Source organism: Flavobacterium nitrogenifigens (assembly GCF_003254565.1).
Lineage (GTDB): Bacteria > Bacteroidota > Bacteroidia > Flavobacteriales > Flavobacteriaceae > Flavobacterium > Flavobacterium nitrogenifigens.
The window spans coordinates 1-50,770 of record NZ_QJRI01000157.1 but is presented as its reverse complement, the minus strand read 5'-3'; the positions used below and the strand labels follow the sequence as shown (position 1 = coordinate 50,770).

Below are 50,770 nucleotides of genomic sequence, written 5' to 3'. Positions count from 1 at the left end.
TTTCAGCTTTCTTTAATTACTTCCGTTGCCGCCATTTCCTTTGCTTGGATATGGTTCAGGAAGCGGTTCTACATCTCCTCCTTTAATTATTTGCTGTTCTTTTCTAGAAATTGTTTCTATTTGAAAATCTTCGAATGTTAATGTGCTATTTTTCATGACTTTGATTTTTTTTGGGATTTAATTTTAAATGTTTCAGCTTTCTTTAATTACTTCCGTTACCGCCATTTCCTTTGCTTGGATATGGTTCAGGAAGCGGCTCTACGTCTCCTCCTTTAATTATTTGCTGTTCTTTTCTAGAAATTGTTTCTATTTGAAAATCTTCGAATGTTAATGTGCTATTTTTCATGACTTTGATTTTTTTGGGATTTAATTTTAAATGTTTCAGTTCTCTTTATGTACTTCCGTTGCCGCCATTTCCTTTGCTTGGATATGGTTCAGGAAGCGGCTCTACGTCTCCTCCTTTAATTGTTTGCTGTTCTTTTCTAGAAATTGTTTCTATTTGAAAATCTTTGAATCTTGAGTTTTTCATGATATATTTTGCGAGTTAAAAATTAGTAATATAAATCTTTCAGAAATATTTTTATGCGATTTTGGTTAAATGCAAAGCAGCATTAAAATGGTTTATGTAAGGTTTTTTTAGGCTTAAAAGCAGTAAGAAATGGGCTCTATTTGTAAGTTAGTTTCGCTAAAAAAAGGTACTGCTTAGGTTCGTTTTTTGGGGAGTATTTTTTTCAATTTAAGGTTTCAACTTTGACTATTTTGAGTAGTTTATGAAAACCTGTCTTATGATTTTTGCATTTAAAAATCATGTGTTTTTACGGGTCTATTTTTCATGTTTTTTCATGTTTAGATTATTGCATATCCAAAACTAGATAAAAAGCAAAACCGTTAATCGAAAATGGGCTTTCTATGCTTTTTGTTGAAAAATAAAACACATAAAGTATTGTAAATAAAGAGTTTGTGTGGGGTACTATACTTGGTATAATTTATAAATTGTATGTGGTATAATTAATAAAATGTATGTGTTGATGTGATTTTTATCAATAAAAACCCCAATCTTTGCAGTGTAATTATGATTTAAAAACGGTCAAAAGCGATGTTAAAACTGGTTCAAAAATTTCTGCAAATCAACCGCTACTCAGATATCAAAAATGAGTTTAAGGATCTGTTTTTGTCTCACCCAAATTATCCGAGTTTGTTTGCCATTACAGACTCGTTTGATTTGCTTTCTGTAGAAAACGCTGCTGTAAGAGTTTCGAAAGAGCAGATTGAAGATTTGCCATCTAACTTTTTGGCATATTTTAAAGACGAATTAATTCTAGTCGAAAAAATTAAAAGCGGTGTTAGAATCACAACTTCAAAAAAAGGAAGCCAAAAATTATCTTATGATAAATTCCTTTTAGACTGGAACGGAGTAATTGTAGCTATTGAACCAAACAATGTTGTAGCAAGAGATAATTTAAAAATAGAATACAATTGGTTAAAGTATTTTCTGCCTCTTGTACTTGTAGCGGGATTGTCTTTATTCTATAACCGTTTTGATTGGTTTAGCGCTTCGTTTTTGGTAACATCGGTTTTAGGCTTAATAGTAAGCATATTTATTGTGCAAGAGAGATGGGGAGTTAAGAATACAGTAATTTCAAAATTTTGTAATTTAAGCTCTAATTCTTCTTGTCACTCTGTAATAAGCTTTAATGATGATATTGCAAACAGATGGTTGAGTTTTTCAGATTTGCCATTGCTTTTCTTTAGTTCAAGTATTATTGCAATATTAGTTCAACCATTAAATTCAGCAGTTTTTGTTGGATTCTTAAGTCTGTTGGCCATCCCAATAATAGTTTGCTCGATCTGGATCCAGAAGTTTGAGATCCAAAAATGGTGCATAATGTGTTTGGCAGTATCATTTTTAATATTGGCTCAAAGCATCGTTTGGTTCTCATCAGATCTTTTTACGTTGAGTTTCAGTTTTAATGAAATTTTTCCTTATGTATTCTCTTTATTGCTTTTGATACCAATATGGGCAGCAGTTAAGGTGATGATTAGAAAAATGCTTGATAATGAAAACTCTTTAAAAGAGCTTAAGAAATTTAAAAGAAATTACTCCTTATTAAACTTCTTATCTAAAAAGGTAAAATACAACAAGGGATTTGAAGATTTAAGAGGTTTGACATTTGGAAATAGAAACGCAGGAGTTAGACTTTCTGTGATTCTTAGTCCAAGCTGTGGACATTGTTATAAAACTTTTCAAGAGGCTTTTGATTTAGTATTGAAGTTTCCAGATAAAATATTTTTGAATGTTCTTTTTAATATTAATCCAGAAAACAACGAAAACCCTTATAAAGCAGTTGTTGAAAGACTTTTAACTATTAACAGAACAACACCTGGTAAAACAGTCGAAGCGATTTCAGATTGGTATATTAAGAGAATGACCCACAAAAAGTGGTTGAAAAAATGGAATGTTGATTCTGTTAGCATGATGATAAATCAGGAAATTCAGAAACAATATGATTGGTGCTCTTTGAACAATTTTAATTATACACCTATTAAAATTGTAAATGAAAGGCTATTTCCAAACGAATATGAATTGAATGAATTGAAGTATTTTCTAAATGATTATGCAGAGGAAGTTCAGATTTTAGAGAAAATAGCTTAAAGAAATACAGAAGTTTCAACTGTAGAAATAGAAACAAGTAACCCCAATTTAAAAACCTGCAGTGATGTTAAAGAATATTTTGAAATTGAAAGGTGCAGTAGAATTGACTGCGAATGAACTGAAAACACTTAACAGAGATCATGCTCCGATTTGTGAAGATGGATTTAAAGCTAAAAGATGTACAGAATTTGGAACCGTTCCAGCATACTGGAATGTCTACCAAATAGTTATGCTGGAAGCTGCTAAAGAAGATTTTTTTAAGCATCAAGTTGCACTTTAGACTTGAGCCTTACCGAAAAACTTAAATAGCCAGTTATGTTAGAAAAGATTTTAAAAAGCAAAGAAACAAGAAAGCTGACAAAAAAAGAGCAGAAAAATATTTTGGGAAGCGAGTATCTACAAGAGTTTAATTGCCATGATACCGTTATAGAGAAGTATTCTGCTTGCTAATTTTTTTAATTATAACAAGCAATAGAAAAAAACACTATTGCTATATAAAATGGTATTAGCTATGTTGAAAAAGATTTTAAACCTAGAAGGTGCTCAGTGCATAAATAAAAATGAACAAAAAACCATGAGAGGAGGAATTCCAGAATGTTGGGTTTATGCTTTAGAAGCAGGATGCTTTTTAATACCACCAGGCGAAACTTGTCCGCTAAATACATCGTCAGGTATTTGTGATACAAGTCGTCTTTGTTGTTGATTTTTAACTTTTTTTAAAAGTAATACGATATAGCCTTATTTAGAATTTAGTCATGTTTTTTTTGAATGTATAGGCGCTCGATCGTGGAACATTGAGCATATTCTCAGTATTGATGATTGGTACTGAGATTCTTAGGAGTTGGCCGCTAGGTTATTTTTATTTGGTTAGGGTAACCGCGGCCATGTCCTAAAGAAATTGTGTTGCTAAAATTTGTTTTTAAATACTGAAACAGAGAAGATTTAGATCTTCTCTGTTTTTTTTATGGATTAACAAGAATTTTTTTTCTTAAATTGCTCGTGAATAAATTAAAATAAATTGAAAAAGTTCGCTCATTACATACAGGCAGATAACAAAGATTGCGGACCGACATGTTTAAAAATTATTGCTAAATATTACGGTAAAACAATCAACATTCAGGAGTTGAGAGACATTAGCGAAACAACTCGTGAAGGAAGCAATTTGCTTTTTTTAAGTGATGCTGCCGAAAAAATCGGTTTTAGGACTTTGGGTGTAAAGCTAAGCTTGGAAAGGTTAGAAGAGGCTCCATTGCCATGTATTCTGCACTGGAATAAAAACCATTACGTTGTACTTTATAAAATAAGAAAGGGGATTTATTATATTTCAGATCCTGCTTTTGGACTGATAGGATACAATAAAGAAGATTTTTTAAAATTCTGGATTGGTAACAATGCTGACGACGAAACAAAGGAAGGAATTGCATTATTGATTGAAGCAACGCCAAAATTTTTTCAGTCTAATTTTGATAAAGAGGAAAATTCAGGATTGGGATTCAGATTCCTTTCACAATATCTCTTTCAATACAAATCATTTCTTACGCAGTTAGCTATAGGGCTTCTGGCAGGCAGCTTGTTACAGCTTATATTTCCATTTTTAACCCAGAGTATTGTTGATGTCGGAATCCAGAACCAGAATATTCATTTCATTTACCTGATTCTATTTGCCCAGCTGTTTCTTTTTGCTGGCAGAACAGGGCTGGAACTGATAAGAAGCTGGATACTGCTCCATCTTTCTACCCGCATTAATATTTCATTAATTTCTGATTTCTTCATAAAGCTAATGAATCTTCCAATCTCTTTTTTTGATGTAAGAATGACGGGCGATATCATGCAGCGTATAAATGATCATCGTAGAATCGAAAAAATACTTACCACATCTTCTTTAAATGTACTATTTTCTCTTATCAATATGTTGGTATTGGGAGCGGTTCTGGCTTATTTTAATCTCAAAATATTTTTGGTGTTTTTTGCTGGAAGTCTTCTTTATTTTGGCTGGATAAGCATGTTTTTAAAACGAAGAGAAGTATTGGATTACAAACGTTTTGCTGAAGTTTCTGTTGAGCAGAGCAAAGTAATGGAGCTGATAAACGGAATGCAGGAAATTAAGCTCCATAATGCCGAGAAAGAGAAACGCTGGGGCTGGGAATACGTTCAGGCAAGATTATTTAGGGTTTCTATAAAAGGCTTGGTTTTAGAGCAGTCGCAAACTATTGGGTCATCAGTAATAAATGAATTGAAAAATATTTTCATTACTTTTTTATCTGCAAAACTTGTTATTGATGGTTCTATAACGTTAGGGATGATGCTGGCCATTAATTCGATTGTAGGCAGTTTAAATGGACCGATTACACAGCTGATCCAATTTGTGAGAGAGCTTCAGGATGCTAAAATTTCATTGGCAAGATTATCTGAAATTCACGAAAAAGAAGATGAAACCCAACAGGAGGAACATCAGTCAAATGATGTTCCGTATGATTCAGATATCGAAATAAAAAATGTTTCTTATAGGTATTTAGGTTCAGACATTCCTGTTTTAGACAGCTTAAATTTGAAAATTCCGACTAATAAAGTAACCGCAATAGTGGGAGTTAGCGGGAGCGGAAAAACAACTCTAATGAAACTACTACTGAAGTTTTATGATCCTGATAAAGGTGAAATCAGCATTGGAAATGCTCAATTGAAAAATATTTCGCAAAAAGCATGGAGATCTAATATTGGAGCGGTTATGCAAGAGGGGTATATTTTTAGTGATACAATTGCAAATAATATTGCAGTTGGAGCCGATAAAGTAGACAAAGAGCGGTTGCTTTATGCATCTGATGTAGCAAATATTAAACAATATGTGAGCGAACTTCCATTGGGATATAACACCAAAATTGGCGCAGAAGGATTAGGAATGAGTACTGGGCAGAAACAGCGATTGCTGATTGCCAGAGCGGTGTATAAGAATCCCGAAATTTTGTTTTTTGATGAAGCAACATCAGCCCTTGATGCTAACAATGAAAAAGAAATTATGCAGAAGCTTGATATTTTCTTTAAAAACAAAACGGTAATTGTAATAGCGCATCGATTGAGCACAGTAATGAATGCTGATCAGATTGTGGTTTTGGATAAAGGCAGAATTATCGAAATAGGAAATCATACCACGTTGGTTGAGCAAAGAGGGAATTATTTTGAATTGGTTAAAAATCAATTGCAGTTAGGAAATTAGGCATGGCAGAAAATAACGATACTTTTGAATTAAGAAGCGAAGAGGTTCAGGATATCCTGACCAAAGTGCCACATTGGATGATACGATGGGGAACCGTTCTGATATTTGCCATAATAATTATGCTGTTTTTTGTTTCCTGGTTTGTCAAATACCCAGATATGGTAAAAACAGAAATTGTTATTACAACTAATATTCCGCCGGAGAAGATTGTGTCAAAATCTTCCGGGCGAATTGAAGCGATTTTAGTAAAAGATAAAACAGAGGTTGATAAAAACAGTACGTTGGCCATTATTGAAAACACAGCGAATTATAAAGATGTTTTTCTGCTAAAAAAGATTGTGGATGATTATGATATTAATAGTCCTGAAAAAGCTTTTCCGTTTGCATTACTAAAAAACACACAGCTAGGTGAAATTGAAAGTGCTTTTGCCGTATTTCAGAAAGATTATCAGGCACAGCAGCTTAATGAAAGCTTGCATCCTTTCGAAATTGAAAGTAAGGCACAGAGTTCGGAGAAAATTCAGATAAAGGAGAGACTGGATATCCTGCTGCAGCAAAAACAGCTTAACGAAAGCGAATTAGAACTCCAGAAAAATGAGGTGGCACGTTTTGAAACCTTATTCAATAAAGGAATTATTTCTGCTCAGGAAATGGAAGCCAAAAAACTGAGTTTCCTTCAGGCGCAGAAGAATTATAGAAGCTTACTGTCGTCAATTTCCCAATTAAGGTCTTCTTTGATTGATAACACAAAATCAAGCCAGAATTCGCAGATAAACAGCACGAGAGAGGAAGTAAACCTTGGGCGCAGTGTTTCGCAATCTTTTTACCAGCTGAAAAAAGTGATAAGAGATTGGGAGCTGGCTTATGCGCTAAAATCTTCCATTAACGGTAAAGTGACTTTTCTGCAGGTTTGGAATGAAAACCAAACCATAAACGTCGGAGACAATGTGTTTTCTATAATCCCAGATGCTAAAAATAGTTTTATAGGAAAAGTAAAAGCGCCGGCTTTAAATTCAGGAAAAATCAAAGTCGGGCAACGTGTCAATATTCGTCTAGCCAATTATCCTGATAGAGAGTTTGGGGTTTTAAAAGGCGAAATAAAAAACATTTCACTGGTGCCTGATAAAGATGGAAATTTGCTTATAGACGTAGCGCTTCCGAAGGGACTAAGAACATCATACGATAAACAGATTACCTTTCAGCAGGAAATGAAAGGAAGTGCAGAAATTGTAACCGAAGATTTGCGTTTAATCGAAAGGATTCTATATCAGTTTAAAAGTATTTTTGAACAGGTTTAATATTAGCTCTAACTAACTAAAATCTCAAATCTTTAAATGAAAAAAACTGTACTTATTGTATTTTTACTATTATTTCAATTTTCTTTTTCAAAACCAATTACCGAAACCCAAAAGTTAGCCGCAACCTGCAAAGTTTGGGGGTTTCTAAAATATTACCATCCAAATGTTACCGATGGAAGTAAAAATTGGGATGAACAGCTATTTCAGATTTTACCAAAAATAGAAGAAACAAAAACGGATGCAGAATTCTCAAAGGTTATCGAAAAGTGGATTAACTCTTTGGGAAAAGTTAAAGCATATGAAGCTGAAATATCAAACGAAGAGGTTGATTATTTTGATAAAAATCTTGACCTTTCTTGGACACAGGATACATTATTGTTTTCTAAAAGCCTTTGTCAAAAACTTAAATTTATTGAGCAAAATAGAATTCAAGGCAAACAATATTATGTTGAAAAAGGTATTGAATTTAAAAATGAAGTAGAATATGCTGAATTTAAAGATAAAGACAAAAACTTTCGTCTTTTGCTTTTGTTTCGTTTTTGGAACTATGTTGAATATTTCTTTCCATACAAATACCAGATGGATCAAAAATGGGATTTAACTTTACTTGAATTTTTACCAAGAACGATTAATCCTATTTCGCAAGATGATTATTATTTGTCACTAAAAGAAGTTAGCGCTAAGTTAAATGATACTCATGCCTTGTTTGGAGCAAATAAAATATTCGATTTTTTTGGACGTCACGGTATTTCTTTTGATGTTAAAATTATCGATGATAAAGCAATTGTTACTGGATTTAAGAATGAATCCTTATCTAAAATAAACGATATTAGAATAGGGGATGTTATTACTAAAATAGATGGGAAAGCAATTGGAGATCTTATAAAAGAGAATATAAAATATATTGAAGGATCCAATTATGCTGCAATTTTAAACAATGAATACCCAATTTTTTATGGTCGTACTGATACTAGCAAAATTGAATTTGTAAGAAATGATAAAACTGCAATAAAAACAATAAAGAGGTATCTCTATAAAGACTTGAATATTAATTATGAGAATAATAGCGAGAAATACAAATTGTTAGAAAATAATATCGGTTATGTAAATATGGCGGTATTGACAACAGAAGATGTTTCTGCAATGATGGAAAAGTTTAAAGACTGTAAATCTATAATTTTTGACATTCGAAATTATCCTCAAGGGACTAATTTTGCGATAGCAGAGTATTTAAACCCAGAACCGAGGGATTTTGTAAAGTCGATTGATGCTGATTTGAGTTATCCGGGGCGTTATATCTGGAGAAAAGAAGAAACTCCATGTGGAAAAACTAATCCTGATTACTATAAAGGAAATGTTATTCTTTTGGTGAATGAAAAATCAATAAGTCATTCAGAATTTACTGCTATGACACTAAAAGTAGCGCCTAAATCTATTGTAATTGGCAGTCAGACTGCAGGTTCAGATGGTGCAAATTACAGGTTTGAAATTATAAAAGGTATTTGGACTTCATTTACAACTTATGGTGTTTTTTATCCAGATAAAAAAGAGGTGCAAAGAATAGGTATTGTACCTGATATTGAAGTGAAACCTACTATTTTAGGAATTCAGCAAGGAAAAGATGAGGTTTTGGAAAGAGCTGTTCTTTTTGCTAAAAATGGGAAATAGAAAATCTAAATATAATCTTTGTCAGAGTTTTTAAACTTTGGCAAAGATGTTTTTTTACATTTTCAGGTAGAATTCTTTAGTAAGTTCAATATACTCTGGAGTATAAACATGACGATCAATTTCGATTACTAATTCATCGATTTCAATTTCAGAAACTTCATTTCGGCTAAAAGCCAATAAACTTCGCTTAATTTCAGATTTTGGAGTTCCTTTTACTCTTGTAATTTTTAAAGGATAAAGTTCTGATTCTTTTGCTAGAGCAATAAATTTTTCTTCTTCTTTGAAAGGAATAATCAAAGCAAATATTCCGTTTTCTGACAGCAGTAAATCAGCGGCTTCGACAAGTTCTTCAAAAGGCATTGCATCTTGAAAACGAGCTAAATCACGTTGTTCGCTTTCTGTTTTATAATCTTCAGCATAAAAAGGCGGATTCGAAACGATTAAATCGTATTCGTCTTCTGGTTCATCAATAAATTCATCCAGACCAGCATGAAAACAAAATAGGCGATCACCCCAAGGAGAAGCTTCAAAATTTTCTACAGCTTGTTCGTAAGCGTCTTCATCAATTTCTAAAGCATCAATTTGTTCTGCATGAGTTCGCTGTGCCAGCATCAAAGCAATAATTCCTGTTCCAGCACCAATATCCAATACACTAAACGGATTGTGATCAATTGGAGCCCAAGAACCCAATAAAACGCCATCGGTACCAACTTTCATAGCGGTTTTATCTTGTTTTATAGAAAATTGCTTAAACTTAAACATAAATATAAAATTCCAATTTTTTAAATTCCAAATTCCAATCTTGGGAAGAAATTCCAATGCGAAAAATCCAAATTCCAATTTGAATATAGAAACGTTAATATGTTAATGCTGCAAAAGTAAGATTAAATATTAACTTATTGTTTCGAAGTTTTGGTGATTATTGCAGAAAGAATTTTTCGCAACTCTTCAATTTCAAATAATAAAGATTCTGAAAGTGAGTTTTGATCTGGATTTAAATCATTTAATAATTGTAGCCAAAATTTAGATTCTTTAGCTTCTTTTCGAGCTATTTTAAGTCTGAAAATTAAATCTTTATCGCCCAACTTTTCATTTGCTTCAATGTAATTTGCACCAATTGAACCAGAGGATCTTATAAGTTGTTTTCCATCTTCGATGTTTGAAATATTTTTAGGTAAAGACCTTATATAGATTCTGCATTCTTTTGCAAAGAGGAGAGTTCTTTCTTCTAAATTATATGGTTTACTCATAAATAAAAATAACAATGTTTAAATGCCAAATTCCAATTGTTGGGATTTAAAAATAGTAAAAAACAATATAATTATAAGTTTTTTCTTTCAAATAAAATATTGAAAATAATATTTCAGTTTGGAATTTGTGATTTAAAAATTTGTGATTTAACCTAATTTAAGGTTTGAAATTTGGAATTTAAAAATTTGGAATTTAAAAATTTGGAATTTAAAAATTTGGAATTTAAAAATTTGGAATTTCTTAATTACAAGTACATCTCAATAAGACCTTCAGGAAGATCCATGATGACTTTTTTGTTCTCGCGATCGATTTTTACAAGAAATTGATCGATCATTGGAACTAAGATTTCAACTTCACCATTTAAAACTTCAAAAAGAGGCTGTGCAGTAGAATCATTTATAGAAGTTATTTTTCCGAAAACACCTAAACGTTTGTCTTCAATTTCGAAACCAATAACTTCGTGGAAGTAGAATTTGTTGCCAGTAAGTTTTGGCAACATGGTTAAAGGAAGATAAATAGGGCTGCCGACTAAGGCATCTGCATCTTCTTCTGTATTTACATCTTCAAAACGAACTCTCAAAAAGTCGTTTTTGTGTAATGAGCTAGTTTCAATAAAAAAAGGAACCAAGTGTTTGTTGCTTTCAACAAACACTGATTCCAGATTTTCGTATAACTCAGGTTCATCCGTGTCTAGATAGACTAAGACTTCACCCTTGAAACTAAATTTTTTAGCGATTTTACCTAAATAAAAACAATCTTCTTTACGCATTATCGCCAAGTAAAAATTATGCTTCAGTTGTTTCGTTATTCTCTTCAGCAGCAGGAGCTTCTTCAGTAGCTTCAGCAACTTCTTCAGTAGCCTCAGCAGCTTGTGCAGCAGCAACAGCTTCAGCTTGTGCAGCAGCAGCATCAGCGATACGCTTAGCGTTAACTTCTTTCTCTGCTTTTAATGCTGTAGCTTTAGCATCAGCTTTAGCTTTAGATAAACCATCTTTTTTAGCATCAACTTTTCCAGCTTTAGCTTCTAACCAAGCAGTTAATTTAGCATCAGCTTGCTCTTGTGTTAAAGCACCTTTACGAACTCCTCCATCAAGGTGGTGTTTCAATAAAGCACCTTTGTAAGAAAGGATAGCTCTAGCAGTATCAGTTGGTTGAGCACCATTGTGTAACCATTTAACTGCGCTGTCAAGGTTTAACTCAACAGTTGCTGGGTTAGTGTTTGGATTGTAAGTACCGATTTTCTCTAAGTATCTACCATCTCTTTTTGAGCGTGCATCTGCAGCTACTACCCAGTAAAAAGGTTTTCCTTTTTTACCGTGTCTTTGTAATCTAATTTTTACTGACATAATCTAGTGATTAAATTTTGAGGTACTCGACCTCTGTTAATTAAGGGCGCAAAGATATAATTTTTTTATGAAAAACGCGTTTTAAAAAGCATTAAATATATCTGAGTCGTTTTTTTAGCATTTTTTTGACTTTTTAATTTTAGTATTTAGCTCTTAATGCGATACTTTTGCATCAAATTCATTTTAAATATGAAAAAATACTTTTACTTTTTATCATTTTTACTGCTGCTTGTATCTTGTACAGAGGATGTAAGATTTAATAATCCAGCTTTTCAGACTTTAAAAGATAATGCTTTTTGGAGAGCACAAGTTTATGGAGCTGGAACAGAATCGAGTGGCTTTTTTACTATTGAAGGTTCTTTAGGTTACGAAAAGATAAAATTTCAGATTCTTGAACCGGAGGAGAAAACATATGTCTTAGGAATAAATAATAATACAAAAGCCGTTTATAAAAACACATATAAAGGACAGGAAGCAGAATTTAGCACTGGTACAGATATAGGAAATGGAGAAATTGTTGTTACAGAGTATAATACAGTTGATAATACCATTTCTGGAACTTTTAAATTTACAGCAGTTAATACTAGTTCTGATGCCGAAAAGCAAACAATGCATTTTTCGGAGGGGGTTTTTTATAAAATTCCAGTGACATCAGGAGGAGACTTTGTTCCTGTTAACAATTAAGTTAACTGTTTAGATTACTTCAAATCAGAATAAAAACTTAAATAAATGGATAATATAGTGGATTAGATATAAATAAGACTACATTTGTTTTTTATTTAAATAAATCTCTATGAATATTTTCGTTGGAAGCCTTCCATTCAGTATTGAGGAAGCAGATTTAAGAGAGTCTTTTGAGGCTTATGGAACAGTTGACTCTGTTAAAATTATTACTGATAAATTTACTGGAAGAAGTAAAGGCTTTGGTTTTGTTGAAATGCCAAATGATAGCGAAGCTCAGAAAGCTATCGATGAATTGAATGGTGCTGTTGTTTCAGGTCGTACAATCGTTGTAAATAAATCTGAGCCAAAACCAGAGGGCGAAAGAAGAAGTTTTAATAACAACCGCGGAGGAAACGATCGTGGAGGTTACGGAAACAACCGTGGCGGAGATCGCGGAAACAGAAGAGAATATTAATGTTTTTTTTCTAAAATATAAAAGGGATCAACGAAAGTTGATCCCTTTTTTTTGTTGTTTTTTGTAGAGACGCACTGCAGTGCGTCTAATATAACGAGAAGACGCACTGCAGTGCGTCTCTACGGTTTCTTTAATTATACATTCGCAGCTAACCAGTCACCAACTTCTTTAGTGCCGTATGCTTTCCCGCCATTAGCTAAATCTTCAGTAACTACTCCAGCTTCTAAAGCTTTGTTTACAGCATCTCTCATCGCTTTTCCTTCTTCCATCAATCCGAAGTTTTCGAACATCATAGCAGCAGATAAAATAGTAGCCATTGGGTTTGCAATGTTTAGTCCTGTAGCTTGTGGATAAGAACCGTGAATAGGTTCAAATAAAGATACTTCAGCTCCCATAGAAGCAGAAGGCATTAATCCCATTGAGCCAGAAATTACAGAAGCTTCATCTGTTAAGATATCTCCAAATAAGTTCTCCGTAATTAATACGTCATAAGAATTTGGCCATTGAACCAAACGCATTGCTACAGCGTCAACAAATTCGTAGCTAACTTCAACTTCTGGATAGTCTTTTTCCATTGTTTGAACCGTTTCTCTCCACAAACGTGAAGTTTCCAAAACGTTTGCTTTATCAACGCAGCATAATTTTTTAGAACGAGTCATAGCTAGTTCGAAACCTTTTTTAGCTAAACGCTGTACTTCTGCACGCGTGTAAACGCAGTTGTCATAAGCAGTATCTCCGTTGTCTTTTCTTCCTTTTTCACCAAAGTAAATTCCGCCAGTTAATTCTCTTAAGAAAACCAAATCAGTTCCTTCGATTCTTTCTCTTTTTAATGGAGATTTATCTAATAAAGAAGGGAATGTAAAAGTTGGCCTTACGTTTGCAAACAAACCTAAAGCTTTACGCATTTTTAACAAACCTTGCTCCGGACGTACTGGTGCAGAAGGATCGTTATCGTATTTAGGGTGTCCGATTGCTCCAAAAAGAACGGCATCAGCATTTTTGCAAACTTCATGTGTTGAATCTGGATATGGTTCTCCTACTGCATCAATTGCAGCTGCTCCAGTTAATGCTGGTTTCCAAGTTATTTCATGTCCATATTTTTGTGCAACAGCATCTGATACTTTTACTGCTTCATTTATTACTTCTGGTCCGATTCCGTCGCCGGCTAAAAGGGCTATGTTTAATTTCATTCTATATTTTTTAAAAGGTTCTAAGGTTCTGAGTTGCTAAGGCTCTAAGTTTTTCTTCTTAGTGGCTTAGTTTTTTTAAAAGGCTCTAAGGTTCTGAGTTGCTAAGGTTCTAAGGTTAAAGAAAAATCTTAGAACCTCAGAACCTTAGTCTCTTAGCACCTTAAGTAATTATATTTAGCATTTTCTGCGTTGCAATAATCGCTGCAACAGTTTGATCTGAGTCTAATCCACGGGTTTTGAATTCTTTTCCGTTGTTGACCCATGTAATAATGGTTTCGCACAACGCGTCAGAACTACTTCCTGGTGGGATTCTCACGGCATAATCAATCAATTTTGGAAGTGTAAGTTTTTTGCTTTTGTAAATTTTAGATAAGGCATTCATAAAAGCATCAAATTGACCGTCTCCCTGTGCATTTTCTTCGATTATTTCTCCGTTTAAATTTAAAGATAAAGTCGTAGATGGGCGCATTCCTTTAGAATGAACCAGCATATAAGAATTTATAGTAATTTTTTCTTCGTAAGTATGACTGTCCAAAACATCTGAAATGATATACGGAAGGTCTTCTTTAGTTACGGTTTCTTTTTTGTCGCCCAATTCGATAATTCTTTGGGTAACCAATTTCAAATCTTCGTTATTTAGTTTTAAACCTAATTCCTGAAGATTTTTTTCGATATTGGCTTTTCCAGAAGTTTTTCCTAGAGCATATTTACGTTTCCTTCCAAAACGTTCTGGAAGAAGATCATTAAAATAAAGATTGTTTTTGTTGTCTCCGTCGGCGTGAATTCCGGCAGTTTGAGTAAAAACGTTATCACCTACAATTGGTTTGTTTGCAGGAATTCTATAACCTGTAAAAGTTTCAACCAGCTTACTTACAGAATACAACGAAGTTTCTTTAATGCCAATATTTACTTCTGGCAGATAATCATTGATAACAGCAACAGTACTTTCAAGTGGCGCATTTCCAGCACGTTCTCCCATTCCGTTTACCGTTACGTGAAGTCCGTTGATTCCGGCTTTTATCGCTTCCATAACGTTGGCAACGCTTAAATCGTAATCGTTATGAGCGTGGAAATCAAAATGAATGTTTGGGTATTTTGCTCTAATTTTCGAAATGAATTCAAAAGTTAAAGACGGAATTAAAACGCCTAAAGTATCAGGAAGTAAAACTCTTTTAATTGGCTGTGTTGCTAAGAAATCCAGAAATTGGAACACATATTCAGGAGAATTTCGCATTCCGTTGCTCCAGTCTTCCAGATAAACATTGGTTTCAATATTATTTTCTTTGGCTAAAGCAATGATTTGAGCGATTTCAGAAAAATGCTGTTCTGGAGTTTTTTTTAACTGGTGCGTTAAGTGATTCATTGAGCCTTTGGTCAATAAATTCTGCACTTTGGCACCCGCTTTTTTCATCCAATCGATTGAAACACCTCCGTCAACAAACGTAAGAACTTCAATTCTGTTAATGTATCCTTTTTCTTCAGCCCATGAAGTAATGCCTTTTACAGCCTGAAATTCTCCTTCGCTCACGCGTGCAGAAGCAATTTCGATTCTATCAATATTTAATTCCTCCAACAACAATTGTGCAATGGTCAGTTTTTCTGCAGCAGAAAATGAAACTCCGGAGGTTTGTTCACCATCACGAAGCGTCGTATCCATTATTTCAATTTTTCTTTTTTCCATATTGATATTCTATATTTCTGATGTAATTTGACGCAGATTTTACGGATTTGCTATCGCAAAGACGCAGATTAACGCGGATTTTAATTTTAGTAAAAAATAAAAATCTGTTTTTTTTCCGCGTCTTTGCGATAGCAAATCTGTTTTATCCGCGTTCTATATTCTAGAAAGACCCGACTGGTTTTTGAAGCCTGCCGGGTCTAATAGACTGAATGATATTTCTATTAGTACGGAAGTTTATCAGCGAAAGCTTTAATATCTTCCTTCATATCTTGTAAATAATCAATGTCGTCAAAACCATTAATCATATTATTCTTTTTGTATCCGTTGATAGCAAAAGATTCTTGCTCGCCAGTTGACAATAAAGTAATAGTTTGGTCAGGAAGATTGATTTCTAATTCTGTTTTTGGATCAGCTTCAATAGCTTTGAAAATATTAGCTAAAAATTCTGGACTGATTTGTACTGGCAAAACACCAATATTTAAACAGTTTCCTTTGAAGATATCTGCAAAGAAACTAGAAACTACAGCGCGGAATCCGTAATCATAAACTGCCCAAGCAGCGTGCTCTCTAGAAGATCCTGAACCGAAGTTTTTTCCTCCAACCAAGATTTTTCCACTGTAAGTTGGGTTGTTTAAAACGAAATCTGATTTTGGAGTATCATCTCCGTTGTATCTCCAGTCTCTAAAAAGATTGTCTCCAAAACCTTCACGTTTTGTAGCTTTCAAGAAACGAGCTGGGATGATTTGATCTGTATCTACGTTCTCAATTGGCAACGGTACACCGCTGCTTGTAAGTATATTAAATTTATCGTATGCCATTTTTTTCTTTTTCTTTAGGCTGTAGGCTGTAAGCTTTAGGCTTTTCCTACAGGGTTGTATTATGTATTGTGTTTTTTGCTTAAAGCTTATTGCTTAAAGCTTACAGCGAGAATTAGAATAATTCTCTCGGATCTGTCAATTTTCCTGTCACTGCAGCTGCAGCAGCCATAATTGGACTTGCTAAAAGCGTTCTAGAACCAGGACCTTGACGGCCTTCAAAGTTTCTGTTTGAAGTACTAACTGCATATTTTCCAGCAGGAACTTTATCATCGTTCATTGCTAAACAAGCAGAACAACCTGGCTGACGTAATACGAAACCAGCTTCAGTCAAAATATCTAAAATTCCTTCTTCCTTAATTTGAGCTTCAACAACGTGAGAACCCGGAACTAACCAAGCCGTAACATTATCTGCTTTTTTTCTTCCTTTTACAATTTCAGCAAAAGCTCTAAAATCTTCAATACGACCGTTTGTACAGCTTCCTAAGAAAACGTAGTCGATTTGTTTTCCAATCATTACGTCATCTTCGTTGAAGCCCATATAAGCTAAAGACTTTTTGTAAGTTTCCTCACCACCTTCAACTTCTTTAGCATTCGGAATATGTTTTGTGATACCAATTCCCATTCCAGGGTTTGTACCATAAGTAATCATTGGTTCGATGTCTTCCGCTTTAATGTTTAATTCAGCATCAAATACAGCATCAGCATCAGTTTTAAGAGTTTTCCAGTATTCAACAGCTTTTGTCCAAGCTTCGCCTTTTGGAGCGTAAAGTCTTCCTTCAAGGAAATCGAAAGTTGTTTGGTCAGGAGCGATCATTCCTCCACGAGCACCCATTTCGATACTTAGGTTACAAACTGTCATACGGCCTTCCATAGTCATGTTTTCAAAAACATCACCAGCATATTCAACAAAATATCCTGTTCCTCCAGAAGTAGTTAACTGAGCAATAATATAAAGCGCAACGTCTTTTGGTCCAACTCCTTTACTTAGTTGTCCGTTTACGTTAATACGCATTTTCTTTGGTTTAGGCTGCATAATACATTGAGTAGAAAGCACCATTTCAACCTCAGATGTTCCGATACCAAAAGCGATAGCTCCAAAGGCACCGTGAGTAGACGTATGCGAATCTCCACATACAATAGTAGCACCTGGCAAAGTAATTCCGTTTTCAGGACCTACTACGTGTACAATTCCATTTTTTTGGTGCCCTAATCCCCAGTGCGAAATTCCGTATTCGTTTGCATTGTCTTCAAGAGCTTTAAGCTGGTTTGCAGAAAGCGGATCTTGAACTGGTAAATGTTGGTTTATGGTTGGTGTATTGTGGTCGGCAGTTGCAAAAGTACGTTCCGGATATAATACGTTAACGCCTCTTGATTTTAATCCTAAAAAAGCAACAGGACTCGTAACTTCATGAATGAAATGGCGGTCAATAAAAAACACATCTGGTCCATCTTCAATTTTACGCACAACATGTGAATCCCATACTTTGTCAAATAATGTCTTACTCATTTTTTATTTTTTTTAATTGTAATTTCTATAACCACAGCAATTTCCTGTTCATTATAATAGCAAAACAAAAGTAAAAAAAGATAAAAAAGCGTCAATTTCAATATTTCATTATATACGATACCCAAACTAATTTACAAATTGCCAAATGGCTTTTGTAGACTAAAATTTGAAAGAAAAATGATTACGAAACAGATTTAGCTTTTCTTTTTTGGCTTTAATTTTACCCGATTGTTTTTTGTTTTAATAGTTTGCAAATTTATCTCAAAATCAATATAAAATATAAGAATTTGTTTGAAAAAATCTAACAAAATGAATAAAAATAGTAATAATTGTTAGTTTTGATTTCTTCGCAAAAAGTGTGCTTTTTGGGTTTTTTAAAGCTTTTTAAGGTGTTTTTCGGGTATTATTTAGATTCAATAAAATATCAAAATACTACGACATCCAAGAAGTGTATTTTTATGAAATTTTATGATTTTTTGAGACAGAAATTGATTTTTTGAGAGTAGTATTTTTAAAAATTAGTTCAATGAATTTTTAAATTCTAATGGAGTAAGATTGGTTTTCTTTTTGAATAATTTACTAAATGATTGCGGATATTCAAAACCTAATTGATAAGCAATTTCAGCTACTGAAAGATTAGTAGTAATCAGGAAATCTTTTGATTTTTCTATTAATTTCGAATGAATATGCTGTTGCGCATTTAATCCAGTTAAATTACGAAGCATATCACTGAGATAATGACTTGAAACGTTAATCTGCGAAGCTAGAAATTCTACTGTTGGCAATCCTCTTTTTAAGGTTTCTGAATTACTGATATAGTTATCCAGAGTTTCTTCGACTTTTAATAATAAATCGTTACTGATGGTTTTTCTGGTAATGAATTGGCGCTTGTAAAAACGATTGCTGTAGTTCAGCAAAACATCGATATAAGAAACAATTACATCCTGACTCATTTCGTCAATTGCGGTTTTGAGTTCATTGTCGATACTTTGTAATAATCCGATAATAATTGTTTTTTCACTATCAGAAAGATGCAACGCTTCATTGGTGTCATAAGAAAAGAAGCCATATTTTTTGATGCTTTTTCCTAAAGGATAATTTCGAATAAAATCTGGATGAAATAAAAGTGTATAACCGCCATATTCAACGCCTTCTTCGTTTTCAGTAAAAATTAACTGAGTTGGGGAAGCAAACATGAGTCCGCCTTCATTGAAATCATAATAGCCTTGACCGTAGCCCATTTTTCCTTTGGTAGAAAATTTATAAGAGATCTTATAAAAATCAAGCAAAAAGGCGTGATTCGCTAAATCTTCGTTGATAACCAACTGCGTATTGTCTACCAAACTCACCATCGGATGAAGTGGTTTTGGTAGTCGAAGCAGGTTATGAAACTGTGAAATAGAAGAGATTTTTGCTGGATTATTGTTTTTCTTTTCCATGATATAAAAGTATGAAAATTTAAAAGACTAATACCGTTCGGCTTCTTGAAACCTGAACGGTATTAGTTTGAAATGAATTATTCCCCAAAAAATTGTTTACCAAATTCAGAACGAAAAACTTCGTCCCCAACTTCTAGTCTTTGTTTGTAAAGTGCTTTTGCATCTTCACCGGCAACGTATCTTAATTGGTTTTTTCCATCCGTAGCAGCTTCGTAAACAACATTGGCAATTTGCTCAGGAGTTGAGGCCATTTCAAACATGGTGTCAACGTTTCCAAACATTTTATTGGTCATTGTTTCATACTCTGGCAAAGTGCTTGTATCAAGCGAACCGTGAAGGAACTCTGTTTTAATTGCTCCAGGAGAAACGGTTTTAATGTTTATTCCAAACGGATTTAATTCGTAAGCCATACTTTCGCTCCAGCCTTCCAGTCCCCATTTTGTTGCGTGATAGATTGATCCTAAAGGGAAAGAGATCAATCCGCCAATGGAAGTTGTTGAAATAAATGAGCCGGTTTTTCTTTCTCTGAAATATGGAATAAATGCATTTGTAACGCGAATTACTCCTAATAAATTAGTGTCCAATTGTTTGGTGATTTGAGAATCGGAAAGACTTTCTAAAGGGCCAATTAATCCATAACCAGCATTGTTAAAAACGATATCAATGTCACTAATTTCAAGCGCTTTTTGAACTGTAGCTTGGATTTGATCATAATTGGTAACGTCTAAAGGCAAAAGGGTTATGTTTTTTAATTGAGAAAGCTCAGTTTCTTTTTCGGGATTTCTCATTGTTGCAATTACATTCCATCCTTGATCGTGGAATAATTTTGCTGTTGCTTTTCCTAAACCTGATGATGCGCCTGTGATAAAAATTGTTTTCATAATTATTATTCTTTTTAATTGTTATAATTTGATGAAGCAAAGTTCAGAATACACTGCAGTTTAAAAGTGTTCATTTTGGTGCAATGAGTATCCAAAATGAATAATTAGAGTTTTTGGATTAAAAAGTTTTGAGTTTAATTGTTTTAAACACATAGAAACATGGTTTTTCTTCGTCTACAAAGGCGTTTCACTTATTTTAAAAACACATAGCTATGTGTAAAAATCTAGATTTTTTTAATTATCTTTTTAGAAAACTTGAATCTATGTTTCTATGTGTTTAATTTTTTTACGAATCGAATTCATGGAGTTTTAATTAACGTTTTTGTTAACAACTTTAGCTTCTTTATTTCTCTAAAAAAAGCGTAAATTTGAATTCCTCCGATTTTTCATTTCTCATTTTATTATGTTTCATGTTGTCAATGGTTTACAATGTGAAAGATATGAAATTTGGAGCTTTAAAACTTGACTTTTTAAAATTCTATGTATTTAATATTCGATACCGAAACAACCGGATTACCAAAACGCTGGGATGCCCCGATAACCGATTCTGATAACTGGCCTCGCTGTATACAAATTGCGTGGCAGCTTCATGACGAAATGGGACAGCTTGTCGAACATCAGGATTATTTGGTAAAACCAGAAGGATTTAACATTCCGTATGATGCTGAACGTATTCACGGAATCTCGACTGAATTGGCTGAAGCCGATGGAATCACTTTGGCCGAAGTTTTAGAGAAATTTAATATCGCTTTAGGCAAAACCAAATATATTGTTGGTCAGAATTTAGGTTTCGACGTTAATATTATGGGAGCCGAATTCCATAGAATGGGAGTAGATTCTACTATGGCTTCGATTCCAGTTTTGGATACTTGTACCGAAGTTACTGCTTCATTATTACAGCTTCCTGGAGGTCGTGGAGGAAAATTCAAACTTCCGACTTTGACCGAATTACACAGCTATCTTTTCGACCAGCCTTTCGCGGAAGCGCACAACGCAACTGCCGACGTTGAGGCAACTACACGTTGTTTCTTGGAATTGGTTAGAAGAGAAGTTTTTACTAAAGAAGAACTTGACGTTCCGAAAGAATACTTCAAAGATTTTCAGGAAAGAAATCCAGAGCCATTTAAGCTTATTGGTTTAAAACACATCAATTTAAAAGCGGCTTCTGATAAAATCAGAGAACAGCTTAAAGCTTTAGCTGGAGAAGACACCCAAAATGTTGTTTCAGAAGAAGACAAAGCCGATTTTAAAGCGGCAAAATTTGCACATTTACACAATCATACACAGTTTTCGGTACTTCAATCGACTATTGGTGTTGGAAATATTGTGGCAGCTGCTGCTAAAAACGGAATGCCAGCCGTTGCTATGACTGATACTGGAAACATGATGGGAGCTTTCCATTTTGTGAGCGCCGTTATGAATCACAATAAAGCGGCTTCTGGAAAAAATAAAGCTTTGGTCGAAGCTGGTGAAGAGCCAACAGAAACCGAAGTAAAACCAATTGTAGGTTGTGAATTTAATATCTGTGAAAATCATTTAGATAAAAGCAAAAAAGACAACGGCTACCAAGTTGTTTTGATGGCTAAAAATAAAGCAGGTTATCACAATTTGGCTAAAATGGCTTCGATTGCGTATACTGATGGATTTTATTATGTTCCAAGGATTGACCGAAAGATTGTCGAGCAATACAAAGGTGATATCATGGTTTTGTCTGGGAATTTATACGGAGAGATTCCGAGTAAAATCTTGAACATTGGTGAAAACCAAGCAGAGGAAGCATTGATTTGGTGGAAGGAACAGTTTGGTGAAGATTTCTATCTGGAAGTAATGCGCCACAATCAGGAAGACGAAAATCGTGTCAACAAAACCCTGATTGAGTTTGCTAAAAAACACGATGTAAAGTTAATTGCGACTAACAATACCTATTATTTAAACAAAGAAGATGCCAATGCGCACGATATTTTACTTTGTGTAAAAGATGGTGAAAAGCAGGCAACACCAATTGGTCGTGGACGTGGCTATCGCTACGGACTTCCAAATCAGGAATACTACTTCAAGTCACAAGACGAGATGAAAAAACTCTTTGCTGATTTGCCAGAAGCCATTATCAACATTCAGGAAATCATTGATAAGGTTGAAGGATATTCACTTTATCGTGATGTATTGCTTCCGAAATTTGAAATTCCAGATGAATTTGTTGATCCTGAAGATGAAAAAGACAATGGTGTTCGCGGAGAAAATGCTTATCTGCGACATCTTACAATGGAAGGCGCCAAAAGAAGATATGGCGAAATTACCGAATCGATTCAAGAACGTTTGGATTTTGAGTTAATGACGATTTCAAACTCAGGATATCCGGGTTATTTCTTGATTGTACAGGATTTCATTGCCGAAGCTAGAAATATGGACGTTTCGGTAGGACCTGGTCGTGGTTCTGCAGCGGGTTCAGCCGTTGCTTATTGCCTCGGAATTACCAATATTGACCCGATTAAATACGACTTGCTTTTTGAGCGTTTCCTAAATCCTGACCGTGTATCGATGCCCGATATTGATATCGACTTTGATGATGAGGGTCGTGGACGTGTAATGGAATACGTAATCAATAAATACGGTCAAAAACAGGTGGCACAGATTATCACGTATGGTAAAATGGCGACCAAATCGGCTATTCGTGATACGGCTCGTGTACTGGATTTACCGTTGTTCGAAGCGGATAGAATTGCGAAATTGATTCCTGGAATGATGCCGTCAAAATGGAATCTGGCGCGTTTTATTTCTGAAAGTGAAGAAGAAGTTAAAAAAGCCCTTCGTTCTGATGAATTTGACAATGTAAAAGAATTAATCGCGATTGCCAATGAAGATGATTTGGCAGGAGAAACTATTCAGCAGGCAAAAATTCTTGAAGGATCGATGCGTAACACGGGAATTCACGCTTGTGGGGTAATTATTACGCCATCTGATATTACGAATTATGTTCCTGTAACAACTGCAAAAGATTCTGATTTATATGTAACACAGTTTGATAACTCGGTTGCAGAAAGTGCCGGATTGCTGAAAATGGACTTCTTGGGTCTGAAGACCCTTACGCTAATAAAAGATACCGTAAAACTGGTAAAATACAGAACAGGAATTGAACTGAATCCAGATACTTTCCCGATTGATGATGAAGAAACGTATGCGCTTTTCCAAAGAGGTGAAACCGTTGGAATCTTCCAATACGAGTCGCCTGGAATGCAGAAATACATGAAAGATCTGAAACCAACGGTATTTGGAGATTTAATTGCCATGAACGCATTGTATCGTCCGGGACCTTTGGAGTATATTCCGTCTTTCGTTCGAAGAAAAAATGGCGACGAGGAAATCAAATACGATTTAGATGCCTGTGCGGAATATCTTTCTGAAACCTACGGAATTACTGTTTACCAAGAGCAGGTAATGCTTTTGTCTCAGTCTTTGGCTGGATTTACAAAGGGTGAGGCCGACGTCTTGCGTAAAGCGATGGGTAAGAAACAAAAGGATGTACTAGATAAAATGAAGCCGAAATTTGTGGAGCAAGCTGCCGCAAAAGGTCACGACGCCAAAATTCTAGAGAAAATCTGGAAAGACTGGGAAGCCTTCGCGAGTTACGCCTTCAACAAATCGCACTCGACATGTTATGCCTGGATTGCGTATCAAACAGCGTATTTGAAAGCCCATTATCCTGCAGAATATATGGCAGCAGTACTTTCGAATAATATGAACGACATCAAACAAGTTTCGTTCTTCATGGAAGAATGTAAACGTATGGGATTACAAGTTTTGGGTCCAGATGTAAACGAGTCGTATTATAAATTTACCGTAAACGATGACTACGCAGTTCGTTTCGGAATGGGAGCTATTAAAGGAGTAGGTTCTGGAGCGGTTGAAACTATTGTAGAAAACAGAAAAGACGGAAGATACAAATCGATTTTTGATTTGGCGAAGCGAATTGATTTGCGCGCCGCTAACAAAAAGGCGATTGAAAATTTAGCACTTGCTGGAGGTTTTGATTCATTTGAAGGAACAACCAGAGCACAATATTTCCACGATGATGGAGACGGAATTACATTCTACGAAAAAGCAATGCGTTACGGATCGAAGTTTCAAGAAAATGAAAACTCATCTCAGGTAAGTTTATTTGGTGAAACCAGTGAAGTTCAAATCGCTGAGCCAGTTGTACCACCATGTGAAGACTGGAGTACCATGGAAAAACTAGCCAAAGAAAAAGAAGTTGTTGGAATCTATATTTCTGGACATCCGCTTGATGATTTTAGATTTGAGATGAAATATTTCTGTAATTCTCGCTTGGAAGCGCTGAAAAGCATGAATGAATATGTCGGGAAAAATCTAATGTTTGCCGGAATTATTAATAACGTACAACATCGTGTAGCAAAGAATGGAAAAGGTTGGGCAGCTTTCAACTTAGAAGGTTATGATGAAAGTTATGAATTTAAAATTTTTGGGGAAGAGTATTTGAAATTCCGCCATTTCTTAATTCAGAACAATTTTGCCTTTTTGAAAATAATGATCAAAGACGGATGGGTAAATCACGATACTGGTAAGAAATCCGACCCTAGAATGCAGTTTGTTGAGATTCGACAATTGCAGGATATCTTGGAGGCTTTCGCTAAAAAGCTAATTGTATTGCTGAATATTAAAGATCTTCACCCTGAGTTTATTCATAAACTGAGTCATTTGTTCAATGAAAATAAAGGAGATAATTCTGTGACTTTTGAAATCATGGAATTAGAAAAAATAAAAAAACTGGTTGAGGTAGAAACTCCAGCCGATTTTGAAGCCGAAGATGCTGTTTTTGAAGCTGAGAATGAAAATGAAGACAGCGCGATGGAAGACACTAAGATTCAAGAAGTGAATGAGGTTGAAGAAATAAAAGTGGTAACCAAATTAACGATGCCTAGCCGTCGTCTGAAGGTTAGAATTTCAACTGAATTATTGCAGGAATTGGAGAAAATGCAGATTAATTTTAAACTTAACTAAAAATTTAACAGTTAAAATTTGAACAGATGTTAAATTTTTATGTTAAAAATATGCATGCATAATACTTTTTTAGTAATATTGCCCAAAATTACAACGTTTTCGTTCCAAGTCTAACTTTGCAAACTATAAGAATGTGTTAAAATATTCTATGTTTGTACTAATCAATAAATCAAAATTATGAAAAAGAACCTATTTTTATTAGGATTATTAGTTTGCTCTATGGCCACAATGGCGCAAACAGAAAAAGCAGAAAAACCAGAAAGCTGGTATTTCAAATTAGGAGGATCATATTTCAACCAAACGGCTTCAACTGAGTTTCCAACTGTTGGAGGGCATGATGCAATGGATAGAACTTATGTAGGAGGAAAATTAGTATCTGAAAAAAGTATTACAGGTTCTTTCGGACAAGGTTTTAGAACTGGACTAACTGCAGGATACCGTTTTTCAACTCGTATAGGAGTTGAATTAGGAGTTAATTATTACACTAGTCATGATAAAACAATGGCTCAAACAACATCTGATCAGCCATACATTGCAGCTTCAGGGACTTATAATTTTAAATCAGTTGGTCAAATTACAGCTTTTGATTTAGCACCTGCAATTGTGATGTTTTTAGGTGAATCTAACGGATTTGAGCCTTATACTAAAGTTGGGGTTTTAGTTCCAATTCATGGAGATTTAGAAATTAAAACAGATGCTGTTGCTCCAATAGGAGTTAATCCAGGTACTGGTGCTCCAGTTTTTGGAAATGTTCACAGTGTTGATAAAGTAAAACCAAACCCAACTATCGGATTTACTGCTGCAGTGGGTACAACTTACAAACTTACTTCACATCTTTCTGCTTTTGCTGAATTAGAGTACCGTAACTTTACTGTACATGGTAAAACAAAAGAAACAACAGAATTTACTGTAAACGGAAATGATGCCTTAGCTTCTAGAACTACAGCTCAAATTCACACTAATTATAGAGATGGTTTAGATGTAAATTCAAATAATGCTTTAACAAATCCAAATGGAGTTAATAAAGACAAACCAATGGACGAGTTAAGTTCTTACGTTGGTATTTCTGGATTAGGATTAACATTAGGTATCAAATACAGCCTATAATCTTTCCAATTTTTTTTATAGTTTATAGTTTGCAAAAAGAGGATATTCGAAAGAATATCCTCTTTTTTATACACATTTTTTGTCATCCTGACGAAGGAAGGATCGCACTAGTGACTCGTCAAAGATTGACGATTTAGATTGTGGAGTTTCAAGTGTGATCCTTCCTTCGTCAGGATGACAAAAGTGTATTTTGCTTAATAATTATAATTTCGAAGTTCTAAATTCCTTCAAAACTTGATCAATAACCCAAGTGGTTCTAGCCGCAGAAGTTCCTTTAGATGGAGAAGCGCCTTCTTTTCCTAATAATTCAGTTATAACAGTTTCAATAAACGGCTGCTGAATATGTAATGGATTTTCTATAGTAATAGTTTCTTTTTCTCCATTTGCGTATTGAATATGAAGCGGATCATTTCCAAAAGTAGAGAACGAAATTTTTCCTTTATCACCTACAATTTCGGTATTGTCATAACGTTCAAAACTTGCAAAATTCCAAATACCTGATCCATGAATTCCATTTTCAAATAAAAATGACATGGAAACAGCATCCTCGGCAGGATAAGCCATTAGCTGAGAAGTAGCATGCCCACGAACTGATTTTATCGGACCTAAAACAAAATCTAGGAAATCTAAAGTATGGCAAGCTAAATCGACAAAAATTCCGCCACCAGAAATATGTGGCAAAACGGTCCACGGAAGATTGATTTCGTCATCGTAACGTGCTTCAAAAGGATGGTACAAAACACAATTGACATGTCTGATAGTTCCTAATTTGCCTTGATCAATAATTTCTTTTATTTTTAAAAAACGAGGCAAAGCCCTCCTGTAATAAGCTACAAATAAGGGAACATTATGTTCTTTGCAAGCATTGATCATTTCGTTGCATTCTTCAAAAGTCAAAGCCATTGGCTTTTCTACATAAACAGGTTTTCCTGCTTTGGCACATAAAATAGTGTATTCTTTATGAGAAGATGGAGGAGTGGCGATGTAAACAGCATCAACTTCTGGATCATTTATTAAATCCTCAGCGTTAGAATACCATTTTGGAACATTGTGGCGTTTTGCATAATCTTCAGCAAGAGCTGCATCTCTTCGCATTACTGCCACTAAAGCCGAGTTTGGAGCTTTCTGAAAAGCAGGCCCGCTTTTTACTTCGGTGACATTCCCACAGCCAATAATTCCCCATTTTATAATTTCCATTGTTTAAGTTTTTAGTTTCTCAAATTTAAAAGAAAATTAGCCACGAATTCACGAATTTGTTTTAATCTGAATGTTTAAAAAATCTGTATCGAATTATGCGAATTAATTTCACGCAGATTTAAAATAATTTTAGCAGATGCTCGCAGATTTTTTTAATTCTATCTGCTAAATCTGCAGAATCTGCGTGAAAAAAAATAAAAGCCACAGATTAAAAAGATTTTCACAGATTACTAAAGTAAACGTATAGATATTAAAATCATTTTAATCTGTGGCAAAAAAATATATAAATGTGATTTTCTTCAATTTAAATTAGTGGAAATTAGAGTAATTAGTGGCAAAATAAAAAGCCACAAATTCACAAAAAAATTCGTGAATTCGTGGCTTAAAAAATTTCAGCTTAAAGTATTACTTCTTTGGTAATGCTTTAAAACCCATATTATAAAGCGTGAAAGCTTGGATATCTACATTCTCTTGAATTGTAGCGGCAACAGATTTTCCTGCGCCATGTCCTGCTTTAACATCAATTCTAATTAAAACCGGGTTTTCTCCTGTTTGTTTTTCCTGTAACTCAGAAGCAAATTTAAAACTGTGCGCAGGAACTACACGATCGTCATGATCTCCAGTAGTTACCATTGTTGCAGGATAATGAGTTCCTTGTTTTACGTTGTGAACTGGAGAATATCCTTTTAAGTATTCGAACATTTCTTTGCTGTCTTGAGCAGTTCCGTAATCAAAAGCCCATCCAGCACCTGCTGTAAAAGCATTGTAACGAAGCATATCCATAACTCCAACTGCAGGTAAAGCCACTTTCATTAAATTGGGACGCTGAGTCATGGTTGCACCAACCAATAAACCTCCGTTAGATCCTCCGCGAATAGCCAAATAATCAGATGAAGTATATTTTTGTGCAATTAAATATTCTGCAGCAGCAATAAAATCATCAAATACATTTTGTTTTTGCTGTTTTGTTCCTGCGTCATGCCATTTTTTTCCGTATTCACCGCCACCTCTTAAGTTAGCAACTGCATAAACACCGCCGTTTTCCATCCAAACTGCATTAGCAATGCTAAAACTTGGAGTTAAGCTAATATTGAATCCGCCGTAACCATAAAGGATTGTTGGGTTTTTACCGTCTAATTTTGTTCCTTTTTTATAGGTAATAATCATCGGAACTTTTGTGCCGTCTTTTGAAGTATAGAAAACTTGTTTTGATTCGTAGTCTTCACTTTTGAAATCTACTTTTGGTTTTTGATAAACTTCAGATTTGCCAGATTTTGGTTCCAAAGAATAGATGCTTCCAGGAGTTGTATAATTGGTAAAGCTGTAGTATAAAATTTTATCTTCTTTTTTACCACTAAATCCGCCAGCAGTTCCAACTGCAGGAAGTTTAATTTCACGAACTAATTTTCCACTGTAATCGTATTGCTGTACAAACGAAACAGCATCTTTAGTATAATTAGCAAAGAAATATCCTGCACCAGTTGAAGGTGATAAAATATCTTTAGTTTCCTTAATAAAATCTTTCCAATTCTCCGGTTTCGGATTTGCAGCATCAACCGTAACAACGCGTTTATTAGGAGCATTAAGATCGGTTTCTATAAACAGTTTGCTGCCTTCGTTTTCAATAATGCCACTATCGCTGTTAAAGTTATCCAAAATAGTAACAATTGGGCTGTTTGGCTTAGTTAGATCTTTAATGTACAGTTCATTTCCGTAAGTAGAATTAGCCGCTGTAATTACCAAATAACGATTGTCTTCCGTTACATAACCGCCTACATATCTTCTTTTTTGGTCGGCACCAAAAATTACTTTGTCCTCTTTTTGAGAAGTTCCCAATTTGTGGAAATATAATTTGTGCTGATCTGTTTTTGCAGACAATTCACTTCCTTTTGGTTTGTCATAACTAGAGTAGTAGAAACCTTCATTTCCAAGCCAAGAAATTCCGCTGAATTTTACATCAACCAAAGTATCTTCTAAAACTTTTTTAGAAAGCGCATCAATAATGATAACTTTTCTCCAATCACTTCCTCCTTCAGAGATTGAGTAAGCAGCTTTGTTTCCGTCTTTAGAAAAATTTAAACCGCCAAGCGAAGTTGTTCCGTCTTTAGAAAAAGTATTCGGATCTAAGAAAACTTCTTCTTTCCCTTTTTCATCTTTTCTATAAACAACAGATTGATTTTGGAGTCCGTTGTTTTTTGAATAGTAAGTGAATTTTCCTTCTATGAATGGAGCCCCAATTTTTTCATAGTTCCAAAGTGTCTCCATTCGTTTTTTAAGCTCGTCACGAAAAGGAATTTTATTTAAATAAGCATAAGTAACGTCGTTTTCAGCTTTTACCCAAGCGCCAGTTTCAGCAGATTTATCATCTTCTAACCAACGGTATGGATCGCTTACTTTGGTATCAAAATAAACGTCAACAGTTTCCCCTTTTTTAGTTTGCGGATATTGCATTTTGCCCTGCCCAAATGATATTCCTGCGGTTGTAATTGCCATTAATAAAAATGTTTTTTTCATAGTTAGTTTTTATCTGTTGTAACAAAAATAGTACTTTTTGTGAGATATGTTTAACGCAAAGTTCGTAATGTTTTTAATCTCGCAAAGACGCGAAGTCGCAAAGAATTTTTAAAACTTTGCGTCTCTGCGTCTTTGCGAGATTCTTTTAAAAGTTACTTAATAAATAAAGCTTAGCGTACTTTGCAATTAAATTAATTATAAGTTGAAATTAACTCCCAAAACGATATTTCTTCCAATATTCGGAATACCGTCTGTTTTTAATCTAGAAAGGTGTGCAATATATTTTTTATCAAATAAATTGTTTCCATTTAAGTTAATATCAAAAGCCGTTTTTCCTAATTTAACAGTCCCTCCAAAACCTAAATTCACCAAAGTATAACCTTTAGAAGCTGTTTCGAAACCGCTTACATTATCCTGACTGAAAGTTGAAGAAACATTAAGAGAAGCAAAACCTTCGCTTAGCCAGTTTTTGATGTTAAATTCAGTTCTAAGCGTATTATTCCAGTTGTTTGCAGGAATCAAAGGCAGATAATCTTTGTTTTCTTTTTTACCTGTAACCGTTTCAAAACTAGTTTCAAAATGCAACCAGTCTAACGGGTGAGGGTGAAAATGTAGGCCAACTTCTCCACCATACAATTGTGCATTATCTTGAACATAAGCAAAAACATCATTATTATCTCTAACTTCTCCAGTTGGCGAAGTGTAGATATAATTGTTCACGTGATTATAGAATCCGTTTACAAAAAATTCAAAGTGCGTGTTTTTGTATTCTAAGTTCAAATCGGTCTGAACGTTTTGTTCTGTTTTTAGATTTGCATTTCCAATTTCGTAACGGTTTGTTCCTTCGTGAACACCGTTTGAAGTTAATTCGGCTAAATTCGGAGCTCTAAATCCTGTCGCAACATTCAAACGAAGCGTCAACGGTTCTGCCAATTTGGTTTTATACCCCAATGAAGCATTAAAGCTGTCAAAAGATCGATCTAAAGCTTGAAAGTAGCCTTCTTCGCCTTCAATTCCGTGAGCGATCGAAGTGATATTTCGATTGTCAAAACGCAATCCAGCTTGAATAACGCTATTGTCCCATTCGTAATTTGCAGTTCCGAAAACTCCAAAATCGTTTGTTGTAGCATCTGGAATCAAATATTCTTCCCCAGAATTTTTGTTGGTCTGATGCATTCCTTGAACTCCTAAAATAGTTTCAATTTTTCCGAATTTAGGAAAATGATATTTAGCGTTATAATTGAAAGTGTTCAATTTCATGTGAAGAGAAGCTTCATTACTGTCTTCAAATTCGCTTCTATCGTTAGCAATATATCCTAAATCAACATCCAATTTTGAGTTTTCAAAAAAGATAACATTGTTTAAACTCAATAAATGATTAAAAATTCCTTGTCTCGGAAATTGAGTGTCTTTGCTTGACGATTGTTCTGCAATTCCATCCTCTGGAATTCCGATGTCCAATTTGTTGTAGTTGTATCTTAAAACACTTGAGAAACTTGAATTGCTGTAACCGATACCGGTCTTAAAATCAGTTTCGTTATAACGAGAATTGGTTACGCGGTCTCCACCAGCAATTTTGTAATCAGAATGCGTATTGTAACTTCCACGAGCTAAGAATTTCCAGTTATCTGTAGAAGTTTTTAATCCGATAGAAGAATTGCTTCCTTGCGTATTGGTAAAATATTTTTGGCTGAAATTAGCTTTAAAATCGCCAGCATCAGCAAATTTTTCAGGATTGAAATATAAAACACCTCCCAAAGCATCAGAACCATATAATAAAGACGCTGGGCCTTTGATAACTTCAACGCTTTCAATTCCAGCATCATTCAAACCTAAACCATGCTCGTCTCCAAACTGCTGGTTTTCGATACGAACACCTTGAGAATAAACCAAAACACGGTTACCGCTTAATCCTCGAATTACAGGTTTTCCGATAGAAGTTCCTGTTGAAATCTGAGAAACTCCCGGAATCGTTGCCAAACCTTCAATCAAAGTTGAGGTTCCTTTTTGCTGTAATGTTTTAATGCTTTCATGCTCAATCTTCATTACGTTCTGCGATTGCAGTTTGTTGAAAGGTGTTGAAACTACTACTTCATCCATTTCTAAAATAGATTCTTCAAGCGTAATATCTAAAGTATTTTGCTTCAGTAATTTTGCAATTGTTTTGTTTTGATTGGCATATCCAACATAAGTAAAAGCAATGCGAAGACTTCCGTTTGGAAGATTATTCAATTCGTATTTTCCGTTAGCGTCTGTAGTGGTTCCTTTATGTAATTCTGGAGCATAAACAGAAACTCCTGGCAACGGATTATTCTGATTGTCGGTTACGGTTCCTGAAACCGAATTTTGAGCAGAAAGCATGCCCGAAAACCCTAAAATAAGGGCAATTATAAATTTTTTCATTTGAAAATGATGCTATAGTTAAATTGATTTTTTTCTTCGAATGAAAACCAAAAACTAACAATAAAGCATTCTGACCCTAATGGATAAAAATTAGGATTAGGAAACTCAATGTTTTTTGAATTTAAACTGAAAGAAATGTGATGTTTTTTCGAATAATCGAAACTTAAGAAACTATAGCCACAGGGGGACCTCGTAAGAAGTACGAAGTGTTTGAAACAGAAAAAATCTTCTCTGAAAACGGAAGGAAATAAGGTGTTTCTCTATCAAATGAATGAAATTCAAAAGAGAAATTTTGCGGAAGAATAAAAGACTCAAAAGCAAAATGACAAACAAAACAAACATCATAATCATGATGCTGATGCGTTATTTCGCCACTTGGATCATTATAATTGTGATGGCACTGTTTTTCTGAAAGCTGTTTTACAATATGCTCATAACTGTGTATCGACTGAAACAATATCGAGAACAATATTGTGACAGCAAAAGATAAACTTAATATGAGCTGCTTTCTTTTCATGCTTTGCAAAGGTATAAAAGATAAAAAGAAAATTGATTAAATTTTTGTTTCAACGAATTGATTTATTGAAAGAAATGCAGCAATTAATTTTATTCGCAGTCAAAATGAGAATATTTTTACTTCTTATCTTTACTACAGAAAGCATTATATTATATTTGTATGTGAAATAAATGAACGTAGAGAAGCGTTTGTTTATAATCATTTCTCTAAAACCAAACCACGATATGCGAATTATTTTTAGCTGTTTACTTTTACTCACTTTTTTTAACTCTTTTGCGCAAGAAGACGTTAAGTCTGAGGTAAAACCAGTTGTAAAAATAGATTCTTTGTATCGAGAAGATCAGTTTTATTTTTCGGTTACCTATAATATGTTTACCGATATACCAATCGATTTCAAACAGAATAAGTTTTCTCTAGGGCTTTCAGGAGGTTTCTTGCGAGATATGCCAATTAATAAATCGAGAACCGTTGCCATTGCAGCAGGGTTAGGATTGAGTTATCAAAATTATTATCAGAATCTTACTATTTCTGAAGACGGATCAGGAAAAACAATATATGGAGTAAACGATTATGGGCAATTTGTGTCAAATCGTTACAGACAATATTCGGTAGATCTTCCAATTGAATTCAGATGGCGAAATTCTACTTACGAAAGCACTAAATTCTGGCGTATTTATGGTGGAGTGAAACTGAGTTATATCTTTTCGAGTGCATCTACTCTTGATGATGGTGAAACTAAATATAAAATCAAAAACAACGCAGATATCAATAAGTTTCAATACGGACCATATCTCGCCGCAGGTTACAATACCTGGAATGTCTATATATATTATGGTTTAAGCCCTTTATTTAAGTCGGCAACAACTTTGAATGGAGAAAAAATCAATATGAAAACCCTAAATGCAGGATTGATTTTTTATATTTTATAACCAGAGGTATAAAAATAAAAGCTGTGGCATTATTCCAATAAACAGTCCAATTAATATTTCTCTAGAAGTATGTGCATTCATTTCTAAGCGAGATGAAGCCACAATTCCCGAAAGTAAAATAAGCAAAGCTGGCCAATACGGATTATGGAGCTGAAGATGGATATTTAATCCGATCACAAAAATCGTTAACCCTGAAATTGCGACCATGTGAAGACTTGCTTTTGTTTTGAAAAGCACGCACACTAATGCCAAAATAGTGCTAAATAAAGCAGAAAGAAAAAAGAAATGAAGTTCAGGATAACGTGTAATTACAATACTTCTTTTTACCAATAAAATATACAGAAAGCATTGTAAAATAAGCGGAATTGTTCGTTCTGAGGTCTGACCAAGCATTATTGATTTTACGTGTCCAGTTGATTTTAATAGAAAATAAAATAAAACAGGAACAATAATATTGATGACCAAAATCTGTATTAAAACAAAATATTTTTCTTGCGTACTGAAAACATCATCTTTGTAAAATAAGTAAAACAAAGTAGCGTATGGCGATATAAAAATCGGATGTAATATATAGGAGAATATTGGAAGTACTTTTTTCAAAACATGGAAATTTGCAGTGTAAAAACAAATATAATCAATAAATGTTTTCTGCCACGAATTACACGAATTCGCACGAATTTTTTTCTACAGATTTCAGAATTAAAATCAGTGATAATCTTTTAATCTGTGGCTAAAATTTTTCACGCAGATTTGGCTGATCTAGCAGATTTTTTTTAATGTTTTCTGCCACGAATTGCACGAATTCGCACGAATTTTTTTCTACAGATTTCAGAATTAAAATCAGTGATAATCTTTTAATCTGTGGCTAAAATTTTTCACGCAGATTTGGCTGATCTAGCAGATTTTTTTTAATGTTTTCTGCCACGAATTGCATGAATTCACGCGAATTATTTTTTCTTCACATATTTTAAGGATTATAATCAGTGATAATCTTTTAAACTATGGCTAAAATTTTTCACGCAGATTTGGCTGATCTAGCAGATTTTTTTTAATGTTTTCTGCCACGAATTGCACGAATTCACAAGAATTTTTTTCTACAGATTTCAGAATTAAAATCAGTAATGATCTTTTAATCTGTGGATAAAATTTTTCAGGCAGATTTAGCAGGTCCAGCAGATTTTTTTTAAAAATTAATTTGTGTGAATTCGTGCAATTCGTGGCAAACCTAATTTTTCTGCATTTTCGAATAAATTGAATAATTAGTGAAAATTTGGGAAATTCATGGCAAACCTTTTTTTAAATTTGAAAAAAAGAAATTCCTAAATGAGCCTAAATTTAAAAAGCCTGGTTTCAGTACTTAATGCCAAATGGATTGGTACAAATGCTGATGTTTTAATCGATCATATTTCAATTGACAGCCGTTCACTTCAAAACGGATCACAGACTTTATTTTTTGCTCTGGCCGGTGTAAATAACGATGCTCATTTGTTTATTCCAGATTTAATAGAAAATGGCGTTCAGAATTTTGTGGTTCAGTATATTCCAGATGGATATATAGATAAAGCTAATTTTTTGGTTGTCGAGAATACGCTTCAGGCACTTCAAGAATTTGCGGCTTATTATAGAAATATTTTCCATTTTCCAGTGATCGGATTAACTGGAAGCAACGGTAAAACGATTGTAAAAGAATGGCTTAATTTTTTATTGAGTCCTGATTATAATATTATTAGAAGTCCAAAAAGCTATAACTCTCAAGTTGGAGTTCCGCTTTCTGTAATTGGTATTAATGAAAAGCATAATTTAGGCATTTTCGAAGCTGGAATTTCGACAGTTAACGAAATGATTAAGTTGGAGAAAATCATTAAACCTACAATAGGGGTGCTAACAAATATTGGAAGTGCGCACGATGAAGGGTTTTTAAATTTGGTACAAAAGATTGATGAAAAATTACTTTTGTTCAAAGATTGTCCGATCATTATCTATCAGAAAACAGAAGTTGTAGAATCATGCCTAACCCAGTTTGCGGCAGAATATATGATTCATCCTCGAAAGCTTTTTTCGTGGAGTTTTACAGATAAAAAAGCAGATGTTTTTATTGAAAAAAGAGAATATAAAAATGACCATACTTTTATTGAATATCATTATAAAAATGAAATTTTCAATTTAGAAATTCCGTTTAACGACTCGGCTTCTATAGAAAATGCGATTTCTTGTTTATTGGTTTTACTGCATTTTAATTATGATCAGGAAACCATTCAGAATAGAATTCAGATGCTGTATCCTGTTCGAATGCGTTTGGAAGTGAAAAACGGAATCAACAATTGTAGTATTATTGATGACAGCTACAGTTCTGATTTTCAATCGCTAAAAATTGCTTTGGATTTCTTAGAAAGCCAGAAGAAAAAAGGCGCATCAAAAACCGTTATTTTATCAGATATTTTTCAAAGCGGGTTTACCAATGAAGAATTGTATTCTAAAGTTGCCCAGTTAATTTCAGACAATAAAATTAACCGCATAATTGGTATTGGACCAACTATTTCTTCTTTTGCGGCTAAGTTTCTAAACAGCACCATGTTTGAAAATACAGCCAATTTTATTGCAGCAATTGATAATTTTAATTTTCACAATGAAACGATTTTGATAAAAGGAGCAAGATCTTTTGAGTTTGAAGAAATTGTTTCGTTACTGGAAGAAAAAACGCATGAGACCATTCTCGAGATTAATCTAGATGCTATCAGCCATAATTTTAATTACTATAAATCAAAGTTGGCACCAGGTGTCAAAATGATGGTTATGGTAAAAGCATTTGGCTACGGAAATGGAGGTTTAGAAATTGCTAAACTTTTAGAACATCATAAAGTAGATTATTTGGGTGTGGCTTTCGCCGATGAAGGAATATCGTTGAAAAATGGTGGAATAAAAGTCCCGATTATGGTTCTAAATCCAGAATCGACGAGTTTTCCATCTATGATTCAATATCAGCTAGAACCTGAAATTTATAGTTTGAAAGGATTAAATGCCTTTTTGAAAATTGCCCGCGAAAAGAACTTAAAAGATTATCCAATTCATATCAAAATGGATACAGGAATGCATCGTTTAGGTTTTGAAAACAATACAATCGACGAATTAATTGCGACTTTAAAAGGAAATTCAACTGTTCGTGTGCAAAGTATTCTATCGCATTTGGCAACAAGCGATGACCCGAAACATTTTGATTTTGTGAGACAACAGATTGCCTTGTTCGAAAAACTTTCTTCAAGACTAATGACAGAATTAAACATTAACCCAATCCGACATACTTTGAATACTTCAGGAATTAGTAATTTTCCTGATGCACAATACAGCATGGTACGTTTAGGAATTGGATTGTATGGCGTTTCAAACGATCCAGCAGAACAGAAATATCTGGAAAATGTTGGAACCTTAAAATCTATTATTTCTCAAATTAGAACTATTCCAGGTGGTGACAGCGTAGGTTACGGACGCCGTTTTATGGCAGATGCAGCAACCAAAATTGCAACCATCCCGATTGGTTATGCAGATGGAATTTCGAGATTATGGGGAAATGAAGTAGGATATGTAACAATCAAAAATCAGAAAGCCAAAATCGTGGGAAGTGTCTGCATGGATATGCTGATGGTTAATGTAAGCGATATAGAATGTAAAGAAGGAGATTCGGTAATTATTTTCGGTGAAAGCCCTACTGTAATAGAGATGGCAGTAGCCTTAAAAACAATTCCGTATGAGATAATGACGAGTATTTCGCAACGTGTTAAGAGGGTATTTTTTAGATAATATTAAGAATTTCCAATAAAATTGCGTATTTTCGATATTCATTTATTATTCAACTAAACAGATCAAGTATGGGATTTTTTTCAGAATTTAAGGAATTTGCAATGAAAGGCAACGTGGTTGACCTGGCTGTCGGGGTGATCATTGGAGCTGCTTTTGGTAAAATTGTCAGCTCATTTATTGAAGATGTAATCACGCCATTGCTGTTGAAACCAGCTTTAGATGCTGCACATTTATCGACTATTGAACAATTAACTGCTTTTGGAGGTGTAAAGTACGGAGTATTTATATCGGCAGTAATTAACTTTATAATTGTGGCTTTTGTTTTATTCCTGATAATTAAAGGAATGAACCATGCAAAAAAGAAAGATGTTGCCCCACCGCCTCCAGCTGGACCAACTCAAGAAGAATTATTGACACAGATTAGAGATTTATTGAAAAATAAATAAAAATATAATACCGCTACACTAAGTCTAATTTAACCGCCTTCTAAGAGGCGGTTTTTTTTACAAAATGTTTATTTTATAACATTTTGTTATTTTTTGTGAATCGCCTTGCCATAACTTTTATTATACTTACTTTTGCCTTACTAAATTAGATTAATTGATTATTTAAAAATATAAAAATGAGAATTGCAGTTGTAGGCGCTACTGGAATGGTAGGCGAAGTGATGCTTAAAGTATTAGCAGAAAGAAATTTTCCTGTTACAGAATTAATTCCTGTTGCATCAGAAAGATCAGTTGGAAAAGAAATTGAATACAAAGGAACTAAATATAAAGTAGTAGGATTACAGACAGCTGTTGATATGAAAGCTGATATTGCTGTTTTCTCTGCTGGAGGAGATACTTCATTAGAATGGGCTCCAAAATTTGCTGCTGCTGGAACAACTGTTATCGACAACTCTTCTGCATGGAGAATGGATCCAACTAAAAAATTGGTAGTTCCAGAAATCAATGCTAACGTTTTAACTAAAGAAGATAAAATTATTGCAAACCCAAACTGTTCTACTATTCAAATGGTAATGACTTTGGCTCCTTTGCACAAAAAATATAACATTAAAAGAATCATTGTTTCTACTTACCAATCTATCACAGGAACTGGTGTAAAAGCAGTTAAACAATTAGAAAACGAGTACGCTGGAGTTCAAGGTGAGATGGCTTACAAATATCCAATTCACAGAAACGCAATTCCACATTGCGATAGTTTTGAAGAAAACGGATACACTAAAGAAGAAATGAAATTAGTTCGCGAAACTCAAAAAATCTTAGGTGATAACACTATCAGAGTTACTGCTACTGCAGTTCGTGTTCCAGTTGTAGGTGGACACAGCGAAGCGGTAAACGTTGAGTTTACTAATGATTTTGATGTAAATGAAGTTCGTGAAATTTTACATCATACAGATGGCGTAACGGTACAAGATAATTTAGATACTTTTACATACCCAATGCCGTTATATGCAGAAGGTAAAAATGATGTTTTTGTTGGAAGAATCCGTCGTGACGAAAGCCAGCCAAATACATTGAACATGTGGATCGTTGCCGATAACTTAAGAAAAGGAGCTGCAACAAACACAATTCAAATCGCTGAATATTTAATTAAAGCTGGTTTGGTGTAATTGAGAGATTAAATAAAATTGTTATAAAGGGAAAACCGTAATTGCAGTAATGTAATTACGGTTTTTTTGTGAGAAATATTTTCAATAAATAGTAACTTAGCAGTTAAAATTTAAACCTTATGAATTTCGATAAGTATAAAATAATTCCTAATTACAACACCAATAAAACAGATCTTTTTACCGCTGATGAAGAAGATATCTTGGCTTGCGAAAAAACATTAAATATAACCTTTGATGAAGATTATAAAGAATATGTTCAAACATACGGAAGCGGGATTCTCGGAGGAACTTATGTAAGAGTTTATCTTCCTGAAACTATTGTTTTAACTTTGGAAGAATGGAAAAACCGTATTACTGAGTATTGGTTTTGGGATGAAGGAAAAGAGGTTTTAACGAAAGAAGAAGTGCTAAACTCTATCCGAGTTGGAGATACTTTTGATGGTGATGAAATTATTCTCTTAAACAATCAATATTATATTCTGCCAAGATATAGCGAAATGATTTATAAAGCTGGAAATACGTTGGAAGAAACAATTACCTGGTTGTGTTCTGCAGGAATTTTGACAGAAGCTTTTTCTGAAAGAGAATTTGAACCTTTTGATCCAAGCGTTTTTTTAAATTCTAATTAAAAAAAAATCCAAATTCCAAGTGCACAAAATGCATTTTGGAATTTGGAATTTTAAATTTTTGGAATTTATTTTCTAGTATTCAGGTGCCAATTCTAATTCCAATCCTTCTAAATCTTCAGTAATTGGAATCTGACAGCCTAAACGGCTATTAGACTTAACATAAAATGCTTCCGAAAGCATGGCTTCCTCATCGTCACCCATTTCTGGCAATGCAACGTCATTTAGAACATAACACTGGCAAGAAGCACACATGGCCATTCCTCCACAGGTTCCTTCAACAGGAAGTTCGTATGCTTTGCATAACTCCATTATATTCATTGCCATATCGGTTGGAGCTTGCAACTCATGTATAACTCCTTCGCGATCTTTAATTTTTATTAATACATCCATTTTAATTATTGGAATTTTACTGTGGAACTTGAAAACGTGTCCAAGCTCTTTTATTAATTTTAACTTTTCTCTTTTAAGCTAAAAGCATATTCTTTTCGATTACCGTCTTTAAGGCGCATTTTTACGCCAATAATATTACCTCCTTTTTCTAGTATCGTTACTAGAGAGATAACAGAATAATAATCTTTGTCAGCCTGGAAAATTAAAGTCCCTTCATAAGTAGAGTTTAAAACCCCTTGCTTGTCTGTTTGTGCACTAATTTTTCGAGGATGCGAAAAATCAGCAGAACTATATGTCGCCCTATTTGAAAACTTTGCTTTTCCGTCACAAAGGTCATATAAGAAATCATAATTTCCAATTCTTAAAGCGCCTTCTTCGGTTTTCCCATTTGTAGAAAAAATGATTTGTCCTGAATATTGAAAATCTGACCATTCTTCAGATTCATTTACCCAAGCTTTTTCAGCAAAAAGTGTTTGGCCCTGTTGTGCATTTACAGCGCTTAAAAAAAATAATAAAAAAAGAGCGTAAAAGTTTCTCATAAGTTTAAGATTTAAGGGTTATGTTGACAAATTTAAGTTAAAAATGTAACAATTCCTTAACAGAAACTCTTAAAACTTTGCATTGTTTTTTATGAATGTGGTAAAAAACGTCTTTTTTTCAGTGTTATTTTATTGTTTTTTCAATTAAATAATAAAACACTTATTATTCTTGTTAAACTATGACGGTTTAATTTTGAGGAAAAACAACGATTTGTTACATCACATTTACCACAGTTTCTATTTGTGGTGCATATTTTTTTATAGTGGTTTCAACACCTGCTTTCAGTGTCATTTGATTAACACTGCAACTAATGCAAGCTCCTTCCAAACGAACTTTTACATGTTTGTCATCTTCAATGGAGATTAACGAAATATCTCCACCGTCAGATTTTAAGAATGGTCTTATCTCATCTAAGGCCAATAGAACATTGCTTGTTATTTCTTCTGTTGTCATAATATTAATGTGTCAATTAGAAAATGTGTCAATTAGAGAATCCTTTAAAATTATCTAATTTATCTCATTATCTGAATTATCTAATTATTAATGTGTCAATTAGAAAATGTTTTTAATTAGAAAATGTGCCAATTTAGATAATTATAAAATTCACTTTGTTGCGTGAAATTATCTCATTATCTAATTTTCAAATTATCTTATTAGTTTCATTATCTCAATTATCTAATTATTTTTTTACTGCCGAGCAACCAGCCATTGTTGTAATCTTGATGGCTTCTGTTGCAGGTAAGCTTTCGTTTCTGTTTACCGTTTCTTGTACAACATTTCTAGTAATTTCTTCGAACACTTTTTCTATTGGAGACGCTGTTTGCAATGCTGCTGGACGACCATAATCTCCTGCTTCTCTAATAGATTGTACAATAGGGACTTCTCCTAAAAATGGTACGCCTAAATCTTCAGCAAGGTTTTTAGCACCTTCTTGTCCAAAGATATAGTATTTGTTTTCTGGCAATTCTTCTGGTGTAAAGTATGCCATGTTTTCAATAATTCCTAAAACAGGAACATTGATGTTGTCTTGCATAAACATTGCTACTCCTTTTTTAGCATCTGCAAGAGCTACTGCTTGCGGAGTACTTACTACAACAGCTCCAGTAATAGGAAGTGACTGCATGATAGAAAGGTGGATATCTCCAGTTCCAGGAGGCAAATCAAGAAGCATGAAATCTAATTCTCCCCAATCTGCATCAAAAATCATTTGGTTTAATGCTTTTGCTGCCATAGGCCCTCTCCAGATTACAGCTTGACTTGGAGCTGTAAAAAATCCGATTGAAAGCATTTTGATTTCGTAGCTTTCAATTGGTTTCATTTTTGATTTACCGTCAACAGTTACAGAAACCGGTTTTGCGTTCTCAACGTCAAACATGATTGGCATAGAAGGTCCGTAGATATCAGCATCCAAAACACCAACTTTAAAGCCCATTTTGGCAAGTGTAACGGCTAAGTTTGCGGTTACAGTAGATTTTCCTACTCCTCCTTTACCAGAAGCAACTGCAATAATATTTTTGATTCCAGGAATAGCACGGCCTTTAATTTCCGGTTTTTCTGGAGCTTCTACTTTAATATTTACTTTTACTTTTGCATCAGGAGATATTAAATCATGAATTGTTTTTTTAATATCATCTTCAGCTCTTTTTTTGATGTGCATAGCAGGTGTATGCAATACAAGGTCTACAACAGCTTCATCTCCAAATGTAATAACATTGGTTACAGCACCGCTTTCAACCATATTTTTTCCTTCTCCAGCAATAGTGATGGTCTCTAAGGCTTTTAGAATTTCTTTTCTATCTAGTTTCATTGTAATGGGCTATTTTTTTATTCTCCAACCAGTCTCATAAGATTATATTTATTTAAACTGATTTTAGGGTGCAAAGATAACAGATTAAGTTCGGAAATTAAGCGTTTTTGAATTGTAATTATTGATATTGAGATTATTCAAAATTATTCAAAAGTATTTTTTATTGAAAATCATGATCAAGAATCATGAACCATTTAAATGTTGGGAGAAAAGTTTTTTAGATGTAAATGAATATTTTTTACGTAAGTTTTCTTTCAATTAAATAAAATTCTCACAAAACTTCGCTATATTTGATTACCCAAATCGATGATTACCAGACGTAAAAAAAAATATGTGAAAACTAAGGTTTTTTGAGTAATTTATTGGGTTTTCGGTATTTTTTTTAAAGTTGTTTCTACCAATTTAAAACTTTAAAAATATGCGAAATTTTACTTTTTCTTTAATTATTGTTACAGTCGGTTTTTTTGCATTTTCATTCAATTCATTTTCAAACAATGCTAAAAGCAAAGCTGATTTGACAAATCGAAAGTCTGTTGCTGTCATTACTCTTGACGCGACTTCAATTAATGCCTTTTTTAAAAAATATCCAAAACTAAAAAAATATCAGAAAGATGTTGAGGATATTTATAAGGCCAAGCAGTACAAATCTATTTGGTACGACGATAAAAGTATAACTGAATTTGGCTCATTATTATATCAGAAAGTAAATGTTCTGAAAGATCAGGGAATTGAAGAAAAAATGCCCTATAAAGAACAAATTGATGAGGCTTTTAACGAAAGCTCTTCAAACAAACCATCACAGCTTGATACCGAATTACTGCTTACAAGCATGTATGTATTCTATGCTAGCAATGTCTACTCTGGAGTTGATCCCGCGACATTGAAAAAAATAGGATGGTATCTGCCTGCAAAATCTATTTCATACACCCATATTCTAGATTCATTAATGGTAGATTCTGATCGATTGGACAAAGATGATAATCTTTTATTTAGCCAATACTACAGATTGAAAGATGCGCTGAAAAAATACCGTAAAATCGAAACCGATAATCTTTGGCAGAAGATTACAATTGACAGTGCTACTTTCAAAGATTTAAGACCAGACGATACAGCTATTGCGATAAAACAGATTAGACAGCGTTTATTTGCAGTAGGAGATTTAAAAAAAGATTCTGGAAGTGATATTTATGATGAAGAATTGATGGCAGGAGTTTTAAACTATAAAAAAAGATATAATTTGAAAATAAATTATGCCCTAACCAGAGATATTATCAATCAGATGAATGAACCAATTGGCAAGAGAATCAGAACCATTATGCTGAACATGGAAAGATGCAGATGGATTCCGACCAAACTGTCAAAGGCTGATGAATATGTTATGGTTAATATTCCGTCATTCAGACTGTTTTATGTTAAGGACGGGAAGTATGATTTGGTTTCGGATATTTTTGTTGGTAACAGACTTAGCGAGACTGTAATTTTCAGTGGTAATATGGATCGAATTGTTTTTAGTCCGTATTGGTATGTGCCTACTAGTATTATTCAAAATGAATTAAAACTCCAGATTGCGAATGATAAAAACTATTTAGAAGAACATAATATGGAATGGAACGGAGGTAAAGTAAGGCAAAAACCAGGGCCTAAAAATTCTCTAGGATTAGTGAAATTTATGTTCCCGAATCCAAACGATATTTACATGCACGACACACCTGCAAAAAGTTTATTCGAATTTGAAAAACGTACTTTTAGCCACGGCTGTATAAATGTGAAAGAAGCCAAACAGCTAGCATTGCATATTTTAAAAGATGATCCAGACTGGCCAGCGGATAAAATAGAAAGTGCTATGAATGGCGGAAAAGAAACCACTTGCATGCTTAAACGCAAAATTCCAGTTTATATAGGTTATTTTACCTGCTGGGTTCAGGACAATGGGGAAGTCAATTTTTTCCCAGATGTATACGATCGTGATCAAAGTCTAGACAAGCTGATTTATAACGATGCTGTAACGATGAAAGATTAAAAAATAAAAGCCCGACGGATTTTACTGAAATCTGTCGGGCTTCTTTAAAAAAAATGGTCTACAAGCTTATTCGTATTTTAAATATTTTAAAACATCTATTTTGGTTACCTGGAACGCTTTTGTTAAAACAATTACTAAAGTTAAAATCAAAAGAGAAATCAAGGCAATTACAAAAGGAACAGATGATATTCCAATTCTAAAAGCGAAATCTTCAAGCCATTTCTGTAATAATATATAAGCGGGAACAATCCCGATTGCAAATCCTATTAAACAGAAAACAATATATTGTTTCGACAATTCTTTTAAGAGTATATCTGTTTCGGCTCCTAATGTTTTTCTAATGGCGATTTCTTTCAGTCTTCTCTCCATCGAAAATGATGCCAAAGCGAATAATCCGAATACAGCAATTATGATTACGACTAAATTTAGAATGAAAAAGAGGTTTTTTTGTTTGACTTGCTCTTCATAAGTTTTTGCAAATCCTTTGTTAACAAATTCATAGTCAAAAGGATAGTCTGGGTTTACATTTTTCTCCCAATATAATTTCAATTTATCTAGCGTTTCTGTTAAATTATTTGGAGAAACCTTTACAAGTACACTACCAAAGTTATTCCATTTTAAAGTTTTAAGATTTATAAAAACCATTGGTGGAACTTTATTTTGCAATCCCATCAAATTAAAATCTTTCACAACTCCAACAATTTTAAACTTTAAATTGTCTCCATTGTTGATGCTCCATCCTGATGTAATAACCGTATTAATTGGATCTTTCAGGTTTAACATTTTAACCAATGTTTCGTTCATAAGCATACCGCTTATAGTATCTGAAGCGTATTGAGGAGATAAATCGCGACCTTTAACGATTTTAATTTTCATCATGTCTAGGAAACCAAAATCCATTTCAATGTTTTTTGGCTGTACAAAAATCCCATTGTGTTTAAATCCTGAGCTTGAACCCGAATTGCCTCCAAAAGCTCCAGCAAATGTAGTAACATCAACAACTCCTGGTATTTTTTTAATTTCTTGTTTTGAGACTAGGTAGTCATCAGTTCTTTTGAGTCTGTCTACGGTGTTAAAAGGAATAGAAATGACCTGATCGCCACTAAAGCCTAAATCTTTCTCCATCATGTATTTTACTTGAGAATTGACAATCAGCGCTCCAATGATAAAGAATGCCGCAATTCCGAATTGAAAAATAAGCATCGAATTCCGAATCCAAATACCGCTTTTGCTGCGAGAGAAATTACCTTTTAAGACCTTTAATGTTTCAAAGTTTGAGATATAAATCGCAGGAAAAATACCCGCAAGAACAATAACTAATCCAAAAATGAAAATGAGTTGCAGGTAGAATTCACTGCCATTCATAGTCAGTGTTTTGTTCAAAAAGGTGTTGTAATATGGTAATGAAAGTTCTACAATTGCCAAAGCAAACAAAATAGCTAGAGTTACAATTATGGCAGTTTCAAAAATAAACTGAATAATAATCTGGTTTTTTGACGCGCCTACAATTTTGCGTACGCCAACTTCTTTTGCACGTTTTATAGCCGATGCTGTTGCTAAATTGATGTAGTTTACCAATGATAAAACTAAAATCAAAACAGACAAGCCCGCCATGATATAAAGCAATTTTAGATTTCCGACGCCTTCAGGATAATTTTGTCCGGCAGAACTTTTGGTTCCGTAAAGGCGAGACGTTTTCAATTGATCTAAAATGACTTTTATTTCACCGTTTTCTTTAACATATTGTTCAACGGTCATACCGCTTTCTTTGGCATCTTTTACGGTTCTATTTACAAAATAAACATTTTGCATTTTCTTTAAAACAGTAGAAACATCTGCATTTTTCTTAGTTTTAATTAGTAAACCATAATTAAAATTTCCCCATGCATCAAGGTCACCTTCTCTTTTTACATCACTAAAAACAAAAGAAGGTTCTATAGATGATGGTTTGCTAATGCGGTATACCGATTTTATGGTATAGTTTTTATTTCCATAAGAAATAGATTTTCCAATAGGATCTTCATTTTTAAAGATTAATAATGCCTGCTCTTCAGAAATTGCAACACTATTTTTTTCTTTTAGAATATTGCTTTTAGCGCCTTTAATAATTTCAAAAGGGAAAAAATCAAAGAAATTTTCATCACTAGAGAGGATGTCTTTTGTCATCAGTTTTTGATCCTGATATTTGATTATGTCTTCATCGTACCAAGTATGAAAGAAGCACACATTTTCTATTTCAGGAATAGAAGCCTTACAAGTCTCGCCAAACGGAATAGAATTGGAACCCCATGTATCTCCGTTGCTAAGTCTATTAAGGACCATATAAGTGTTTTCCTTTTCAGGATTCCATTGATCATAAGAATGCTCATTGTTCCAATACAAAATCGCAAAGATTACGCCCGCAATTCCGATGCTTAGTCCTAAAACATTTAAAAACGAAAACAGTTTGCTTTGCTTTAAATGATATATGAATATTTTAAACCAGTTAAAAATCATTTTGATGTATATTTTTTTAGTTGATATGGTTGTTTTTGGTAAACCTTTCGGTTTTTAAATCATAGTAAATATTTTGCACACCAGTTCTACCAGAACTACAAGTGCAGTAACAATAATTTTAATCATCACTTTATTATTTAGCGTCCATAAAAACATCAACATTTCGTTGATTTAACTTTTCAGAAAATATAACTCCGTCTTTCATATGAATGGTTCTTTGCGAAAAAGAAGCATCATAATCAGAGTGGGTAACCATCAAAATGGTAGCACCTTTCGCATGTAAATCGGTTAAAAGTTCCATAACTTCATTGCCGTTTTTACTATCTAAGTTTCCTGTTGGCTCATCGGCCAAAATAATTTTCGGATCATTTACCAAAGCTCTTGCAACGGCAACTCTCTGCTGTTGTCCTCCAGAAAGCTGTTGTGGAAAATGTTTCAAACGATGAGAGATATTTAGTTTTTCTGCAATCGCTTCAATTTTCTGTTTTCTTTCAGAAGCTTTTACGTTGTTATAAAGCAATGGCAATTCGATATTATCGTAAACAGAAAGCTCATCGATTAAGTTGAAGTTTTGAAAAATAAAACCAATGTTTTCTTTACGCACTTGCGCTCTACCTTTTTCTTTTAGACCAATCATTTCCTGATCTAGTAATTTGTAACTGCCGCCATCTGCACTGTCCAAAAGGCCAATTATATTTAATAAAGTCGATTTTCCGCAGCCTGAAGGCCCCATGATGGTTAAAAAATCTCCTTTTTTTATTTCTACGTTGATACCGCTCAAAGCAGCAGTTTCTATTTCTTCTGTTCTAAAAACTTTGGTTAAATTCTGAATTGTGATCATAATTTTTAAGGTTTTGAAATGTTATTAAATTCGTTTTTTGATTGATGATTGAAATGATGATTGTTTTATTTGTTTTTTGTTGTTTCAAGTTTCAGGTTTCAAGTTGGTTACAACGTAAACTTGAAACTTGAAACAAAATAAACTATTCTTTATTTAGAGAAAGTTCTTCAATATCTTTATAGTCGGTATAAGAAGAAGTAACCACAGATTCGCCTTCTTTTAAGCCTTCTAGAACCTCATAATAAGAAGGATTTTCGCGCCCTAATTTGATATTTCTTCTTACTGCTTTATTTCCGTTTACTACAAAAATCCATTTTCCTGCTGCTTCCTGATTAAAGGCTCCTCTCGGAATAACTAAAGTTTTGTTCTTTTCAGATAAAATCAATTTTACGCCAAAGCTAAGTCCGTCCTGTAAAACAATGTTTTCTTTAGACGCAAAAGCCAATTCTACAGTAAATCTTCCGCCTTTAACCTCAGGAATTACTTTAGTAACAATAACTTCAAGATTTTTCCCTTTAAATTCTACTTGTCCTTTTAATCCTTCTCTAAGTTTTTCCAGATAAAATTCGTCAACTTCGGCAGTCAATTTGTATCCTTTATTAGAATCAATTTTTCCAATGCTTGCGCCTGCTTGAAAAGTTTTTCCTAAAACAGGTTCAAAAGAAGTCAATCGTCCTGTTTCTGGTGCTGTGATTAGAAAGTTCTTTTTGTTATTTCTAAGAATATCCAAGCTTTTTTCCATAGTCTGGATCGAACGGTTTATCTGAGAAATCTGAACCTGATTGCTTTGTTTCTCTTTTTGAATGCTCTGTTGAATTGTTCTTTTACGTTCCTCCTGAAAACGAAGGCTTTCCTTAAAAGTATTCCAGTCATTTTTAGAAATTACGTCTTTCTCATACAGCTTTGCATTCATGTCGTACAATCTTTTTGCATCGTTGTAATCGTGTTCAATTAAAACTAAATCTTTGTTTAAGTTTAATTCTTGATTCCTAATGTTTAATTTTCCAGTATTTAAATTGTTGATTTGCTCAATAATAGCTGTCTCTTGAGTCAGGTAATTCAATTCAGTATTCGGATTGTATAAACGAGCCAGCGATTGTCCTTTGGTAACCATTGCACCATTTTCTACAAAAATCTCTTTTACAGAACCGCCTTCGGTAACGTTTACCAGCATTACATTCAAAGGTTCTACTTTTGCCTGAAAAACAACGAAATCTTCAAAAAAGGCTTTTTCTGCTTTTTGAATTACCAATTCGTCTGCTTTTACATTTAAAGTTCTTTTGGTGTTAAAAGCAAAAACTGAGATGGTAAGCAAAACTAAAAAAACAGCAATTGCTATTGCGAGATATCTAAATTTTTTATTTTTACGAGGAATTACCGTGTCCATTTTATAATTTATTTTACTGATAATCAATAGGTAAATACTGTGCCATAAAATTTATTATTTGTAAAGCGTTGATTTTAAAGAGGCTTCAGAAAATACTTCAAAAAAGCAGTGTCCGATAATGAACAGTTGACCGTTCGGAAGCGGACAGAAAAAAGACCAAATGAGAAAAAAACTAGCCCAAATATTAGTTGTCGACGATCAGGAAGAAATTCTTTTTTCTGCAAAAATGATTCTTAAAAAGCATTTTGAAACCATTTTTACAACTAATAGTCCTAAAAAAATCATTTCAATTTTAAGCGAAAATGAAATAAATGTGGTTTTATTGGATATGAATTATCGAATTGGTTTTGAAGATGGGCGCGAGGGAATTCATTGGCTGAAAGAAATTAAAACGCTTTCTCCGCGGACAGTCGTTATTTTAATGACCGCTTTTGGTAAAATTGAAACTGCTGTAGAAGGTATTAAAATTGGAGCTTTCGATTATGTTTTAAAGCCATGGAATAACGAAAAACTGATCGAAGTTATTGATAAGGCAGTTGCAGAAAGCAGAAAAAACAGTAAAAAAACAGCTGAAAAGGTAGAAAAAACTGAAAAGAAATATTTTGTCGGAACTTCAGCCAAAATAAAACAAGCATATTCTATGGCTGAAAAAGTAGCTAGAACAGATGCTAATGTTTTGATTTTGGGTGAAAACGGAACAGGAAAGTATGTTTTTGCTGAATTTATTCATCAGCATTCGGAAAGAAAAAATGAGCCTTTTGTACATGTCGATTTAGGTTCTTTGAGTGATAATCTGTTTGAAAGCGAACTTTTTGGCTACGCCAAAGGTGCTTTTACTGATGCTAAAATAGATACTCCTGGCCGTTTCGAAAATGCGTCAAACGGAACGATTTTCTTGGACGAAATCGGAAATATTCCACTTCATCTTCAAGCGAAACTGCTTCATGTTTTACAAACCAAAACCGTAACTCGTTTGGGGGAAAGCAAACCAAGACCGCTGAATGTTCGTGTTATTGCTGCAACCAACAGCGATATTAAAACCGAAGTGAAAAATAAGACTTTCCGTGAAGATTTGCTGTACCGAATTAATACCATGGAAATAAATCTTCCCTCTTTACGCGAAAGAAAAGACGATATTGTACCAATGGCCAACTTTATTCTAGAACAGATTGCCGAAAAATACAATCAGGAAAATTGGCGTTTTGAAGATAATGCGGGGTCTTATCTTGAAAAATATCCTTGGAAAGGGAATGTTCGAGAAATGGAAAACAAGATCGAACGTGCTTTGATTTTGGCTGAAAACAACACCATTTCTGTAATGGATCTGGATATTTTGGACTTTGAAGAAATTCAAGAAAATGATGAAAACCCGTTATCGGAAATGGAGAAAGGTGCAATCGAAAAAGCACTTTTCAAGCATAACGGAAACATTAGTAAAACTGCCGAAGAACTCGGGTTGTCGCGCGCCGCGTTATACCGCAGAATAGAA

General features: G+C 33.9%; 42 protein-coding genes. 17 read left to right on the top strand and 25 right to left on the bottom strand.

The annotated features are described in order from the left end of the window. Window positions 1-12: 12 nt before the first annotated feature. From DM397_RS02625 to DM397_RS02615, 3 genes are read right to left on the bottom strand one after another with little or no spacing between them, the layout of a single operon-like run. On the bottom strand, window positions 13-156 hold the full coding sequence (locus tag DM397_RS02625) for an rSAM-modified peptide (protein ID WP_111376064.1): 144 nt from the start codon (window positions 154-156) through the stop codon (window positions 13-15). Window positions 157-202: 46 nt separating this feature from the next. Further along, window positions 203-346 (bottom strand): rSAM-modified peptide, encoded by a 144-nt coding sequence (locus DM397_RS02620; RefSeq protein ID WP_111376064.1) that lies wholly within the window; start codon window positions 344-346, stop codon window positions 203-205. 45 nt (window positions 347-391) lie between these two features. Continuing rightward, window positions 392-529 (bottom strand): rSAM-modified peptide, encoded by a 138-nt coding sequence (locus DM397_RS02615; RefSeq protein WP_111376063.1) that lies wholly within the window; start codon window positions 527-529, stop codon window positions 392-394. Window positions 530-1,096: 567 nt separating this feature from the next. Here DM397_RS02615 and DM397_RS02610 point away from each other — a divergent pair. The 6 genes from DM397_RS02610 to DM397_RS02585 all read left to right on the top strand — a co-directional run bounded on the left by DM397_RS02610 (window position 1,097) and on the right by DM397_RS02585 (window position 8,830). Continuing rightward, complete coding sequence (locus tag DM397_RS02610; RefSeq protein ID WP_111376062.1) at window positions 1,097-2,653, top strand: vitamin K epoxide reductase family protein; 1,557 nt, start codon at window positions 1,097-1,099, stop codon at window positions 2,651-2,653. 61 nt (window positions 2,654-2,714) lie between these two features. Beyond that, window positions 2,715-2,933, top strand: a complete 219-nt coding sequence (locus DM397_RS02605; protein WP_162615453.1) for a hypothetical protein — start codon at window positions 2,715-2,717, stop codon at window positions 2,931-2,933. Between the two features lie 35 nt (window positions 2,934-2,968). Further along, the gene (locus tag DM397_RS24080) at window positions 2,969-3,103 is read left to right on the top strand and encodes a hypothetical protein (protein WP_260677858.1); all 135 of its coding nucleotides are present in this window, start codon (window positions 2,969-2,971) and stop codon (window positions 3,101-3,103) included. Window positions 3,104-3,671: 568 nt separating this feature from the next. Continuing rightward, on the top strand, window positions 3,672-5,864 hold the full coding sequence (locus DM397_RS02595) for a peptidase domain-containing ABC transporter (RefSeq protein ID WP_111376059.1): 2,193 nt from the start codon (window positions 3,672-3,674) through the stop codon (window positions 5,862-5,864). A gap of 2 nt (window positions 5,865-5,866) precedes the next feature. Then, window positions 5,867-7,162 (top strand): HlyD family secretion protein, encoded by a 1,296-nt coding sequence (locus DM397_RS02590; RefSeq protein ID WP_111376058.1) that lies wholly within the window; start codon window positions 5,867-5,869, stop codon window positions 7,160-7,162. 36 nt (window positions 7,163-7,198) lie between these two features. Continuing rightward, window positions 7,199-8,830 carry a S41 family peptidase gene (locus DM397_RS02585; RefSeq protein WP_111376057.1) on the top strand — a complete coding sequence of 544 codons (1,632 nt, stop codon included), beginning with the start codon at window positions 7,199-7,201 and terminating at the stop codon, window positions 8,828-8,830. Window positions 8,831-8,884: 54 nt separating this feature from the next. Here DM397_RS02585 and DM397_RS02580 read toward each other — a convergent pair whose 3' ends face one another. From DM397_RS02580 to DM397_RS02565, 4 genes are all read right to left on the bottom strand, one after another. After that, window positions 8,885-9,592, bottom strand: coding sequence for a tRNA1(Val) (adenine(37)-N6)-methyltransferase (locus tag DM397_RS02580; protein WP_111376067.1), 708 nt, complete (start codon window positions 9,590-9,592; stop codon window positions 8,885-8,887). Window positions 9,593-9,726: 134 nt separating this feature from the next. Beyond that, window positions 9,727-10,080 (bottom strand): four helix bundle protein, encoded by a 354-nt coding sequence (locus tag DM397_RS02575; RefSeq protein ID WP_111376056.1) that lies wholly within the window; start codon window positions 10,078-10,080, stop codon window positions 9,727-9,729. 245 nt (window positions 10,081-10,325) lie between these two features. Beyond that, entirely contained in the window at window positions 10,326-10,850 is a 525-nt protein-coding gene (gene rimM, locus DM397_RS02570) for a ribosome maturation factor RimM (protein WP_008466225.1), read from the bottom strand. Between the two features lie 16 nt (window positions 10,851-10,866). After that, window positions 10,867-11,427 carry a 30S ribosomal protein S16 gene (locus tag DM397_RS02565; RefSeq protein ID WP_111376055.1) on the bottom strand — a complete coding sequence of 187 codons (561 nt, stop codon included), beginning with the start codon at window positions 11,425-11,427 and terminating at the stop codon, window positions 10,867-10,869. 189 nt (window positions 11,428-11,616) lie between these two features. On the opposite strand from DM397_RS02565, the gene DM397_RS02560 reads away from it, so the two are divergent. Both DM397_RS02560 and DM397_RS02555 read left to right on the top strand, forming a co-directional pair. Beyond that, on the top strand, window positions 11,617-12,111 hold the full coding sequence (locus tag DM397_RS02560; RefSeq protein WP_111376054.1) for a DUF6252 family protein: 495 nt from the start codon (window positions 11,617-11,619) through the stop codon (window positions 12,109-12,111). Between the two features lie 109 nt (window positions 12,112-12,220). Further along, window positions 12,221-12,565: an RNA recognition motif domain-containing protein gene (locus tag DM397_RS02555; protein WP_012023384.1), complete on the top strand. Its 345-nt coding sequence runs from the start codon at window positions 12,221-12,223 to the stop codon at window positions 12,563-12,565. A 134-nt stretch (window positions 12,566-12,699) separates the two neighbouring features. On the opposite strand, the gene leuB is transcribed toward DM397_RS02555, so the two are convergent. The 6 genes from leuB to DM397_RS02525 form a co-directional block, all read right to left on the bottom strand. Then, window positions 12,700-13,755 (bottom strand): 3-isopropylmalate dehydrogenase, encoded by a 1,056-nt coding sequence (gene leuB / locus DM397_RS02550; RefSeq protein ID WP_111376053.1) that lies wholly within the window; start codon window positions 13,753-13,755, stop codon window positions 12,700-12,702. Window positions 13,756-13,915: 160 nt separating this feature from the next. Further along, window positions 13,916-15,436 carry an alpha-isopropylmalate synthase regulatory domain-containing protein gene (locus DM397_RS02545; RefSeq protein ID WP_111376052.1) on the bottom strand — a complete coding sequence of 507 codons (1,521 nt, stop codon included), beginning with the start codon at window positions 15,434-15,436 and terminating at the stop codon, window positions 13,916-13,918. 221 nt (window positions 15,437-15,657) lie between these two features. Further along, window positions 15,658-16,254 (bottom strand): 3-isopropylmalate dehydratase small subunit, encoded by a 597-nt coding sequence (gene leuD, locus DM397_RS02540; protein ID WP_111376051.1) that lies wholly within the window; start codon window positions 16,252-16,254, stop codon window positions 15,658-15,660. Window positions 16,255-16,366: 112 nt separating this feature from the next. Next, window positions 16,367-17,761 carry a 3-isopropylmalate dehydratase large subunit gene (leuC, locus tag DM397_RS02535; protein WP_111376050.1) on the bottom strand — a complete coding sequence of 465 codons (1,395 nt, stop codon included), beginning with the start codon at window positions 17,759-17,761 and terminating at the stop codon, window positions 16,367-16,369. A gap of 518 nt (window positions 17,762-18,279) precedes the next feature. Further along, the gene (locus tag DM397_RS02530; protein WP_111376049.1) at window positions 18,280-19,200 is read right to left on the bottom strand and encodes a helix-turn-helix domain-containing protein; all 921 of its coding nucleotides are present in this window, start codon (window positions 19,198-19,200) and stop codon (window positions 18,280-18,282) included. A gap of 77 nt (window positions 19,201-19,277) precedes the next feature. After that, window positions 19,278-20,081: an SDR family oxidoreductase gene (locus DM397_RS02525; protein ID WP_111376048.1), complete on the bottom strand. Its 804-nt coding sequence runs from the start codon at window positions 20,079-20,081 to the stop codon at window positions 19,278-19,280. A 480-nt stretch (window positions 20,082-20,561) separates the two neighbouring features. Between DM397_RS02525 and dnaE the strand changes: the two genes are divergently transcribed. Beyond that, on the top strand, window positions 20,562-25,097 hold the full coding sequence (dnaE, locus tag DM397_RS02520; RefSeq protein WP_111376047.1) for a DNA polymerase III subunit alpha: 4,536 nt from the start codon (window positions 20,562-20,564) through the stop codon (window positions 25,095-25,097). 177 nt (window positions 25,098-25,274) lie between these two features. After that, window positions 25,275-26,204, top strand: coding sequence for an outer membrane beta-barrel protein (locus DM397_RS02515; protein WP_111376046.1), 930 nt, complete (start codon window positions 25,275-25,277; stop codon window positions 26,202-26,204). A gap of 201 nt (window positions 26,205-26,405) precedes the next feature. Here the strand turns inward: DM397_RS02515 and DM397_RS02510 are convergent, their stop codons facing one another. The 4 genes from DM397_RS02510 to DM397_RS02495 form a co-directional block, all read right to left on the bottom strand. Next, window positions 26,406-27,401, bottom strand: a complete 996-nt coding sequence (locus DM397_RS02510; protein ID WP_111376045.1) for a Gfo/Idh/MocA family protein — start codon at window positions 27,399-27,401, stop codon at window positions 26,406-26,408. A 405-nt stretch (window positions 27,402-27,806) separates the two neighbouring features. After that, a complete protein-coding gene (locus DM397_RS02505; protein WP_111376044.1) occupies window positions 27,807-29,915 on the bottom strand; it encodes a prolyl oligopeptidase family serine peptidase in 2,109 nt (702 codons plus the stop codon). 195 nt (window positions 29,916-30,110) lie between these two features. Further along, a complete protein-coding gene (locus DM397_RS02500) occupies window positions 30,111-32,318 on the bottom strand; it encodes a TonB-dependent receptor (RefSeq protein ID WP_111376043.1) in 2,208 nt (735 codons plus the stop codon). 163 nt (window positions 32,319-32,481) lie between these two features. Further along, complete coding sequence (locus DM397_RS02495) at window positions 32,482-32,835, bottom strand: hypothetical protein (RefSeq protein WP_167511655.1); 354 nt, start codon at window positions 32,833-32,835, stop codon at window positions 32,482-32,484. Between the two features lie 224 nt (window positions 32,836-33,059). On the opposite strand from DM397_RS02495, the gene DM397_RS02490 reads away from it, so the two are divergent. After that, window positions 33,060-33,764, top strand: coding sequence for a porin family protein (locus tag DM397_RS02490; RefSeq protein ID WP_111376066.1), 705 nt, complete (start codon window positions 33,060-33,062; stop codon window positions 33,762-33,764). On the opposite strand, the gene DM397_RS02485 is transcribed toward DM397_RS02490, so the two are convergent. Beyond that, window positions 33,759-34,364 carry a hypothetical protein gene (locus DM397_RS02485; RefSeq protein ID WP_239457776.1) on the bottom strand — a complete coding sequence of 202 codons (606 nt, stop codon included), beginning with the start codon at window positions 34,362-34,364 and terminating at the stop codon, window positions 33,759-33,761. The two genes, DM397_RS02490 and DM397_RS02485, sit on opposite strands and share 6 nt — an antisense overlap. Before the next feature lie 723 nt (window positions 34,365-35,087). On the opposite strand from DM397_RS02485, the gene DM397_RS02480 reads away from it, so the two are divergent. The 4 genes from DM397_RS02480 (at window position 35,088) to DM397_RS02465 (ending at window position 39,800) form a co-directional block, all read left to right on the top strand. Next, on the top strand, window positions 35,088-37,559 hold the full coding sequence (locus DM397_RS02480) for a bifunctional UDP-N-acetylmuramoyl-tripeptide:D-alanyl-D-alanine ligase/alanine racemase (protein ID WP_111376041.1): 2,472 nt from the start codon (window positions 35,088-35,090) through the stop codon (window positions 37,557-37,559). 68 nt (window positions 37,560-37,627) lie between these two features. Further along, window positions 37,628-38,005, top strand: coding sequence for a large conductance mechanosensitive channel protein MscL (gene mscL / locus DM397_RS02475; RefSeq protein ID WP_111376040.1), 378 nt, complete (start codon window positions 37,628-37,630; stop codon window positions 38,003-38,005). A gap of 176 nt (window positions 38,006-38,181) precedes the next feature. Further along, window positions 38,182-39,171 carry an aspartate-semialdehyde dehydrogenase gene (locus DM397_RS02470; RefSeq protein WP_111376039.1) on the top strand — a complete coding sequence of 330 codons (990 nt, stop codon included), beginning with the start codon at window positions 38,182-38,184 and terminating at the stop codon, window positions 39,169-39,171. Between the two features lie 119 nt (window positions 39,172-39,290). Continuing rightward, window positions 39,291-39,800: an SMI1/KNR4 family protein gene (locus tag DM397_RS02465; protein ID WP_111376038.1), complete on the top strand. Its 510-nt coding sequence runs from the start codon at window positions 39,291-39,293 to the stop codon at window positions 39,798-39,800. A 72-nt stretch (window positions 39,801-39,872) separates the two neighbouring features. Here DM397_RS02465 and DM397_RS02460 read toward each other — a convergent pair whose 3' ends face one another. The 4 genes from DM397_RS02460 to DM397_RS02445 all read right to left on the bottom strand — a co-directional run bounded on the left by DM397_RS02460 (window position 39,873) and on the right by DM397_RS02445 (window position 42,537). Continuing rightward, on the bottom strand, window positions 39,873-40,190 hold the full coding sequence (locus DM397_RS02460; protein WP_091490641.1) for a 2Fe-2S iron-sulfur cluster-binding family protein: 318 nt from the start codon (window positions 40,188-40,190) through the stop codon (window positions 39,873-39,875). A gap of 59 nt (window positions 40,191-40,249) precedes the next feature. Continuing rightward, a complete protein-coding gene (locus DM397_RS02455) occupies window positions 40,250-40,729 on the bottom strand; it encodes a hypothetical protein (protein ID WP_111376037.1) in 480 nt (159 codons plus the stop codon). A gap of 214 nt (window positions 40,730-40,943) precedes the next feature. Further along, entirely contained in the window at window positions 40,944-41,183 is a 240-nt protein-coding gene (locus DM397_RS02450) for a NifU family protein (RefSeq protein WP_008466263.1), read from the bottom strand. Between the two features lie 226 nt (window positions 41,184-41,409). Next, window positions 41,410-42,537: an Mrp/NBP35 family ATP-binding protein gene (locus DM397_RS02445; RefSeq protein ID WP_111376036.1), complete on the bottom strand. Its 1,128-nt coding sequence runs from the start codon at window positions 42,535-42,537 to the stop codon at window positions 41,410-41,412. A 418-nt stretch (window positions 42,538-42,955) separates the two neighbouring features. On the opposite strand from DM397_RS02445, the gene DM397_RS02440 reads away from it, so the two are divergent. Continuing rightward, complete coding sequence (locus DM397_RS02440; protein WP_111376035.1) at window positions 42,956-44,557, top strand: L,D-transpeptidase family protein; 1,602 nt, start codon at window positions 42,956-42,958, stop codon at window positions 44,555-44,557. 66 nt (window positions 44,558-44,623) lie between these two features. On the opposite strand, the gene DM397_RS02435 is transcribed toward DM397_RS02440, so the two are convergent. From DM397_RS02435 to DM397_RS02425, 3 genes are all read right to left on the bottom strand, one after another. After that, complete coding sequence (locus tag DM397_RS02435) at window positions 44,624-47,053, bottom strand: ABC transporter permease (protein WP_111376034.1); 2,430 nt, start codon at window positions 47,051-47,053, stop codon at window positions 44,624-44,626. 133 nt (window positions 47,054-47,186) lie between these two features. Next, entirely contained in the window at window positions 47,187-47,894 is a 708-nt protein-coding gene (locus DM397_RS02430; RefSeq protein ID WP_111376033.1) for an ABC transporter ATP-binding protein, read from the bottom strand. A gap of 142 nt (window positions 47,895-48,036) precedes the next feature. Next, a complete protein-coding gene (locus DM397_RS02425; RefSeq protein WP_111376032.1) occupies window positions 48,037-49,281 on the bottom strand; it encodes an efflux RND transporter periplasmic adaptor subunit in 1,245 nt (414 codons plus the stop codon). Window positions 49,282-49,441: 160 nt separating this feature from the next. Here DM397_RS02425 and DM397_RS02420 point away from each other — a divergent pair. Further along, window positions 49,442-50,770, top strand: a 1,329-nt coding sequence (locus DM397_RS02420) for a sigma-54-dependent transcriptional regulator (RefSeq protein ID WP_111376031.1), incomplete at its 3' end; no start/stop codon positions are given.

What these genes read in the sequence shown, in the direction of transcription:
- DM397_RS02625 (WP_111376064.1), bottom strand. Translation starts at nt 156, where the DNA reads ATGAAAAATAGCACATTAACATTCGAAGATTTTCAAATAGAAACAATT.
- DM397_RS02620 (WP_111376064.1), bottom strand. Translation starts at nt 346, where the DNA reads ATGAAAAATAGCACATTAACATTCGAAGATTTTCAAATAGAAACAATT.
- DM397_RS02615 (WP_111376063.1), bottom strand. Translation starts at nt 529, where the DNA reads ATGAAAAACTCAAGATTCAAAGATTTTCAAATAGAAACAATTTCTAGA.
- DM397_RS02610 (WP_111376062.1), top strand. Translation starts at nt 1,097, where the DNA reads ATGTTAAAACTGGTTCAAAAATTTCTGCAAATCAACCGCTACTCAGAT.
- DM397_RS24080 (WP_260677858.1), top strand. Translation starts at nt 2,969, where the DNA reads ATGTTAGAAAAGATTTTAAAAAGCAAAGAAACAAGAAAGCTGACAAAA.
- DM397_RS02590 (WP_111376058.1), top strand. Translation starts at nt 5,867, where the DNA reads ATGGCAGAAAATAACGATACTTTTGAATTAAGAAGCGAAGAGGTTCAG.
- DM397_RS02585 (WP_111376057.1), top strand. Translation starts at nt 7,199, where the DNA reads ATGAAAAAAACTGTACTTATTGTATTTTTACTATTATTTCAATTTTCT.
- DM397_RS02580 (WP_111376067.1), bottom strand. Translation starts at nt 9,592, where the DNA reads ATGTTTAAGTTTAAGCAATTTTCTATAAAACAAGATAAAACCGCTATG.
- DM397_RS02575 (WP_111376056.1), bottom strand. Translation starts at nt 10,080, where the DNA reads ATGAGTAAACCATATAATTTAGAAGAAAGAACTCTCCTCTTTGCAAAA.
- rimM (WP_008466225.1), bottom strand. Translation starts at nt 10,850, where the DNA reads ATGCGTAAAGAAGATTGTTTTTATTTAGGTAAAATCGCTAAAAAATTT.
- DM397_RS02565 (WP_111376055.1), bottom strand. Translation starts at nt 11,427, where the DNA reads ATGTCAGTAAAAATTAGATTACAAAGACACGGTAAAAAAGGAAAACCT.
- DM397_RS02560 (WP_111376054.1), top strand. Translation starts at nt 11,617, where the DNA reads ATGAAAAAATACTTTTACTTTTTATCATTTTTACTGCTGCTTGTATCT.
- DM397_RS02555 (WP_012023384.1), top strand. Translation starts at nt 12,221, where the DNA reads ATGAATATTTTCGTTGGAAGCCTTCCATTCAGTATTGAGGAAGCAGAT.
- leuB (WP_111376053.1), bottom strand. Translation starts at nt 13,755, where the DNA reads ATGAAATTAAACATAGCCCTTTTAGCCGGCGACGGAATCGGACCAGAA.
- DM397_RS02545 (WP_111376052.1), bottom strand. Translation starts at nt 15,436, where the DNA reads ATGGAAAAAAGAAAAATTGAAATAATGGATACGACGCTTCGTGATGGT.
- leuD (WP_111376051.1), bottom strand. Translation starts at nt 16,254, where the DNA reads ATGGCATACGATAAATTTAATATACTTACAAGCAGCGGTGTACCGTTG.
- leuC (WP_111376050.1), bottom strand. Translation starts at nt 17,761, where the DNA reads ATGAGTAAGACATTATTTGACAAAGTATGGGATTCACATGTTGTGCGT.
- DM397_RS02530 (WP_111376049.1), bottom strand. Translation starts at nt 19,200, where the DNA reads ATGGAAAAGAAAAACAATAATCCAGCAAAAATCTCTTCTATTTCACAG.
- DM397_RS02525 (WP_111376048.1), bottom strand. Translation starts at nt 20,081, where the DNA reads ATGAAAACAATTTTTATCACAGGCGCATCATCAGGTTTAGGAAAAGCA.
- dnaE (WP_111376047.1), top strand. Translation starts at nt 20,562, where the DNA reads ATGTATTTAATATTCGATACCGAAACAACCGGATTACCAAAACGCTGG.
- DM397_RS02515 (WP_111376046.1), top strand. Translation starts at nt 25,275, where the DNA reads ATGAAAAAGAACCTATTTTTATTAGGATTATTAGTTTGCTCTATGGCC.
- DM397_RS02510 (WP_111376045.1), bottom strand. Translation starts at nt 27,401, where the DNA reads ATGGAAATTATAAAATGGGGAATTATTGGCTGTGGGAATGTCACCGAA.
- DM397_RS02505 (WP_111376044.1), bottom strand. Translation starts at nt 29,915, where the DNA reads ATGAAAAAAACATTTTTATTAATGGCAATTACAACCGCAGGAATATCA.
- DM397_RS02500 (WP_111376043.1), bottom strand. Translation starts at nt 32,318, where the DNA reads ATGAAAAAATTTATAATTGCCCTTATTTTAGGGTTTTCGGGCATGCTT.
- DM397_RS02495 (WP_167511655.1), bottom strand. Translation starts at nt 32,835, where the DNA reads ATGAAAAGAAAGCAGCTCATATTAAGTTTATCTTTTGCTGTCACAATA.
- DM397_RS02490 (WP_111376066.1), top strand. Translation starts at nt 33,060, where the DNA reads ATGCGAATTATTTTTAGCTGTTTACTTTTACTCACTTTTTTTAACTCT.
- DM397_RS02480 (WP_111376041.1), top strand. Translation starts at nt 35,088, where the DNA reads ATGAGCCTAAATTTAAAAAGCCTGGTTTCAGTACTTAATGCCAAATGG.
- mscL (WP_111376040.1), top strand. Translation starts at nt 37,628, where the DNA reads ATGGGATTTTTTTCAGAATTTAAGGAATTTGCAATGAAAGGCAACGTG.
- DM397_RS02470 (WP_111376039.1), top strand. Translation starts at nt 38,182, where the DNA reads ATGAGAATTGCAGTTGTAGGCGCTACTGGAATGGTAGGCGAAGTGATG.
- DM397_RS02465 (WP_111376038.1), top strand. Translation starts at nt 39,291, where the DNA reads ATGAATTTCGATAAGTATAAAATAATTCCTAATTACAACACCAATAAA.
- DM397_RS02460 (WP_091490641.1), bottom strand. Translation starts at nt 40,190, where the DNA reads ATGGATGTATTAATAAAAATTAAAGATCGCGAAGGAGTTATACATGAG.
- DM397_RS02455 (WP_111376037.1), bottom strand. Translation starts at nt 40,729, where the DNA reads ATGAGAAACTTTTACGCTCTTTTTTTATTATTTTTTTTAAGCGCTGTA.
- DM397_RS02450 (WP_008466263.1), bottom strand. Translation starts at nt 41,183, where the DNA reads ATGACAACAGAAGAAATAACAAGCAATGTTCTATTGGCCTTAGATGAG.
- DM397_RS02445 (WP_111376036.1), bottom strand. Translation starts at nt 42,537, where the DNA reads ATGAAACTAGATAGAAAAGAAATTCTAAAAGCCTTAGAGACCATCACT.
- DM397_RS02440 (WP_111376035.1), top strand. Translation starts at nt 42,956, where the DNA reads ATGCGAAATTTTACTTTTTCTTTAATTATTGTTACAGTCGGTTTTTTT.
- DM397_RS02435 (WP_111376034.1), bottom strand. Translation starts at nt 47,053, where the DNA reads ATGATTTTTAACTGGTTTAAAATATTCATATATCATTTAAAGCAAAGC.
- DM397_RS02430 (WP_111376033.1), bottom strand. Translation starts at nt 47,894, where the DNA reads ATGATCACAATTCAGAATTTAACCAAAGTTTTTAGAACAGAAGAAATA.
- DM397_RS02425 (WP_111376032.1), bottom strand. Translation starts at nt 49,281, where the DNA reads ATGGACACGGTAATTCCTCGTAAAAATAAAAAATTTAGATATCTCGCA.